The sequence below is a fragment of the Streptomyces sp. NPDC091416 genome, assembly GCF_044756845.1.
Classification (GTDB): domain Bacteria; phylum Actinomycetota; class Actinomycetes; order Streptomycetales; family Streptomycetaceae; genus Streptomyces.
The window spans coordinates 504,732-560,175 of the sequence record NZ_JBIVTU010000004.1 but is presented as its reverse complement, the minus strand read 5'-3'; the positions used below and the strand labels follow the sequence as shown (position 1 = coordinate 560,175).

General features: G+C 70.8%; 53 protein-coding genes and 2 pseudogenes (2 of these 55 only partly in view). 22 read left to right on the top strand and 33 right to left on the bottom strand.

What is annotated here, in order from left to right; translation table 11 throughout:
* On the bottom strand, window positions 1–581 hold the 5' portion of the coding sequence (locus ACIQMX_RS16000) for a GlxA family transcriptional regulator (protein ID WP_363074405.1). It extends 412 nt beyond the left edge of the window; 581 of the gene's 993 nt are visible here — the first part of the coding sequence; the start codon lies at window positions 579–581; the stop codon falls past the left edge of the window.
* Between the two features lie 133 nt (window positions 582–714).
* Here ACIQMX_RS16000 and ACIQMX_RS15995 point away from each other — a divergent pair, with 133 nt between their 5' ends.
* Together ACIQMX_RS15995 and ACIQMX_RS15990 are read left to right on the top strand one after the other, a co-directional pair.
* Window positions 715–1,572, top strand: coding sequence for an SCO6745 family protein (locus tag ACIQMX_RS15995; RefSeq protein ID WP_363074403.1), 858 nt, complete (start codon window positions 715–717; stop codon window positions 1,570–1,572).
* 158 nt (window positions 1,573–1,730) lie between these two features.
* The gene (locus ACIQMX_RS15990; protein WP_402478365.1) at window positions 1,731–4,178 is read left to right on the top strand and encodes a Tex family protein; all 2,448 of its coding nucleotides are present in this window, start codon (window positions 1,731–1,733) and stop codon (window positions 4,176–4,178) included.
* Window positions 4,179–4,511: 333 nt separating this feature from the next.
* Here the strand turns inward: ACIQMX_RS15990 and ACIQMX_RS15985 are convergent, their stop codons facing one another.
* Together ACIQMX_RS15985 and ACIQMX_RS15980 are read right to left on the bottom strand one after the other, a co-directional pair.
* Window positions 4,512–5,180 carry a response regulator gene (locus tag ACIQMX_RS15985; RefSeq protein ID WP_402478362.1) on the bottom strand — a complete coding sequence of 223 codons (669 nt, stop codon included), beginning with the start codon at window positions 5,178–5,180 and terminating at the stop codon, window positions 4,512–4,514.
* A gap of 33 nt (window positions 5,181–5,213) precedes the next feature.
* A complete protein-coding gene (locus ACIQMX_RS15980; protein WP_402478360.1) occupies window positions 5,214–6,386 on the bottom strand; it encodes a histidine kinase in 1,173 nt (390 codons plus the stop codon).
* A gap of 195 nt (window positions 6,387–6,581) precedes the next feature.
* Here ACIQMX_RS15980 and ACIQMX_RS15975 point away from each other — a divergent pair, with 195 nt between their 5' ends.
* The 4 genes from ACIQMX_RS15975 to ACIQMX_RS15960 all read left to right on the top strand — a co-directional run bounded on the left by ACIQMX_RS15975 (window position 6,582) and on the right by ACIQMX_RS15960 (window position 10,127).
* Window positions 6,582–7,274, top strand: coding sequence for an ABC transporter ATP-binding protein (locus ACIQMX_RS15975; protein ID WP_402478357.1), 693 nt, complete (start codon window positions 6,582–6,584; stop codon window positions 7,272–7,274).
* Complete coding sequence (locus tag ACIQMX_RS15970; protein ID WP_402478355.1) at window positions 7,271–8,632, top strand: FtsX-like permease family protein; 1,362 nt, start codon at window positions 7,271–7,273, stop codon at window positions 8,630–8,632. The genes ACIQMX_RS15975 and ACIQMX_RS15970 overlap by 4 nt, the downstream gene beginning before the upstream one ends.
* A 54-nt stretch (window positions 8,633–8,686) precedes the next feature.
* A complete protein-coding gene (locus tag ACIQMX_RS15965) occupies window positions 8,687–9,409 on the top strand; it encodes a DUF4097 family beta strand repeat-containing protein (protein ID WP_402478353.1) in 723 nt (240 codons plus the stop codon).
* A gap of 79 nt (window positions 9,410–9,488) precedes the next feature.
* The gene (locus ACIQMX_RS15960; RefSeq protein ID WP_363074389.1) at window positions 9,489–10,127 is read left to right on the top strand and encodes a LysE family translocator; all 639 of its coding nucleotides are present in this window, start codon (window positions 9,489–9,491) and stop codon (window positions 10,125–10,127) included.
* A gap of 468 nt (window positions 10,128–10,595) precedes the next feature.
* Here ACIQMX_RS15960 and ACIQMX_RS15955 read toward each other — a convergent pair whose 3' ends face one another.
* Together ACIQMX_RS15955 and ACIQMX_RS15950 are read right to left on the bottom strand one after the other, a co-directional pair.
* Window positions 10,596–12,233 carry an ABC-F family ATP-binding cassette domain-containing protein gene (locus ACIQMX_RS15955; protein WP_363074387.1) on the bottom strand — a complete coding sequence of 546 codons (1,638 nt, stop codon included), beginning with the start codon at window positions 12,231–12,233 and terminating at the stop codon, window positions 10,596–10,598.
* Between the two features lie 84 nt (window positions 12,234–12,317).
* The gene (locus tag ACIQMX_RS15950; RefSeq protein ID WP_402478349.1) at window positions 12,318–13,355 is read right to left on the bottom strand and encodes an oxidoreductase; all 1,038 of its coding nucleotides are present in this window, start codon (window positions 13,353–13,355) and stop codon (window positions 12,318–12,320) included.
* Between the two features lie 67 nt (window positions 13,356–13,422).
* On the opposite strand from ACIQMX_RS15950, the gene ACIQMX_RS15945 reads away from it, so the two are divergent.
* The gene (locus ACIQMX_RS15945; RefSeq protein WP_402478346.1) at window positions 13,423–14,385 is read left to right on the top strand and encodes an FAD-dependent oxidoreductase; all 963 of its coding nucleotides are present in this window, start codon (window positions 13,423–13,425) and stop codon (window positions 14,383–14,385) included.
* Between the two features lie 193 nt (window positions 14,386–14,578).
* Here the strand turns inward: ACIQMX_RS15945 and ACIQMX_RS15940 are convergent, their stop codons facing one another.
* Together ACIQMX_RS15940 and ACIQMX_RS15935 are read right to left on the bottom strand one after the other, a co-directional pair.
* Complete coding sequence (locus ACIQMX_RS15940) at window positions 14,579–16,333, bottom strand: BCCT family transporter (protein WP_363074381.1); 1,755 nt, start codon at window positions 16,331–16,333, stop codon at window positions 14,579–14,581.
* 74 nt (window positions 16,334–16,407) lie between these two features.
* Window positions 16,408–17,724, bottom strand: coding sequence for a M14 family metallocarboxypeptidase (locus ACIQMX_RS15935; RefSeq protein ID WP_402478343.1), 1,317 nt, complete (start codon window positions 17,722–17,724; stop codon window positions 16,408–16,410).
* A gap of 170 nt (window positions 17,725–17,894) precedes the next feature.
* Here ACIQMX_RS15935 and ACIQMX_RS15930 point away from each other — a divergent pair, with 170 nt between their 5' ends.
* The 3 genes and pseudogenes from ACIQMX_RS15930 to ACIQMX_RS15920 form a co-directional block, all read left to right on the top strand.
* Window positions 17,895–18,419 (top strand): GNAT family N-acetyltransferase, encoded by a 525-nt coding sequence (locus ACIQMX_RS15930; protein WP_402478340.1) that lies wholly within the window; start codon window positions 17,895–17,897, stop codon window positions 18,417–18,419.
* A gap of 73 nt (window positions 18,420–18,492) precedes the next feature.
* On the top strand, window positions 18,493–19,536 hold the full coding sequence (locus ACIQMX_RS15925; RefSeq protein ID WP_363074375.1) for a LacI family DNA-binding transcriptional regulator: 1,044 nt from the start codon (window positions 18,493–18,495) through the stop codon (window positions 19,534–19,536).
* A gap of 293 nt (window positions 19,537–19,829) precedes the next feature.
* Window positions 19,830–20,048: pseudogene (locus ACIQMX_RS15920) on the top strand (transposase); the annotation flags it as partial.
* Between the two features lie 34 nt (window positions 20,049–20,082).
* Here ACIQMX_RS15920 and ACIQMX_RS15915 read toward each other — a convergent pair.
* The 5 genes and pseudogenes from ACIQMX_RS15915 to ACIQMX_RS15895 form a co-directional block, all read right to left on the bottom strand.
* Window positions 20,083–20,575 (bottom strand): annotated as a pseudogene (locus ACIQMX_RS15915) (transposase); the annotation flags it as partial.
* A gap of 29 nt (window positions 20,576–20,604) precedes the next feature.
* Entirely contained in the window at window positions 20,605–21,093 is a 489-nt protein-coding gene (locus ACIQMX_RS15910) for a hypothetical protein (protein ID WP_402478337.1), read from the bottom strand.
* A gap of 111 nt (window positions 21,094–21,204) precedes the next feature.
* Window positions 21,205–21,942 (bottom strand): hypothetical protein, encoded by a 738-nt coding sequence (locus tag ACIQMX_RS15905; RefSeq protein ID WP_402478334.1) that lies wholly within the window; start codon window positions 21,940–21,942, stop codon window positions 21,205–21,207.
* Between the two features lie 209 nt (window positions 21,943–22,151).
* Complete coding sequence (locus ACIQMX_RS15900) at window positions 22,152–22,586, bottom strand: transposase (protein WP_402478496.1); 435 nt, start codon at window positions 22,584–22,586, stop codon at window positions 22,152–22,154.
* A 14-nt stretch (window positions 22,587–22,600) separates the two neighbouring features.
* Window positions 22,601–23,560 (bottom strand): oxygenase MpaB family protein, encoded by a 960-nt coding sequence (locus tag ACIQMX_RS15895; protein ID WP_402478331.1) that lies wholly within the window; start codon window positions 23,558–23,560, stop codon window positions 22,601–22,603.
* 284 nt (window positions 23,561–23,844) lie between these two features.
* On the opposite strand from ACIQMX_RS15895, the gene ACIQMX_RS15890 reads away from it, so the two are divergent.
* The gene (locus ACIQMX_RS15890; protein WP_402478329.1) at window positions 23,845–24,819 is read left to right on the top strand and encodes an oxygenase MpaB family protein; all 975 of its coding nucleotides are present in this window, start codon (window positions 23,845–23,847) and stop codon (window positions 24,817–24,819) included.
* Here ACIQMX_RS15890 and ACIQMX_RS15885 read toward each other — a convergent pair.
* The 4 genes from ACIQMX_RS15885 to ACIQMX_RS15870 form a co-directional block, all read right to left on the bottom strand.
* Window positions 24,737–25,369, bottom strand: coding sequence for a TetR/AcrR family transcriptional regulator (locus ACIQMX_RS15885; protein WP_402478326.1), 633 nt, complete (start codon window positions 25,367–25,369; stop codon window positions 24,737–24,739). The two genes, ACIQMX_RS15890 and ACIQMX_RS15885, sit on opposite strands and share 83 nt — an antisense overlap.
* A gap of 141 nt (window positions 25,370–25,510) precedes the next feature.
* Complete coding sequence (locus ACIQMX_RS15880; RefSeq protein ID WP_402478324.1) at window positions 25,511–28,204, bottom strand: M4 family metallopeptidase; 2,694 nt, start codon at window positions 28,202–28,204, stop codon at window positions 25,511–25,513.
* Between the two features lie 132 nt (window positions 28,205–28,336).
* On the bottom strand, window positions 28,337–29,434 hold the full coding sequence (locus ACIQMX_RS15875; protein WP_363074366.1) for a helix-turn-helix transcriptional regulator: 1,098 nt from the start codon (window positions 29,432–29,434) through the stop codon (window positions 28,337–28,339).
* Window positions 29,435–29,501: 67 nt separating this feature from the next.
* Window positions 29,502–29,978 (bottom strand): macro domain-containing protein, encoded by a 477-nt coding sequence (locus ACIQMX_RS15870; protein ID WP_402478320.1) that lies wholly within the window; start codon window positions 29,976–29,978, stop codon window positions 29,502–29,504.
* Window positions 29,979–30,105: 127 nt separating this feature from the next.
* Between ACIQMX_RS15870 and ACIQMX_RS15865 the strand changes: the two genes are divergently transcribed.
* A complete protein-coding gene (locus ACIQMX_RS15865; protein ID WP_402478317.1) occupies window positions 30,106–30,849 on the top strand; it encodes a MerR family transcriptional regulator in 744 nt (247 codons plus the stop codon).
* Window positions 30,850–30,954: 105 nt separating this feature from the next.
* On the opposite strand, the gene ACIQMX_RS15860 is transcribed toward ACIQMX_RS15865, so the two are convergent.
* The 4 genes from ACIQMX_RS15860 to ACIQMX_RS15845 are packed head-to-tail and all read right to left on the bottom strand — an operon-like array spanning window position 30,955 to window position 36,727.
* Complete coding sequence (locus tag ACIQMX_RS15860; protein WP_402478314.1) at window positions 30,955–33,129, bottom strand: 3-hydroxyacyl-CoA dehydrogenase NAD-binding domain-containing protein; 2,175 nt, start codon at window positions 33,127–33,129, stop codon at window positions 30,955–30,957.
* 31 nt (window positions 33,130–33,160) lie between these two features.
* Entirely contained in the window at window positions 33,161–34,375 is a 1,215-nt protein-coding gene (locus tag ACIQMX_RS15855) for an acetyl-CoA C-acetyltransferase (protein ID WP_402478311.1), read from the bottom strand.
* A 49-nt stretch (window positions 34,376–34,424) separates the two neighbouring features.
* Entirely contained in the window at window positions 34,425–35,567 is a 1,143-nt protein-coding gene (locus ACIQMX_RS15850; RefSeq protein WP_402478308.1) for an acyl-CoA dehydrogenase family protein, read from the bottom strand.
* The gene (locus tag ACIQMX_RS15845) at window positions 35,567–36,727 is read right to left on the bottom strand and encodes a CaiB/BaiF CoA transferase family protein (protein ID WP_402478305.1); all 1,161 of its coding nucleotides are present in this window, start codon (window positions 36,725–36,727) and stop codon (window positions 35,567–35,569) included. The genes ACIQMX_RS15850 and ACIQMX_RS15845 overlap by 1 nt, the downstream gene beginning before the upstream one ends.
* Window positions 36,728–36,932: 205 nt before the next feature.
* Here ACIQMX_RS15845 and ACIQMX_RS15840 point away from each other — a divergent pair, with 205 nt between their 5' ends.
* Entirely contained in the window at window positions 36,933–38,123 is a 1,191-nt protein-coding gene (locus ACIQMX_RS15840) for a saccharopine dehydrogenase family protein (protein WP_402478303.1), read from the top strand.
* A gap of 22 nt (window positions 38,124–38,145) precedes the next feature.
* On the opposite strand, the gene mmpA is transcribed toward ACIQMX_RS15840, so the two are convergent.
* Entirely contained in the window at window positions 38,146–38,289 is a 144-nt protein-coding gene (mmpA, locus tag ACIQMX_RS15835) for a morphogenic membrane protein MmpA (RefSeq protein WP_363074350.1), read from the bottom strand.
* A gap of 81 nt (window positions 38,290–38,370) precedes the next feature.
* Window positions 38,371–39,048, bottom strand: coding sequence for an endonuclease V (locus tag ACIQMX_RS15830; protein WP_402478299.1), 678 nt, complete (start codon window positions 39,046–39,048; stop codon window positions 38,371–38,373).
* 44 nt (window positions 39,049–39,092) lie between these two features.
* Here ACIQMX_RS15830 and ACIQMX_RS15825 point away from each other — a divergent pair, with 44 nt between their 5' ends.
* Window positions 39,093–39,386, top strand: coding sequence for a YciI family protein (locus ACIQMX_RS15825; RefSeq protein ID WP_363074346.1), 294 nt, complete (start codon window positions 39,093–39,095; stop codon window positions 39,384–39,386).
* 6 nt (window positions 39,387–39,392) lie between these two features.
* Here the strand turns inward: ACIQMX_RS15825 and ACIQMX_RS15820 are convergent, their stop codons facing one another.
* Complete coding sequence (locus ACIQMX_RS15820) at window positions 39,393–40,484, bottom strand: YCF48-related protein (RefSeq protein ID WP_363074344.1); 1,092 nt, start codon at window positions 40,482–40,484, stop codon at window positions 39,393–39,395.
* A gap of 166 nt (window positions 40,485–40,650) precedes the next feature.
* On the opposite strand from ACIQMX_RS15820, the gene ACIQMX_RS15815 reads away from it, so the two are divergent.
* Both ACIQMX_RS15815 and ACIQMX_RS15810 read left to right on the top strand, forming a co-directional pair.
* Window positions 40,651–41,067: an SsgA family sporulation/cell division regulator gene (locus ACIQMX_RS15815; RefSeq protein ID WP_363074342.1), complete on the top strand. Its 417-nt coding sequence runs from the start codon at window positions 40,651–40,653 to the stop codon at window positions 41,065–41,067.
* Window positions 41,068–41,380: 313 nt separating this feature from the next.
* Window positions 41,381–43,012, top strand: a complete 1,632-nt coding sequence (locus ACIQMX_RS15810) for an ABC-F family ATP-binding cassette domain-containing protein (protein WP_402478294.1) — start codon at window positions 41,381–41,383, stop codon at window positions 43,010–43,012.
* Window positions 43,013–43,082: 70 nt separating this feature from the next.
* Here the strand turns inward: ACIQMX_RS15810 and ACIQMX_RS15805 are convergent, their stop codons facing one another.
* Window positions 43,083–43,544 carry an ATP-binding protein gene (locus ACIQMX_RS15805; RefSeq protein WP_363074338.1) on the bottom strand — a complete coding sequence of 154 codons (462 nt, stop codon included), beginning with the start codon at window positions 43,542–43,544 and terminating at the stop codon, window positions 43,083–43,085.
* Between the two features lie 164 nt (window positions 43,545–43,708).
* Between ACIQMX_RS15805 and ACIQMX_RS15800 the strand changes: the two genes are divergently transcribed.
* From ACIQMX_RS15800 to ACIQMX_RS15785, 4 genes are all read left to right on the top strand, one after another.
* A complete protein-coding gene (locus tag ACIQMX_RS15800; protein WP_402478291.1) occupies window positions 43,709–44,560 on the top strand; it encodes a Scr1 family TA system antitoxin-like transcriptional regulator in 852 nt (283 codons plus the stop codon).
* Window positions 44,561–44,569: 9 nt separating this feature from the next.
* Complete coding sequence (locus ACIQMX_RS15795; protein WP_363074334.1) at window positions 44,570–44,761, top strand: hypothetical protein; 192 nt, start codon at window positions 44,570–44,572, stop codon at window positions 44,759–44,761.
* Window positions 44,762–45,046: 285 nt separating this feature from the next.
* Entirely contained in the window at window positions 45,047–46,021 is a 975-nt protein-coding gene (locus ACIQMX_RS15790) for an acyl-ACP desaturase (RefSeq protein ID WP_402478287.1), read from the top strand.
* A 109-nt stretch (window positions 46,022–46,130) separates the two neighbouring features.
* Window positions 46,131–47,039: a chitosanase gene (locus ACIQMX_RS15785; protein ID WP_402478493.1), complete on the top strand. Its 909-nt coding sequence runs from the start codon at window positions 46,131–46,133 to the stop codon at window positions 47,037–47,039.
* Between the two features lie 28 nt (window positions 47,040–47,067).
* Here the strand turns inward: ACIQMX_RS15785 and ACIQMX_RS15780 are convergent, their stop codons facing one another.
* The 9 genes from ACIQMX_RS15780 to ACIQMX_RS15740 form a co-directional block, all read right to left on the bottom strand.
* Complete coding sequence (locus tag ACIQMX_RS15780) at window positions 47,068–47,322, bottom strand: WhiB family transcriptional regulator (RefSeq protein WP_219568402.1); 255 nt, start codon at window positions 47,320–47,322, stop codon at window positions 47,068–47,070.
* A gap of 81 nt (window positions 47,323–47,403) precedes the next feature.
* Complete coding sequence (locus ACIQMX_RS15775; RefSeq protein WP_363074330.1) at window positions 47,404–48,192, bottom strand: VOC family protein; 789 nt, start codon at window positions 48,190–48,192, stop codon at window positions 47,404–47,406.
* Window positions 48,193–48,321: 129 nt separating this feature from the next.
* Window positions 48,322–49,395, bottom strand: coding sequence for an LLM class flavin-dependent oxidoreductase (locus ACIQMX_RS15770; RefSeq protein WP_363074328.1), 1,074 nt, complete (start codon window positions 49,393–49,395; stop codon window positions 48,322–48,324).
* 4 nt (window positions 49,396–49,399) lie between these two features.
* Complete coding sequence (locus tag ACIQMX_RS15765) at window positions 49,400–50,287, bottom strand: ABC transporter substrate-binding protein (RefSeq protein WP_402478282.1); 888 nt, start codon at window positions 50,285–50,287, stop codon at window positions 49,400–49,402.
* Entirely contained in the window at window positions 50,288–51,046 is a 759-nt protein-coding gene (locus ACIQMX_RS15760) for an ABC transporter ATP-binding protein (protein WP_363074324.1), read from the bottom strand. It lies immediately after the preceding gene.
* On the bottom strand, window positions 51,043–51,876 hold the full coding sequence (locus ACIQMX_RS15755; RefSeq protein WP_402478279.1) for an ABC transporter permease: 834 nt from the start codon (window positions 51,874–51,876) through the stop codon (window positions 51,043–51,045). Before ACIQMX_RS15755 ends, ACIQMX_RS15760 begins: the two co-directional genes overlap by 4 nt.
* The gene (locus tag ACIQMX_RS15750) at window positions 51,873–52,889 is read right to left on the bottom strand and encodes an NrtA/SsuA/CpmA family ABC transporter substrate-binding protein (RefSeq protein ID WP_402478276.1); all 1,017 of its coding nucleotides are present in this window, start codon (window positions 52,887–52,889) and stop codon (window positions 51,873–51,875) included. The genes ACIQMX_RS15755 and ACIQMX_RS15750 overlap by 4 nt, the downstream gene beginning before the upstream one ends.
* Window positions 52,886–53,914 (bottom strand): ABC transporter substrate-binding protein, encoded by a 1,029-nt coding sequence (locus ACIQMX_RS15745; protein ID WP_402478274.1) that lies wholly within the window; start codon window positions 53,912–53,914, stop codon window positions 52,886–52,888. The genes ACIQMX_RS15750 and ACIQMX_RS15745 overlap by 4 nt, the downstream gene beginning before the upstream one ends.
* 145 nt (window positions 53,915–54,059) lie before the next feature.
* Window positions 54,060–54,170: a putative leader peptide gene (locus ACIQMX_RS15740; protein WP_363074316.1), complete on the bottom strand. Its 111-nt coding sequence runs from the start codon at window positions 54,168–54,170 to the stop codon at window positions 54,060–54,062.
* A gap of 192 nt (window positions 54,171–54,362) precedes the next feature.
* On the opposite strand from ACIQMX_RS15740, the gene ACIQMX_RS15735 reads away from it, so the two are divergent.
* Window positions 54,363–55,145: an IclR family transcriptional regulator gene (locus tag ACIQMX_RS15735; RefSeq protein ID WP_402478271.1), complete on the top strand. Its 783-nt coding sequence runs from the start codon at window positions 54,363–54,365 to the stop codon at window positions 55,143–55,145.
* Between the two features lie 102 nt (window positions 55,146–55,247).
* A protein-coding gene (locus ACIQMX_RS15730; protein ID WP_402478268.1) for a DEAD/DEAH box helicase crosses the window boundary here: on the top strand, window positions 55,248–55,444 show its beginning. It continues 1,996 nt past the right edge of the window; only the first 197 of its 2,193 coding nucleotides appear in the window; the start codon lies at window positions 55,248–55,250; its stop codon lies beyond the right edge, outside the window.

The following is a 55,444-nucleotide window of genomic DNA, read 5'->3' as shown; positions in this document are numbered from 1 at the left end:
CCGGGTCTGCGCAGAAAGACCACCAGGTGGCGGGCCACCGTGAGGGCCACTTCCCGGCCGTGGTCCTCCTCGACGAGTGCGAGCGCCAGGTCGATGCCCGCGGTGACCCCTGCGGAGGTGGCGAGCCGGCCGTCGCGTACGAAGATCGGCTCGGGGTCGACCTCGACGGCCGGGTAGGTGCGCGCCAGTTGATCGCAGAGCTTCCAGTGAGTGGTCACACGGTGCCCGTCCAGCTGTCCGGCCGCGGCGAGGAGCAGGGCACCGCTGCAGACGGAGACCAGCCGTTCGGGGCGCGGGCCGTGCAGGCGCAGCCAGTCGACGAGGCCGGGGTCGGGACTCCGGGTGCCCTCACCGCCCGGGACGAGGAGGGTGTGCGGCGTCGTGGCGTCGGCGAGGCTGCCGTCGGGGACCAGCACGAGACCGCTGGACGCACGCACCGGCCCGCCGTCCAGCGAGGCGGTGCGCAGCTCGTAGACGACCTCCGGGAACCGGGAGGCGCCGGCGAAGACCTCCAGGGGCCCGGTCACATCGAGGCTCTGGATGCCGTCGAAGAGGACGATGAGGACGGATCGCTGCTTCATGTCCGCCATCCTGCGCACCCCGGCGGAGGGCCGCAATGACGGGATGCCCACCTTTCCTGCCATGCCGGGATGCGGCGCGCTTCACCGAGCCCCGGGGTTCCGGCGCGTACCGACCAGTCGGTAACGTGCGGGCATGAGTACTCTTCCGCCCCGCGCCGGACGCCGCTGTCACAACGCCCTCAACCCGCTGCACTCCGCCCTCTACTTCTCCCCCGACCTCGGCAAGGAGTTCGGCGGGATCGGGATCGACGATCCCTCCGCCGCCTACTTCGCCGCACGCGCTGCCGCCATGGGCGCGGTCGGCCCGGGCACGGTCACCTCCACCTTCTACAACTTCAACCACGCACTCGTGACCCGGCACGTGCCCGCCGTCTGGGACATCGCCTCGCCCGAGGCGGTCCTGGCCGCACGACTGCGCGCCGTCGACTCGACGCTGCGCCGGCTGCTCGGCGAGGAGGTCATCGCCTCCCCCGAAATGGCCGAGGCGGCGCAGCTCGCCCTGCACGCCGCCGAAGGCTGTACGCGACACGCCCGGCCGCTCTACGCGGCGCACGCCGACCTCCCGGTGCCGGAGCAGCCGCACCTGGCGTACTGGCACGCCGCGACGCTCCTGCGCGAACACCGCGGCGACGCCCACCTCGCCGCTCTTCTCGCGGCTTCGCTCGACCCGCTGGAGGCGCTGGTCAGCCACACGGCCACCGGCAAGGGCATGGCGCCGCGCTGGATCCTGGCCAGCCGCGGCTGGCGGCGCACCGACTGGGAGGACGCGTCCGCGCGCCTGCGCGAGCGTGGCCTGCTCACCGCTGAGGGTGAATTGACGGACGAGGGCACCGCGCTGCGGGCAGGCCTGGAGGAGGCCACGGACCGGATGGATCTGGCACCGTACGAACATCTCGGAGGTGCGGGCGTGGCCCGGCTGACGGAGCTGGGGCGTGGATTCCTCGGCATCGCAGCGGCGGCCGGTGCGTTTCCGGTGGAGGCGACCGGCTGAGCCGGCGGGAAACGGCGGCCGGTATCGGGGGTGGCCGGGCGACACGGCACGCGGCCACCCGGCACAATGCAGGCGAGTGGCTCCGGCTTGCCCACCCGAACGGGCGGCCCCCGGGCCCGACCAGCACAGCCAGCAGGAGAAGGCGAGTCGGTAGAACCGTGACGACGTCCATCGAAGGCAGGATCGCCGAGGAGCTCGGCGTACGCGAGCGACAGGTGAAGGCGGCCGTCGAGCTGCTCGACGGCGGATCGACCGTGCCGTTCATCGCGCGCTACCGCAAGGAAGCGACCGAGATGCTCGACGACGCGCAGCTGCGCACGCTCGAGGAGCGGCTCAGGTATCTGCGGGAGCTGGAGGATCGCCGGGCCGCGATCCTCGAATCCGTGCGGGAGCAGGGCAAGCTCGACGAGGCGCTGGAGGCGCAGATCCGGGCCGCCGACACGAAGGCGCGGCTGGAGGACATCTATCTGCCGTTCAAGCCGAAGCGGCGGACCAAGGCCCAGATCGCCCGGGAAGCGGGCCTCGAACCGCTCGCCACGGGGCTGCTCGACGACCCGTCGGTGGACCCGCTCGCCGCGGCGGCCGCCTTCGTGGACGCGGACAAGGGTGTCGCGGACGCGGCGGCGGCCCTGGAGGGAGCGCGCGCCGTCCTCACGGAGCGCTTCTCGGAGGACGCCGACCTGATCGGCGAGCTGCGCGAGCGCATGTGGTCGCGCGGCCGGCTGATGGCCAGGGTGCGGGACGGCAAGGAGGAGGCGGGCGCCAAGTTCGCGGACTACTTCGACTTCGCGGAGCCGTTCACCGCACTGCCCTCGCACCGGGTGCTGGCGATGCTCCGGGGCGAGAAGGAGGACGTCCTCGACCTGGTCCTGGAGCCGGAGGAGCCGTCCGAGACGCCCGGCCCGTCCAGTTACGAGAACATGGTGGCCCGGCGCTTCGGGGTGAACGACCGCGGCCGCCCGGGTGACAAGTGGCTGGGTGACACCGTGCGCTGGGCCTGGCGCACCCGGATCCTCGTGCACCTCGGGATCGATCTGCGGCTGCGGCTGCGCACCGCGGCGGAGGACGAGGCGGTGCGCGTCTTCGCCTCCAACCTGCGCGATCTGCTGCTGGCCGCGCCGGCCGGCACGCGGGCCACGCTGGGGCTGGACCCCGGCTTCCGTACCGGGGTGAAGGTCGCCGTCGTGGACGCGACCGGCAAGGTCGTCGCGACCGATGTCATCCACCCGCACGTCCCGGCCAACAAGTGGGACCAGGCGCTCGCCAAGCTGGAGCAGCTGGCGAAGGCGCACGATGTCGACCTGATCGCGATCGGCAACGGCACCGCGTCGCGCGAGACGGACAAGCTCGCCGGTGAGCTGTGCGACAAGCACCCCGAGCTGAAGCTCACCAAGGTGATGGTGTCGGAGGCGGGCGCCTCCGTCTACTCGGCCTCGGCGTTCGCCTCGCAGGAACTCCCGGACATGGACGTGTCGTTGCGCGGTGCCGTCTCGATCGCGCGCCGGCTCCAGGACCCGCTTGCCGAGCTGGTGAAGATCGACCCGAAGTCCATCGGGGTCGGGCAGTACCAGCACGACCTGTCCGAGGTGAAGCTGTCGCGGTCGCTGGACGCGGTCGTCGAGGACTGTGTGAACGGGGTCGGGGTCGACGTCAACACCGCGTCGGCGCCGCTGCTTTCGCGGGTCTCCGGGATCGGCTCGGGGCTCGCGGAGAACATCGTGGCGCACCGCGACGCCCATGGTCCGTTCCGTTCCCGCAAGGGCCTCAAGGACGTCGCCAGGCTGGGCCCGAAGGCGTACGAGCAGTGCGCGGGCTTCCTGCGGATCCGGGGTGACGACCCGCTGGACGCGTCCAGCGTGCACCCGGAGGCGTATCCGGTGGTCCGGGCGATGGTCAAGCGGACGGGCGGGGACGTCGCCTCGCTGATCGGCAACACGGGTGTGCTGCGGTCGATCCGGGCCGACGACTACGTGGACGAGAAGTTCGGGCTGCCGACGGTCACCGACATCATCAAGGAACTGGAGAAGCCGGGGCGCGACCCGCGTCCGGCCTTCAAGACGGCCACGTTCAAGGAAGGCGTCGAGAAGATCGGCGACCTGGCCTCCGGGATGGTCCTGGAGGGTGTCGTGACGAACGTCGCGGCGTTCGGGGCGTTCGTCGACGTCGGGGTGCACCAGGACGGTCTGGTGCATGTGTCGGCGATGTCGAGGACCTTCGTGAAGGACCCGCGGGATGTCGTGAAGCCCGGTGACATCGTGAGGGTCAAGGTCATGGAGGTCGACATCCCGCGGAAGCGGATCTCGTTGACGTTGCGGCTGGACGACGAGGCGGAGAAGGGCCCGGGTGCGGGCTCCGGTGCCGGCGGCGGCGAGCGCGGCGGGCGTCCGCCGCGGCAGCGGCAGGGACAGGGACAGGGCGCGTCGGGTGCGCGTGGCGGTCAGGGCGGCGGCCAGGGCGGTCAGGGGCGTGACCGGCGCGGTGGCGGGGGCGGCAACGGTGGCGGCGCGCGTCAGACGCCGGCCGCGGCTCCGGCCAACGGGGCGATGGCCGACGCGTTGCGGCGGGCGGGGCTGCTGGATCCTCGGCAGGGCGGCAAGAAGCGGTAGCCCCTGGCGGGGCGGGGGCGGGGCAGGGGTTCGCCTGCCCCGCCCTTCTCCTCACCGGGCTCCGCCCCGGACCCCGCTCCTCGAACGCCGGAGGGGCTGAAGAGTCAGGGCTCCGTAGATGCCGCGCCTGCGCAGGTAGGCGCGGTTGGCGCGAGAGGAGCACGCCTTGTCGTCGGACACCGCGTCGGGCCGGGTGCGGAGGCGGCCGACGGCAGCCGGCTGCGGACCCTGCTCACGACGGGTCCTAGCGGCTTCCTGAGCGCGTGGAATCCATCAAGAACGAGCAGCGGCAGCGGCAGCTCGTTCAGCCGACGGAGATCCTCAGGCATGAACTCAGTAGTTGTACTCGAACCAGGTCAGAATGGCCTTGACGCGACGGTTGTCTTCTTTCGGGGGCATTCCGAGTTTCACGAACACATTGGCCACGTGCTTGCTCACGGACGCTCCGGAGAGATACAGCGCTGATGCGATTTCCCCGTTGGAGCGCCCTTCCGCCATAAGGGCGAGCACCTCGCGTTCGCGATCGGTGAGCCGGGCGAGCGGGCCCTGGGGCGCGTCCGCGCGTGTGACGTAGCGGACGACCTCCGGGTCGATCACGACGCCGCCACCGGAAACCGTGTCGAGTACGCGCAGGAAGTCGACGACTCTGCCGACCTTTTCCTTGAGCAGGTACCCGACGGCCCCGTCCGCGCCCGGACCGTTCAACAGCTCCTGGACGTACGGTCCGGTGACGTAGGCGGAAAGGACGAGGACCGGCAGATCTCGATGGCGTGATCGCAGGTCGATGGCGGCACGGAGTCCGTCGTCGGTGTTTCCCGGGGGCATGCGGACATCGGTGATCACCAGGTCCGGCGCAGCCCCGGAACTCGCGAACTCGTCGACGGCGGCGACCAGTTCGGTAGCGTCCTCACATTCACGGATCACCTCGTGAGAGTTGGAGGTCAGGATTTCCCGGATTCCGGCACGAATCAGCATGCTGTCATCCGCCAGGACAATTCTCATGGCCCTTACCTCACCTGTTCGCCTTCATTCGCTTCATTCCCATTTTGGCTGGCCGGGAGCGGATGCTACGACTTCGGTTCCGCGACCATCCGCAGGGCTTCTGATCTCGAGCTCCCCACCGATGCTTCGCATCCGCTCACGCAGTCCGGCCAGGCCTGAACCCGCGTCGATTTCCGCGCCGCCCGCACCGTCGTCACGCACGCAGACACGTACGCCACTTGAATTGCACTGCAGGTCGATCCGGGCGCTGCTCACGCCCGCGTGCTTCGTCACATTCGTGAGCGCCTCGGAGACCGTGAAATAGGCCGCTGTCGCAGTCGGCGACGACAGCTGGGCATCATCTCCGGTGCTGTTCAGCTCGACCCGCAGCGGTGATCGCGCGGCCAGCTCGCGGACGGCGGCGACGAGGCCGAGGTCGCTCAATTCGCGAGGGTGGATCTCGCGTACTGTTTCCCGGAGCCGTTCCAGCGCATGCTCGGCCTGGGCCTGTGCCTGACGTGCCAGTTCCACAATACGTTCCTCGCCACTCGCCGAGGCGGCGGCCTCCAGCATCCCGAGGCGCATCACGACGGCGACCAGCTCCTGTTGAGCGCCGTCGTGCAGATCCCGTTCGATGCGTTGGCGCTCGAATTCGAAGGCTGTCGTCAACGAGGCCCGGCTGGTGCGGAGTTCCTCCAGCTTCGCAAGCAGATCCGGGTCCCGGCTTCTCGAGAAAGTGCGCAGGACGAGATCACGGAGAAGGGAGACTCCGGTCAGAAGACCTGTGGTGACCGCACCCAGAAGCACCCCTGCGGGCACCGCAAGAAGGGATTCCGTAAGCGATGCCGGAGTGAAAGGGCCGACCTGTGCGGCGATACCGAACGACCAGAGGACGGGGGAGAAAACCAGCGCGGCGGCACCGATGAACCCGAAGAACGCCACCACCAGGGACAGCGCGGAAAGGAGCGTGGCGGCGACGAAGACCGGGAGGTGGGTACGCCACATCGACCGCGATCGCAGCTGGCGCGCCACCCACTGTGTCCAGCTCTGGTCCGCGGGTCGCAGCGGCATCGTGCCGACGCCGCACCACCGAGCTCTGGAGCGGTCCAACTCCGTCAGCACGGCCGCCGAGACCGGTGCGACAAGAAGAGAGAGCAGCAGGATCGGGAAGGCCATTGCTGCGATGATTTCCGTCAGCACTCTTCGGGCGACACGAACCTGCGACATGGCCAGAATTATGGCATACGGCGGACCTCGACAAGGTAGACCCAGGTCTACCTAGAAGTAGTGCTGCCACCCGCGCGGAGCGCGTTCAGCGCTGCCTAATATTGCCATATGCCTATCGCCTCTCCAATTTCCGCACCGTGCATCCGTATGCGCGGCCTCCGCATGGATTTCCCCATTCCCGGCCGCAAAAGGGAAATGACACGTGTGCTGCACGATATCGATCTGGACATTCCTGAAGGCCGGCTGACCGCGATCGTCGGACCCTCCGGGTCGGGAAAGTCGACGCTCCTGCTCTGCATGGCCGGCCTGGAGCGAGTGACCGCAGGTTCCATCGAGATTCTCGGAACGGACGCCCTGTCGCTCGGCCCGCGCAAGCAGGCCGCTTTCCGCAGCGAGAACATCGGTTTCGTCTTCCAGGAGTACAACCTCGTCAGCTCGCTCACGGTCGAGGACAACATCTGTCTGCCGTCGAGACTCGCCGGCCACCGGGTGCCCAAGTCACGGGTCCGCGAGGCCATGGCGCGGCTCGGCATCGCCCAGCACGCCGGGCGGCGCCCTGACCGGCTCTCCGGAGGCGAACGCCAGCGCGTGGCCGTGGCCAGGGTTCTCGCGAATCAGCCACGGATCGTCTTCGCCGACGAGCCGACCGGCGCGCTCGACCTCAAGTCCGGTCACGTCGTACTTGACTGGCTGCAGGCACTGCCCGCACAAGGATCGACGGTGGTCATGGTCACGCACGACCCGCATGCTGCTGCGCGTGCCGACCAGGTCGTGGTGATGGGATCCGGGCGGGTGCACGCAGTCCTCTCCGGCGCCGACCCGCACACGGTGAGCGACGCCGTCCTCGCGGCGCAGTCGAAGGACGACGCGAACGAGGCGGCGGCGTGAGCGGGACGAGCGGCATGTTTCGGCTCGTCCTGTCGGACGTCCGCATGCAGGCGTCGATGTGGGTGTGGACGCTCGCGTGTGCGGTCGTCGGCGCGGCCTGCTCCGCGGGCTCGGTCATCGCCATGTTCACCGCCGTCTCGGCGGCGCGGACGGCGGGCGACGCACGGATGGTCTCCGCGTCGATCGCGCTCGGCGGCAACATCGCCTTCTTCACCGTGCTGGCCGCCGTGGGGGTCGTCGCCTCGACCGTCGGCCTGACCTTGACGGCGCAGCGACGCGAACACGCCCTGTGGGTGATCCTCGGTATCCCGCGCCGCCGCGTCAGGTCCGTTCTCCGCGCCGAGCTGGTGGTCCTCGGCACGGTGGCCGGCGCACTGGCCCTGCCGTTGACCTCCCTCGTCGCGAACATCGCCCTCTCGCAGTGGACGGCGACGGGACTCGACCTGCACGGAGCCACTGCCGGACTCCAGCTTCGGCACATCGGCGCGAGCCTGCCGGCCGGAGTGGTCCCGTGCCTTCTCGGCGGCTGGGGCGTCACACGCCGAGCCGCCAGGACGCCGGAGATGCGCGCCTTCCGGGACCATTCCGAGCCGGCGGCGCGGCCCGGTGTCGCGCGCAGCATTCTCGCCCTCTGCCTTCTCGCCGGTGTGCTCGGGATGTGGATTCCCGGCCTCGGCCTCGAACTTGAAGGGGGCATCGAACAGCGGACCGCCTTCGCGTTCGCCGGAAACCTCTTCCTCGTCTGCCTGTTGCTGCTGATGGGGCCGTGGGTGCTCACACCTCTGATGAAACTCTGGACCGCCCTCGTCCCGTCGCGTGGCGTCGCCTGGCACCTCGCCGTGCAGTCGTGCCGAACGCGCGCGGCGCGAAGCGTCACCACGGTGCTGCCCTTCGCGCTCTCCCTGTCGTTCACCGCGCTGTTCATGACGATGGGCAACGTCATGCCCGGAAGTACCGCAGGGCTGGGCGATGTCATGACCGTTCTGGGCTGGGTCTTCGTCGTGTCCTGGTCGGGTGGCCTGGCGGTGATCGCCCTGGTCGGGCGGGAGCGCACACGCGATTCCGCGGTCCTTGCCGTCGCCGGCGCGCGGCCGGGCGTCACCACGCGGTCCACGGTCTACGAGGGCGTGATCTACGCAGGCACGGCGATCGTCTTCAGCGCGGTCTTCCTCGCGGTGGCGAGTACCACCATCGCCGCCGGAGCCGAGGTCGGCGTGGGCCAGGTGCTCGACGGCCTCCCGTGGGCGGCCCTCGGAGCGCTTGCCGCCGTGACACTCGTGACGACCTGCCTCGCCCTGGCACTCCAGGCCGGCGCCCGCGTCTCCCGCACCGCCCCGGCCCGGGCTCTGCGCTCCTGACCTGAACCGGGACCACGACCGGACACGCAGCTGAATCACCAAGGAACGGAAACCATGAACGACAGCCGCACACGCACGATCCTCGCCCTCGGCGCAGCCGCCTGCCTCGCACTCGCAGCAACCGGCTGCGACCCGGATGCCGACCGGGCGAACGCCACTCCTGAATCGAAGTCATTCGACTTCAGCGGCGACAACCTGACGGTGAAGTCGAACTCCGCCGACCTCCACCTCATCGCCGCCGACGTCGACGACATCGAAGTGGAGCGCCGGGTCAGCGGCACGAAAATCGGCGGTGAGATAACCGCCGGATGGCAGTTCGAGGGCGGGATTCTCACACTCTCGGTGAATTGTGATGGAATTTCCGTCAACTGCAATGCGAAGTACACCGTGCAGGTGCCGCGCAATGTCGCGGTCATGGCCGAGTACGGCAACAGCGACGTGCAGTTGTCGAACCTCGGCGGCGCCTCCCTCCGTCTGAAGGGACGCGACGGAACCGTGCAGGGCGACGGGATCTCCGCGAAGTCCGTGAGCGTCGTCTCGCGCAACGGCGACCTCGACCTCGGCCTCACCTCCGTACCCGATCGCGTCGATGTGCGGAGCCAGGACGGCCACGTCCGACTCGGCCTGCCTGCATCGGCATACGCGGTCCGTACGGCGGCGAAGAAGGGGGACGTCACCGTGGATGTCGCGGACGACAGCACGAGCAGCCACAGCGTGAACGTGCAGACGCGCAATGGCGACATCGACATCAGCACGGGGAGTCGTCCTGGGGTCTGAGGTCTGGCTCTTCGGAGTGCTCAAGATCCACCAGGCCCGCCAACCATGCGGGTGATCTGGCGGGGTAGGCTGGCATTCCATGGCAATAAGCTCCGCCCTGTGGTCCTTCGCCCTAGTCGTAGGGCTCCTCACCCTGACTCCCGGACTCGACACCGCGCTGATCCTGCGCACGTCGGCCCTCGGCCGGCGCAGGAGGGCCTGGGGCGTCGTCCTCGGAATCCAGTCCGGCACCCTGGTGTGGGGCGCGTTCACTTCCCTCGGAGTGACCGCCCTTCTCACCGCCTCCCACCTCGCCTATACCGCGTTGCGCTGGATCGGCGCCGCCTACCTGATCTGGATGGCGGCTCGCATGCTCCGGGACACCTTCCGAGGGCTGCCCACGGCAGTCGCGGACGATTCCCTTCTGGCCGCTGGTGCCGACTCGGTCAGCGGCGGCTGGCGGCAGGGGACGTTCACCAACCTCCTGAACCCGAAGATGGGCGCCTTCTACGTCGCCGTCCTGCCCCAGTTCATCCCCCCGGGGGCCGGCCACTTCACCATGGGTCTCATGCTCACTTCGGTGCACATCCTCATCGGTCTGCTCTGGTCTGCCGTCCTCATCGGCTTCGCTCGCGTCCTGCAGGGCTGGCTCCGCAAGCCCCGGGCCCGCCGCCTGCTCGACCGGATCACCGGCACCGTCATCGGTGTTTTCGGCATCAGGCTGGCACTCAGCAACTGACGATCCGAGGTCAGCGGCCCGGCACCTCCATTTCCGGGCGCCGCCCGAACGCCGGTGAGCCCGGCAGACAGTGGCCACCGGGGCCGTCCGGCCCACATCGTCACCATCATCCGCCGCAGTAGGAACGGCCGCGAGGATACGCTCCCGCGTGCCGTCGTTGGCCCACCCGAGCAGGCGCCTGGGCGCGGGCAGTCGTGGAGTCCACGCCGACCGGCGACAGGTCCGCTCTACCCTGCCGGGCGGCCTCGGCCATCAGACCGTACGGCAGACGCGGGATCACACCCTCGAACTGGTCCCGCTACCGCACCGGGCAGGGGCCGTACGCGCCCACCGGTGAGTACGGCTCGACGATCTTCCACAGGTCATCGCTGAGCCATCGCCGCATCGCACCGACGTTCTTCCGCAAACCGCCCCGAGGGAGGCGGTGGAACCCCGATATCGATCACGAACTCACGCAGTCCGCAAGGGTCAGAGCTCCGTCAGTCTGCCCGCGGCCACCTCGACGCGGCGCGTCGTGCGGACCGCCTCCAGCATCCGGCGGTCGTGCGTGACCAGCAGCAGCGTCCCCGTGTAGGAGTCGAGCGCCGACTCCAGCTGCTCGATCGCGGGCAGGTCCAGGTGGTTCGTGGGCTCGTCCAGCACCAGGAGGTTGACGCCGCGGCCCTGGAGGAGCGCGAGCCCCGCGCGGGTGCGTTCGCCCGGGGAGAGGGTGGTCGCCGGGCGCATGACGTGATCGGCGCGCAGGCCGAACTTGGCGAGCAGCGTACGGACATCGGCGGGTTCCGTGTCCGGGACGGCGGCGCAGAACGCCTCCAGGAGCGACTCCGAGCCGTAGAACAGCTTCCGTGCCTGGTCGACCTCGCCGACCACCACGCCCGAGCCCAGGCTCGCGTGTCCCGAGTCCAGTGGGAGGCGCCCGAGCAGGGCGGCGAGCAGGGTCGACTTGCCGGCCCCGTTGGCGCCGGTGATGGCGACCCGGTCCGCCCAGTCGATCTGGAGCGAGACCGGTCCGAAGGCGAAGTCGCCGAGGACGACCCGGGCTTCGCGCAAGGTGGCCACGACGGAGCCGGAGCGGGGCGCGGAGGCGATCTCCATCCGGAGCTCCCACTCCTTGCGCGGTTCGTCCACGACATCGAGGCGCTCGATCATGCGCTGGGTCTGGCGGGCCTTCGCGGCCTGCTTCTCGCTCGACTCGCTGCGGAACTTGCGGGCCATCTTGTCCGAGTCGCCGGCCTTGCGACGGGCGTTCCTGACGCCCTTGTCCATCCAGGAACGCTGCATCAGGGCCCGGCCTTCGAGTGCCGAGCGCTTGTCCGCGTACTCCTCGAACTCCTCACGCGCGTGCCTGCGGGCCCGCTCGCGCTCCTCCAGGTAGGCCGCGTAGCCGCCGCCGTACAGATTGATCTGCTGCTGGGCGAGGTCCAGTTCGAGGACCTTGGTGACCGTGCGCATCAGGAACTCGCGGTCGTGGCTGATGACGACCGTGCCGGCGCGCAGCCCGGAGACGTACCGCTCCAGCCGTTCCAGACCGTCCAGGTCGAGGTCGTTGGTGGGCTCGTCGAGCAGGAAGACGTCGTAGCGCGACAGCAGCAGTGAGGCGAGTCCGGCGCGGGCGGCCTGGCCGCCGGAGAGCGCGGTCATCGGCAGGTCCAGCCCCACGGTGAGGCCGAGGTCGGCCGCGATCTCCTCGGCCCGCTCGTCCAGATCGGCTCCGCCGAGTGCGAGCCAGCGCTCCAGCGACTCGGAGTACGCGTCGTCGGCGCCGGGCGCCCCGTCCACGAGGGCCTGGGTGGCGGTGTCCATCGTGGCCTGGGCGTCGGCGACGCCGGTGCGGCGGGCCAGGAACGCGCGCACGGTCTCGTCGGGGCGGCGCTCCGGTTCCTGCGGCAGGTGGCCGACCGTGGCGGTGGGCGGGGAGAGCCGCAGCTCGCCCTCCTCCGGCTGGTCGAGCCCGGCGAGGAGCCGGAGGAGCGACGATTTACCGGCGCCGTTGACTCCGACGAGACCGATCACGTCACCGGGCGCGACCACGAGGTCGAGTTCGGCGAAGAGAGTGCGGTCGCCGTGTCCGGCGGCGAGGTCCTTGGCGACGAGAGTGGCAGTCATCAGGGTGCCGATCCTAATCGGCCGCCGGACCGTCCCGGGCGGTCAGGCCCTCCGGTGGACCCTCGGGGGCGGCCGGCGGCTCCGTCAGCCGTGCGGGACGGGCGCGGTCAGCACGCTTCCCGTCGTGCGTGCCACCAGGCAGGCACGGCCCTTCACCGACCGCCCGTCCAGCGGGATCCGGTGTTCGCCCGGTTCCAGGAGTCCGCTGAACACCTCCTGGGCGCGGGGCCGGGAAAGCCGGTCGACGCGGTACGCGACCAGGCTGACGCGGCAGGCGGACGTGACCTCCACGGTGGCCGTGCCGTGCGTGGCGTCGAGCCGGACCAGTCGGCGCTGGGCGGGGGCGACCCGGTCCAGGGCTTGCTCGACCTGGGCGACGAGGACGGGGACGGCCGGGACGGGTCCGTCGACGTACGCGGTGTCCGCGCCGGCCTGCCGGAATGCGTGGCGCACGGCGGTGCGCTGCGGCTCGGTGACCGCGGGGCCGAAGACGACGACCGGGTAGGCGCGCAGCTCCTGCGCGGGGACCCTTTCTGTGTCGGCCGCGATGTCGGCGCCGATCCCGATGGTGCGCAGCGCGGCGGCGAGCCGTGCCAGGACGGCTACGCGGGCGCCGATGAGCAGGACGCGGCGGGCGGCGGAGGCCCGGGCGGCCGGGCCGGAGGGCGGCAGGAGGCGTTCCAGCTCGCGGCGGTACTGCTCGCCGTCGAAGCGGTACGGCCCCATCTCCCGGTAGCCGCCCTGCTCCAGATCGACGGACGCGTACGTCTGCCAGGCGAAGTCCCGCCACACGACGTCCGTGCCGTCGCGTTCGATGACGGCGGTGACCGCGCCGCACGCGATGCTCTCGCACTCGGGGCAGCCGTAGATCACATGGCGCCCGCCGGCGAGCGGTGCCTCGGCTTCGAGGAGGAGCCGGCGCACCTGGGTGGTGAGGACCGCCGGTGGTACGTCGGAGGCGAGCGGCGAGACGGCGTCGAGGTCGGAGAGCCGGAACAGCAGCGGTCGGCCGTCGACGAGGAAGTCCATGAAATCCCGGTGCGCCCGGTGGTGACCGCCGGCCAGGACGGCTCCGGCCCGCATGGCGGGTGCGAGGCCGAAGGTCGCGTACGGAGCGGGCATGGTCCGAGTATTCCTGTCCGAGGGCCCCTGTGAGCAGTCAAGGAAGGATTTCCGTTAGCGTCCGGCCATGAACGGAGACGTGGAGAGCGGGAACGGCGGGGCGGCTGTGTCGGATGTGATCGTGGTGGGCGGCGGGGTCAGTGGTCTCACCACGGCGATGGTGCTCGCGGAACGCGGCGACCGGGTGCGGGTCTGGTCCGCGGCACCGGCGACAGCCACGACGTCGGCGGTCGCGGGCGCTCTGTGGTGGCCGTACCGGATCGAGCCGCAGGACCGGGTGGGCGACTGGTCGCTGGCCTCGCTCCGGTGGTACGAGGAGCTGGCCGCCCGTCCTCGGGAGACCGGAGTGCGGCTGGTGGAGGGGTTGCACCGGGGCGAGCGGCTCGCCGGGCTCGGTCCGTGGGCGGGGCGGCTGAAGGATGTGGCGGAGACCGCCGAGGGTCTGCGGTGCCGGCTGCCGCTGATCGACATGCCGGTCCATCTGGCGTGGCTGGAGGAGCGGGTCCGGGCGGCCGGCGGCTCGGTGGAGCGGCGCGGCGTCACCTCGTTCGACGAGCCGGCCTCGGAGGCGGCGACGGTGGTCAACTGCACGGGGCTCGGCGCCCGGGAACTGGTCCCGGACGCCGGGATGCGGCCGGTGCGCGGCCAGTTGGTGCTGGTGGAGAATCCGGGGATCGAGGAGTGGTTCACCGAGGCGGATCCGGCGTCGAGCGAGACGACGTACTTCTTCCCGCAGCCGGGCCGGCTGGTGCTCGGTGGCACAGCGGGCACCGATGACTGGAACACGGTTCCCGAGTCCCGTACGGCGCGGGAGATCGTGGCCCGGTGCGCCCGGGTCCGTCCGGAGATCGCCCGGGCGCGGGTCCTCGGGCACCGGGTGGGACTGCGGCCGGCCCGGGACGCGGGGGTGCGGATCGAGGCCGAGTCGCTGCCCGGCGGCGGGCGCCTGGTGCACAACTACGGGCACGGGGGCGCGGGTGTGACGGTGGCCCTGGGGTGCGCGCAGGCGGCGGCCCGGCTGGTGGGCTGAGCCGCCGCGTGCCGGGCGGGGCCCCGGGGCGCGTCGCAGCGTGCCGGGCGGGGTTCCGGGGCGCGTCGCAGCGTGCCGCGGGGCCCGTTCGAGCGCGTCACCGCATACCCGGCGAGACCCCGTGGCGACGCCTCACCGCGCACCGGACGTGGCCCCGTGCGAACGCGTCACCGCGTACCGGGCCCGGCGCGGTTCAGCTGCCTGCGGGCGTCGAGCCGCCCGAGCCGCCCCGCTTGTCGTGGTGCTCGGTGGTGATCTGGCTCTCGCCGGGGCCGATCCGGATCTCGAAGTCGCCGTCGTACTTGGCGTGCCCCTCGATGACCGCGGACTCGACGGCTTCCACGCCGAACTCGCGGCGCACGATCAGCGGGTCCTCGCGCAGGTCCCGCATCAGGGCCACGCACATACCGATCATCACGAGGGTGAAGGGCGCCGCGACCAGGATGGTCAGGTTCTGCAGACCCTCCAGCGCGTTGCCCTTGCCGTTCCCGATGAGCAGCATGATCGCCGCCACGGCACCGGTGACGACGCCCCAGAAGATGACGACCCACTTGGCCGGTTCCAGGATGCCCTTCTGGGAGAGGGTGCCCATCACGATGGAGGCGGCGTCCGCGCCCGAGACGAAGAAGATGCCGACCAGGACCATCACCAGCACACTCATCAGGGTGGCGACCGGGAACTGGTCCAGTACGCCGAAGAGCTGGGCCTCCGGGGTGTCCGCCCCGCTCAGCCTGCCGGCCTCCTGCAGCTTGATCGCGGTTCCGCCGAAGATCGCGAACCAGACGAGACTCACGGTGCTGGGCACCAGGATGACGCCCCCGATGAACTGGCGGATCGTCCGGCCCCGGCTGATCCGGGCGATGAACATGCCGACGAAGGGCGTCCAGGAGATCCACCAGGCCCAGTAGAAGACGGTCCAGCTGCCCAGCCACGTGGCCACCTTGCCCTCGCCGGTCGCCTCGGTACGTCCGATGAGCTGGGGCAGATCGCCGAGGTAGGCGCCGAGCGAGGTGGGCAGCAGATCCAGCACGATGATCGTGGGACCCGCGATGAAGACGAAGACGGCGAGGATCAGGGCGAGCACCATGTTGATGTTGGACAGCCACTGAATGCCCTTCTCCACGCCGGAGATCGCCGAGGCGACGAAGGCGACGGTCAGCACGGCGATGATCAGGACCAGCAGCCCGGTACCCGTCTTCTCCCGCCAGTTCAGCTCCTGGAATCCGCTGCCGATCTGGAGCGCGCCGAGCCCCAGCGAGGCGGCCGAGCCGAAGAGCGTGGCGAAGATGGCGAGGATGTCGATCAGGCGGCCGAAACCGCCGTGGGCGTGGCGGGACCCGATGAGCGGCTCGAAGACCGCACTGATCGTCTGCCGCCTGCGGCGCCGGAAGGTGCTGTACGCGATGGCCAGCCCGACCACCGCGTAGATCGCCCAGGGATGCAGCGTCCAGTGGAACAGGGTGGTGGCCATCGCCGTCTGCATCGCCTCGGCGGCGTCGGCGGGGTGGGTGCCGGGCGGCGGGTCGGTGAAGTGCGCCAGTGGCTCGCTGACCCCGTAGAACATCAGGCCGATGCCCATGCCTGCGCTGAACATCATCGCGACCCAGGACACGGTCCTGAATTCGGGCTCCTCGTCCTCCTGGCCGAGGGTGATGTTTCCGTACCGGCTGATGGCCAGCCAGAGGGCGAAGACCACGAACCCGGAGGCGGCCAGCATGAAGGCCCAACCGCCGTTGTGGAGGAGACCGTTCAGCAACGTGTCGGACACGTCCTCCAGGGAGTCGGTGGCGGTGGCTCCCCAGATCACGAAGGCGAGGGTGAGGGCCGCGGTGACGCCGAACACCACCCGGTCGGTCGTGGGGTGCCGGCCCTGGGCCGGATCGCCGGGCAGATCCGCCGTCACCGACAGATCTCCCCTGCCGCCCGTTCTCTGATCGTCCTGCGACACGAATGGCACCTTTCGCGGAAGCTGAAATTTCGCTCTCCGTAGGCAGTACCACACACGGTGTGCATCTCCCGGGATCAACAAGCAGTATCGGGTTGACCGTTTGTGAGGTGATATGTCGCCCTCCGGTCCAGGAGGAGCGGAATCAGCCGCCGGGCGGACTGGCGCAGGGTCACATACACACCGTCACCGTCGGGTCGGGACGTGACACCGTGCAGGGCCAGTTCGTCCCGGGCACCGGCGTAGCGCTCCGCCGTGAGCCGGTAGCCGCAGGGCGGGGGGTCGAGGATCTCCTCGGGTCCCGCCGCCTCGTTGTCCGCGCCCCCGAGGAACACCGGTCCCCGGTCGGCGAAGCCTGCCGCGCGCGACCGTTCGGTGGCGGCGCGGATACGGTCGCGCTCTTCGTCGGCGTAGGAGAAAAGCGCTGTGAGCGCGGCGCGTTGGGACCGGACGCGACGGCGCCGGCCCACGGCGGGATCGGCCCGTTCCGCCTCGGAGAGCGCGTCCGCGCGGGATTCGACCAGCAGGCCCACCGCGTGCTTGAGGGCCGTCGTGTTGCGCAGGATGCGTTCCTGTCCGTCGCCTGCGGTCTGCTTGAGCGGGCCACCGGTCAGCGGGTCGGTCCAGACTCCGTACCGGCCGCTGCTGAATCCGGCGTCCAGCACGGCCGGGCGCACATAGCGTTCGACCAGACGCTCGGACGCGTCGTGCACCCGTTCGTCGGCGTTGAGGTTGCGGGGCCAGAGGGCGTAGAGATCCCTGTCGTAGTACGGCGGGGTGGCGCTGTACTCATGGAGGTCCTCGATGACTTCGGGGGTGCGGTCCCTGATGACGGCGGCGAGGGCGCGGGCCTCGGCGGTCCGCAGGGCGATGTGGTCGCGGTTGACGTCCAGTCCGTCGGCGTTGCCGCGGGTGCCGGCGGCCAGTCCGTCGGGGTTGGCGGTGGGCAGGACGAGGATCTCGGTACGGGAGAGGAAGGCGAGGGTCGCCGGGTCCGTCGCGTAGGCGAGGTCCCGGATCGTCGTCAGGCAGGCCTCGCGGCCCGCGGGTTCGTCGCCGTGCTGGCTGCAGACCAGCAGCACGGTGAGCGCGGCCGGGCGGCCGCCGCCGATCCGGACCAGGCGCAGGGGCCGCCCCTGCCCGGTCGTGCCGATCCGGTCCACGCCCACCCGGCCGCTGTGGCGGTCGGCGGCGGCGAGCAGCGACCGTTCCTCGCCGGGGGTGGTCCACCGGGCACCGGCGGCCGCCTCGAAGCCGGTGCGGGGTGTGGTGTGCGCCGCCTCGGAGGGCGCGGTGACCAGGGCGACGGCGAGCGCGGCGGCGACGGCGGTCAGGATGAGGCAGCGGACGCCGGCGGAAGGCCTGCGGGCACGGGTCCGCCCGGGGCGGGTCACCGGTCCGTTCGCCGGGCCGCGCCCCGTACGCGTATCGGCATGCGCGGAAGGTACCCCGGACCACGCCCCGCGCGACAGGCCTGCGCGGGGTTCGGCTGCCGGGCGGTTCATCGGACCTGTCGCGCGACCATGTACACGACGCTTCACACACGGGATGACAGACTGCGCGGATGATCGATGACCTTCCCGTCGGCCTGACGGCCCGGCGCCTTGCCGAGGACGACCATCCCCGCGTACTCGCCGTGCTGGATGCGTGGTGGGGCGGTCTCAAGGGGGAAGCGGGTTCGGCAGAACGCGCGTTGCTGCTGCCCCGGCTGTACTTCCAGCACTTCGGCACCACCGGTTTCCTGGTCGAGGACGGCGGTGGCGAGGTCGCCGCCTTCCTGGTCGGCTTCCTGTCGCAGACAGAGCCCGAGGCGGCGTACGTGCATTTCGTCGGCGTCGACCCGGCCCTGCACGGACAGGGTGTGGGCCGCGTCCTCTACCGGGCCTTCTTCGCGCTCGCCCGGTCCCGCGGACGCCGTTACGTGCACTGCGTCACCAGTCCGGAGAACACCGCTTCTCAGGCGTTCCACACCCGGCTCGGCTTCACGGCCTCCGCGGTGAAGCCGGACTACGACGGCCCGGGGCTCGACCGGGTGGCGTTCACCATCGACCTTTCCGCCGATCCCGTGGCCACGCCCCGATCGGTCTAGGGTGACGACGTTCGCGCTCACCGGCCGGGCCCGGCCGTTCCCCGCCACATCCAGCGCCTCCCAGGAGCGTCCCTTGCCCGGTCCGACCCCCGGCCCCCCTCACGACGCGCGCCCCACACTGGAGGCGGTGGCGGCCCGTGCCGGCGTCTCCCGGGCCACCGCCTCACGGGTGGTGAACGGCGGTGCGGGGGTGCGGCAGCCGCTCGTGGACCGGGTCCGCGAGGCGGTCGAGGAGTTGGGCTACATACCGAACCACGCGGCGCGGACCCTGGTGACGCGGCGCAACGGCGCGGTCGCCGTGATCATCGACGAACCCGAGGCCCGGATCTTCTCCGACCCCTTCTTCTCCCAGCACATCCGCGGCATCAGCCGTGAACTGAGCGTGCACGACGCCCAGTTGGTCCTGTTGCTGGTGGAGGGAAGCGGGGACTTCGAGCGGGTCACCCGCTATCTGGCAGGGGGCCATGTCGACGGGGTGCTCGCCTTCTCGCTGCACACGGATGACGGGCTGCCCTCCGTCATCCGCCGGTTCCGGGTCCCCACCGTCTACGGCGGCCGCCCGGGACGGCCGGGCGCGGCGTCCGAACCGGCGGTCCCCTATGTCGACTGCGACAACCGTGGTGGCGCCCGTGAGGCCGTGCGCCATCTGGTCTCGCTCGGCCGCCGGACCATCGCCCACATCGCGGGCCCGCGCGACCAGACGTCGGCACTCGACCGGATCGACGGCTACGCCGACGTGCTGCCCGGTGGCGACCCCGCCCTCATCGCGGACGGCGACTTCACCGCCGAGGGCGGTGCGCGGGCGATGGCCCGGCTGCTGGAGCGGCGGCCCGGACTGGACGCCGTGTTCGCCGCCAACGACCTGATGGCCTCTGGTGCGCTGAGGGTGCTGCGCGAGCACGGCCGCCGCGTGCCGCAGGACGTGGCCGTGGTGGGGTTCGACGATCTCGACTCGGTGGCCGAGGCCACCGATCCCCCGCTGACGACGGTCCGTCAGGACGTGCAGGGAATGGGGCGGTTGATGGTACGGCTTCTGATGGAACGGCTCAACGGCGGGCACACCGGAGCCGATTCGATGATCATCCCGACCGAGCTGATCCGCCGCGCCTCCGCGTGACAGGACCGCCGCACCGGCCCGAGCGGCCGCCTGCGCGCGCGCCCAGGTGACAGCGCCCTTCACAGGGATCCGAGCGTCCGTCTGTGCCCGCCCCGCGCGACAGCACCGCCGCGGGCCCCGCGCGCACCACGCCGCACGGCCGCGCCACCGCACCGCCTCTGGGCCGCACCGTCTCAGGCCCGCGCCGTCCGGTGACCGCCTAGCTTGATCTTTAACCTCAGGGCCCGAACGAGTCCTCGTACTTGATCACTCGGACTGGTAACTGCGGTACATGCGGGCGGCCTTCGGCTGAGCGGCGGGGACACGGCGGGCTATACGACGCCCTGGCCGCAGGCCGGGTCGATGTCACCCGGCTGCGACGGGCCCTCGCCACGATGCCGCTGCCGCGCGCGTCGGACGGCCGCCTCGTCCTTGCCGCCGACCTCACCTGCTGGCTGCGGCCCAGCGCCCACACCTCACCGCAGCGAATCCTGTGCCATACCTACGGCCGGGGCAAGGACAAGCACATCCCAAAGATCAAGCCAAGGCTTGTCCCGTAACTGATCTCACCAGGCCGGTGCCCGGATAACCGCCGTCGGCGATGGTCATTGTCTTGCCGACGGCGTCCTTCGCGCCGGCCCCCCATGCCTTGCAGTCGTTGCGGTTGCCGGGCAGCGGCCGGCCGACCACCACGACCAGGCGGGAGTCCGCATCGATGACGACCTGATGGCTCGTTGAGTAGCGGCAGTTCTTCGACTGCTCGGCCACCGTGTGGTCGCGGGTGGGCACCAGGGTGCCGTCCACGATCAGCACGGTGTCCTTGCGGAACCGCTTGCGGGGACGGAGCGCGAGGGGCGGTCCCAGATGGTCGATGATGCGGTTGGCAGCAAATTCTGAGACGCCGAAGAGCGGAGCCGACTGACTAAGGGTCAGGTCTGTGCGCCAACACGTGGTGGCCTTCTCGTCGTAGCGCGGTGATCAGCTTGCGGAAGCCACGCGGGCTCAACCCGCTGAACAGGGTTATCCAAGACGGCTTTGACGCCGTGATCACACCAGCCACGACAAGATCGTTCCACCCGCAGCACCGTCTCACTGAGGCATCACGGAATCACCTGCCGTTCGCCGATGACCAGGCCACATGTCGTCATACGCCGCGTCGAAGAACTGCGCCTGCGACCCGCGCAGCACAGACCCGTCAGATATACCGCCCCTGGCGGCCTCCGCGAGGCGGACTGCGAAACGATAGGCAGCGCCTCGCAAGGGCTCGCTTCTCGCTGCCAAGTCGATTTCCGCATGCGCCAGCCACAGATCATCGACGAGCTGGTCGAGCTCGGCATCGGCCGCGGTACCACCATTGCCCGACCGCGCGAGCGCCGCCTTCTCCACCTGCGACGCAAGCCCCAGGAACTTCAGGACCGCGTTCTTGACCTCCGCCCGGTGCGCGGCAGACTCCTGTGCTTCGAGCTGTCGAGTGCTTGCTCGTGACATGAGGTACTGGCCAAACAGCGATCCGCCCGCGCCGAGCGCGACACCAGCCAACGACAACAACGCCGGCCCCAAAGTTCCCAGAGATCCCATAACTTGAGTCTCTCAGCACCACGTTCGGCACTGCGCGAGGAGGCCCACCCACCCACGGTCTACTCCTGCCACCGTGATCGCGGGACAGCCTTTAGGCCCCCGGGGGCACCCCTATTGAGACCGCATGAGGTGCAGGTCCTCGCCCCAGGCGTCGAGCACCGCACCGTGTCCGGCCCGCCGGGCCGCTACTTCGACCTTGGCAAAGAGGCGACGCTGAGTGGAAACGTCGCCTGTTGCTGAGATGTGGTTCATAGCACCGAGCAGCAGCTCGGTATCCCAGCCGGGCAGCGGGAATCGGGCAAGTTCCCACTCCAGGTACTTGTTGTAAGGGCGGGGCCGTCGGTCCAGAGCGAAAAGCAATTCCAGCAGGAACCTGATGCTGTCGGTGGCGTCGAGTCGGGCCGCCAGGACATGTCCGTCGCGGTCGTTCTTTACTGAGCGGTAGAGAGAGTTGGCGTAGGCGTCGAGCCATGCATCTGCCTCGTGGAAGGCTGCGTCGGCGGCGAGCCGCGCCTTGTCGGCCAGGATCTGGGCGATGACTCCGCCGAGGCGGTCGAGCACGATCTGGGCTCGGGCGAGGGCGTATCGCTCGAAGCCGGGCATTCCGGCAGCACGGAACCTGTCGAGGGAGAGGATGACAAGGTCGAGTTCTGGGGTGCGGTGTCCCGTGAACCGGGCGAGTTCCGTCGTCGCCCCGTCAGCGAGAATGACGTACAGGTCGTGGTCGGAGTACTCAGTGGCCATGCCCTCGTGGGCCCGGGAACCTTTGAGGACAAGGCCGACTACCGCCGGATCAGCGGTGGCGAGTTCGACGAACGCGTCGTAGGAGAGGTGTTTCTGGGCAGTCATTGCGTGGTCTCCGGGGTGATGTGGTGACGGGCATGCCAGCCGGGCGCCCTGGCTCACACGAGGCGCCCGTAACGTCTGCAGCGGTGTTTGGCCGCCGCCCGGAGAATCAACGCACGGGTGGACTCTAGCGCTCGGTTTGCCGGGTGGTCTCACGTTCGGCTGTTCCGGGCCGACATGGGCGCAGGCCAGTTTGGCCCTCTGGAATCCAGTCAGAGCCACTCATTGATGATCGCGATCTGGACGGTGGCCTCATAGCGGACAGCAATTTTGTCGTATCTCGTGGCGACGGCCCGGTGCCTCTTGAGGCGGTTGATGCCGCACTCGACTGCATGGCGCTCGCGGTAGTCAGTCTTGTCGAACTTCGGCGGTCGGCCACCCCGGGACCCGAGGCTCTGCCGGTTGCGGGCGCGGTCCGCGGGGATCGGGATCGTCGTTCTAGTTCCGCGTCTGCGGAGATAAGCACGGTTCTTGCGCGAGTCGTATGCCTTGTCGGCTCGTACCCGGTCCGGCCGCTTGCGCGGCCGCCCCAAGCCCAGCCGCGGCACCCTGATCGCTTCCAGCAGAGGCTCGAACTGCGGGGAGTCACCTCGCTGACCAGCGGTGATCACTACTGACAGCGGCTTCTGTCCCTGCTCGACAGCCAGATGGATGTTGCTAGTCAGCCCGCCCCGAGACCGTCCGAGCCCGTGGTCGGCCGGCTCGGTGAAGACGCCGCCGGGCGGCTCCTTCTGGAGATCCCCTTTTTCGCCGCTCCGGCAGCGTGCCGGTGGGCCGCCCGCGCCCGACGTGCCCGCGGCAGATACCGCAGTCGCTCCGGGAGCACCGGCACGATCACTCGCACCACGGCGCAGAACCGCCGCAGCCCGCGCTCCTGGGCCTCCGTCCACTCCAGGCCGATCGCCTCTCGCGCGTCAGGCGGCATGAGCCCGACGGTGAGGAAGCTCCGGAACCGGGCCAGCGGCGGAAGCAGTACCGGCCACAGGGCCCTCAGCAGCAGCCGGAGGGCCAGCGGGCCCCGGTCCGGGGGTGGCACAGCGGCGCCGCTGTCGACGAGTTCGCCGACGACCGCGGTCCGCTCGATCTCGTCGGCGAGCATGCCGCGGTAATAGGGCCAGAACTCCTCGATCGTCTGCGGCATGTCCCGGTCCCGGATCCCGAGCACGCGGCCCACCTGGAGCCACTCCCGGTACAGGGCCCGTTCCTGGTCCCGGCCGAACGGCCGCAGGAGGTACCGCGCCCCGTGCCGGTACACGGGGAATCCGGTCGCGTGCACCCATGCGTAGTTGGCCGGTGACAGGGCGTGGTACGGGCGGCCGCGGGTGTCGGTCCCCTGGATCGCGCGGTGCAGCCGGCGGAGCCTGCGCCCCTCCTCCACCGCCTCCTCGCCCCCGTACACCCACAGCTGGAGCGAGCTCAGCGAACGTTCCCCGCGGCCCCACGGGTCCGTACGGAAGACGGAGTGCTCGTCGACGCCCGCGCCGACCGCGGGGTGGGCAACCTGGAGGGTGAGGGCGGCCGGCAGCATCAGCAGGGCCCGGATGTCACCGGACAGGCTCCACAGCACGCCTCCGGGCGGGGGCGGTACCGGATCCGCACCCCTGACGCTCTCGCCGCTCATGCGGTGCTCCCGACGTTCGACGGGCGCGCGGTCCGGCGCCCTTCTCCTGCGAGATCCAGTATGCGAGCGCGTCCGGAACCATGCGCACCGGCCCCGTGGAACACCCTGCCGTCGACTGTGTTGACGGAGCCGGTGAAACAAGTCAATAGTATTTGTAACTTTGACTCCCTCGACCGGATGGACCATCACATCCCTTGCACAGCAGATGAGTTGGTCCGTACGACAGCAGCAGCACAAGACAGCGGTCCTCCCCGGGAGTCGGCACACAGACAGGAGCGCGCACCATGGGCCGATACAGCCGCCTGCACCGGATACGCCGGATGGATCCGGCACGCGATTACGCCGAGATCCTTCGGCTGATGTCCCAGTACGAGTTCCCCTGGGACTACCGGCAGGGGGTGAGCGTCGCCTTCCTCCGGGACTACGGCGTTCCCCGGATCTCCGTGCTCCTCGACCGGACCCAGGAGTTCGAACGGGCCGGGCAGAAGCGGTACGACGACACGGTGCTGATCGGGTACGAGATGGCGGCCGACGGCTTCGACTCGGAGCGCGGGCGGGCGGCCGCACGCCATCTGAACCGGATCCACGGGAAGTACAGCATCCCGAACGAGGACTTCCGCTACGTCCTCGCCACCACCGTCGTGGGGCCGAAGCGCTGGATCGACCGGTACGGCTGGCGTCCTCTGTGCACTCAGGAGGTGCAGGCACTGGTGGAGGTCGGCCGCAAGATGGCGTCGGTCATGGGCATCGAGGGAGCGCCCGACACGTACGAGGGGTTCGAGGCGCTCCTCGACTCGTACGAGGAGCAGATGTTCGCGTACGACCCGGCCAACCGGCGGGTCGCCAACGCCACCTTCCGCGTCATGGCGAGCTGGTATCCGCGTCCGTTACGGCCCCTGGTGGCCAGATTCTCGCTCGCCCTGCTCGACGAACCGCTGCTCAAGGCACTGGGCTTCCGGCCTCAGCCGCAGTGGGCGCAGGCCTCGGCGTCGGCGGCCCTGCGCCTGCGCGCCCGGTGCGTCCGCCGGCTGCCGGCCCGGCCGCGCCGGTTCCCCTCGCGCCCGCAGCCCCGCTCGTACCCCTTCGGCTGGCGGCTCGACGACCTCGGGCCGCACTGGGCCCGCAACCGGCCCCTGGAACCACTGCCCGACGAGAGCGACGGCCCCGAGGGCGGCGCTACCCCGCGGCAAGCAGCGGCACCAGACAGCGGCGGGCGAACTCCCGCACCTGGCTGTCGTCGTCAAGCTCGAAACAGCTGACGGGGTTGAGGAGGAAGGAGACGGTGATCCGCACCATGAGTTCGGCGACCGGGATCGGATCGCTCGACGGCCGGCCCTCGGCGATGCGGGCTTCCCGCAGCCGTTCGGCCAGGTACTCGCGGATGGCGAGGAAGGCGGGCCCGCTGTCCAGGGTCAGGAAGGGAAGCATGGTCTCCGGCTCCAGCCGCAGCAGGCCGCCGATGAGCGGGTGCTCGCGGATGTGCCGCAGCACCGCGGTGAACCCCTCGACGAGGCGGTCCTCCGTCGTCGGCAGCGCGGCCACCGCCTCGTCCACCTCCATGACGAAGCGGCGGTACTCGCGCAGCAGGCAGGCGGAGACGAGGCTGTCCTTGTTGCCGATCCGCCGGTAGACGGTCACCCGGGAGACCCCGGCGCGCCTGGCGACGTCGTCGACGGTGGAGCGGCGCAGCCCGAAGGTCATGAACTGCTCGCGCGCGGCGTCCAGGATCTGCTCGCTGAGCGCGTCGGTGGGCACGTTCTCACGCAGCGCCAGGGCCAGCGGTGACTCGTCGGTGCTCCGTGCCGTCATGGGTCCTCCCCCGTCCGCGACTTCCGTCCCCCACCATAGGAGCTGATACGGAGTGACGGGTCCCGTATTCCTGTCACGCAAGGACGGGGCGCCCACCGGAGTCCGGTGGGCGCCCCGCCGCGGATGCGGTGCCGGATGCGGCTACTCGCAGGTACCGGCGAACGTTTTGCGGGTCACCACGTCGGTGGCCGCGGCGGTCGTGTCCAGCCAGGCGATGCGCTGTCCGTCACCGAGGGACGGAGCCAGCTGGGCGCCGGAGGAGCAGGAGACGCGGCTGAACAGGTTGAGCCCCGCGAGCACGTCGGCGGTCTTGGAGACCCGCACCTTGCCGGGGCCGCTCCAGGAGCCGAGGGCGCCCCACAGGTCGTACGTGGAGTAGGCGAAGTACTCCTCGTTGACGGAGAACTGGGCCACGTAGGTGCCCGTCGGGTAGTTCAGCTTCGCGGCCTTGGCCAGGTCGTCGAGCGGCGCCGACACGAACTTGGTGCTCGGGATCAGGAAGCCGCCGGTCTCGCGCCAGAACACCCGCTCCGAGGTGATCTGGATGTCGGAGACGTAGTCGAAGAGGAAGCCGCTGATGCGCTTGGACTGGGTGGTTCCGGTGGCGATGTCGTAGGCGTAGACGTAGGTGCCGTCACCACCGGCCCAGGCGATCCGGCCGTGCTTCATCGCAAGCCGGGCGGCCTTGGTCCCGGCCTCCGGGGTCACGTTGACCGTCGTGCCGTCCGCCTTGCGGAGCATGACGTCCTGCTCGCCGTCGACGGTGGTGCTGATGTAGGCGAGCGCGCCGTTCTCGGTCACCGGCTCGGTCTCGTCCGCTTCCGGGCTGTCGACGAGCTTTTTGATCGCGCCCTGGCCCTTGGACCCGGCCCGGTAGATTCCGATGCCGTCAGCGGCGATCCGGGTGAACACGATGCGGTCGTCGTCGAGCGACGGGTCGAGCAGATAGGCGTCCTTCCGGGCCAGTTCGTGCGTGGGCTTCTTGCCGAAGCGGCCCACCGTGATACCGAAGGCGGCGCTGCCCCGGTCCCAGGCGATGGCGTCGCCGTGGCTGATGGCGTAGACGTCGCCGTTGATCTGGGCGGCCTGCTCGTCCACTCCGCCGTAGACCTCGTAGGCGGGCAGGACGTCGGCGCCGATGGTGGTGCCGTCGTGCGTGCCGCTCTTCTTCTCCCAGCCCTGCTCGATGCCGTGGTCGTCGAAGGCCTTGGCGATGACGGCGAGGTCCGCCCTGGAGACGTGCAGCGACTTGGCGGCGAGGGTGACCGCGTTGCGCATGTCGGTGAAGCCGGAGAGCGGGGTGAGGTAGTTCTGCGCGGACCGGTAGACGATCTGGTCGGCGAGCTTGCTGTCGAGGTTCTTGCGCATGTCCCACAGCGCGCCGCCGACGATGGTGGAGTTGTAGTGCACTCCGCCGTTGTCGATGTCGAGCGTGATGGGCTGGTAGTCCTTCTGCGCGCTGCGCCCGTCGTTCAGGTCGCGCAGGGCACAGTCCTCCAGCGGCTTGGTGCCGTTGCAGAGGTACTCGCCGATGAGGCCGGACGCCGGGTCGCTCATCGCGATGCCCTTGTCCGCGGTCTCCATGGCGTTGCCGAAGTAGTCGGATATCGCCTCGTTGAGCGCGCCCGACTGGTTGAGGTAGACGAGGCCGGCGGAGTGCTCCGTGACCCCGTGCGTCATCTCGTGGCCGACGACGTCCAGACCGACGGACAGCGGCACGCCGTCCATGTGGCCGTACACCATCTTGGAGCCGTCCCAGAAGGCGTTGGCGTAGTCCTTGCCGTTCGAGGCGACGTTGACGACGGAGTAGATCGTGCCGCCCTTGCCGTCGACCCCGTCACGGCCGATCTCGTTCTTGTAGTACTCGTACACCTTCGCCGCGTTCAGGTGGGCGTCGACCGCGCCGGACGTGGTGTTGGCGCCGTCGAAGCGGTCGCTCGCGGACGTGCTCAGGGGGATGTCCTCGGTGACCGGGCCCCCCGCGACGAGGGTGTAGTTCTTGCGCTGGGCGTCGTAGGTGCGTATCTGGCCGCCGGTCAGCGGGTACATGGCGCGTGAGGAGTCGACGAGCGTGTACGAGCCGTCCGTCTCCTTGCCGGCCTCCAGCTTCGCCTCGCCGCCGTCCACCTTGACGCCGGTCACCTGGGCGGGCGCGGCGTCGGCGGCGTCGATGTTGTTGTACGAGAGCGCGATGCCGCCCACCCGCGCGTCGACGTAGACCTCCTGGCGGACCGGGGAGCCGTTGGCCTTGCCGCCGGTGACGGTGAAGTGCCAGGCGAGCCGGCCGCCCTGGGCGTCGGGCAGCACGGACAGACCGTGTGCCTCGGTCCTCGCATCCCGTACGTCGGCCAGGCCGCGGTCGAGGGTGAACATCCGCTGCCGTGCGAGGGCTTCGGTCACCTTGGGTGTGGTGGGGACGGTGAGGCCGGTGTACAGCGTTCCGGTCGCGGAGGTGACCTGCTGCCCGCCCTCGGCCGCCTGCGTCTGCACCGCGTACTCGGCGCCGAAGACCGGGATCCCGTCGTGCTTCTGCTGGAATCGCACCGACGACTGCTTGCCGTCCTTGGTGGTCTTCACGGTCCGCAGATCGGAAACCGGGATCCGGTACGTGTCCTCATGAGCCTTCAGGTGGGCCCTGGCGGCCTCGGCCGGGGTGCCCTGCCGGGGTGCGTCGTCCAGGCCCTGGGTCATCGCGGGCGCGACACCCGCCGGCCCCGTCGCCGGCGGCACCGGCTCCGTGTCGTCCGCCCAGGCCGGCGCGGCCAGCAGTGCCGCGCCGGTCGCGGCGGCGGCCACCCCGGTCGCCAGCATCCGCAGCGCATTCGTTCGTCTCACAAGACCTCCCCATCGCACACCTCGCCGGAGCCGTTGGGGCGGCTCCGGCGTTGACGTGTTGATCGTTCGTCATGGGGGGTCGTGGGGACAAGGGATGGCCCTGGCGCGAACATGCCGTGGCGTAAATGCGCCTCAGATCGCGGGCTGCGCGCCCGGCCCGTCCAGCGCCTCGGGCAGCCACCCGGCCCGTGCGGCGTACCAGCCGAGCTGGAACCGCGTGGCCGCGCCGACCTCGTCCATCAGCTCGTGCAGCCGCCGCTGCACCGTGCGGTGGCCCATGCCCAGCTGGCGGGCTATGGCGGCGTCGGTCAGGCCGACGTGCAGCAGGGCCACGATCTGCCGGTCGACGGCCGCGACCGAGGGCTCCTCGGCCTTCGCCTCACCGGACAGGCTCAGCCGCCACCCTTTCTCGAAGTGCTCCTCGAACAGCGAGACCAGGGCCGTGAGCAGCCCCGTCCGGTGGACGACGAGCGCCACCGGTTCCGTCTCGCGCTCGGGGTCCAGGGGCAGCAGGGCGATGCGGCGGTCCACGATGGCGAGCTTGATCGGGAGCCGGTCCGTGACGGAGACCTGCTGGCCCTGGGCCACGCACGAGGTCAGCACGGAGGCGGTCTCCGGGCTCTCCAGCCATTCGCGTTCGACGACGCTGCGCACGGTCACGCCTCGGCTCACCATCTCGGCGTCCACCTCTTCGTGGTTGTCCACGAAGCTGAGCACCGCGGGCACCCGCCTGACCGGCACCAGGGTGCACACCTCGCTCCTGGCCTGACGCTGCATGGTCAGCAGCCGCCGGCGGATCGCCGCCGGGCCGGACAGCACCTCCACCGGGGCGCCCGCCCCGTACATCTGCGCGGAGCGGTGCCGTTCGGAGAGGTCGCCGACGAGCGACTCGACCCGGTGCAGGGCGGAGCGCCTGGACTCCAGGAGCGGTCCGAGCGCGAGGACGGGCGAGGCCGCCCGATAGCGGAAGGTGCTGCCGGAATCCGGCGGGTGGGCACTGGCGAGCCCCCGTTCGACGAGCGAGTCGAGGGCATCCACCACCGCCGCCTCGCCCAACTGCCCCACCAGTGCGTCCGGTTCGCAGTCCGGGCGGTCCACGAGCAGACGGTAGACCGCGTCCTCTTCCGGCCCCAGTCCCAGCAGTGTCAGCAGCGACGCGTCCACCGGGCCGGGACGACCGGCCTCCTCCGGCCCGCCCGGCTCCCCGCCCCGCGTCTCGCTACCCGTCATGCCCCACCCCTCCTTGCCCACCGCGTTGACGGCGTCAGGCTATCCGGCATGATCCGGACGAACGGACTCAGTCGAAGTCGTACACCGTCACCGGTATGCCCCCTCCGGTCAGCCGCTTCTCGATCAGGGGCTCGATCCGGGACCATGTCCCGCCCGCCAGCCCGCAGCCGATCCGCGGCATGTGAACCGAGGCCCCCAGCTCGGCCGCCCGGTCCGCCACCGCCCCCAGCGCGCCGTCGATCGCCTCGTAACGCACCGGGACCCCGTTGCTCCCCGTGCGCATCCCGCGCTGGCCCACCGCGTTCGCCACCCAGATGTACGGGCTCACCTGCACGAACTGCACGGCGCCGAGGCCGAAGTCGTTGCCCGCACGCTCCCGGTGCCATCGGCGGTACGCCGCTTCGGGTTCGGGCCGGCGCCGCGTCAGGGCCAGGACGAAACCCTTGCCCCAGCCACCGAGGTCGTTGCAGACATGGACGATCAGCTTGACGCCCTTGCCGTGAGGGGAGGTCGCGTCGCCGCGTACGTAAGTGATCTCCGACATGCGGTCAGGCTATGCGCGCCCACTGACATCCCGGCTCTTTCACATCACTGGTGAGACAGCAATACTGTTGCACCGGAGGGGCGCATGCACACGGCAGCCCGTCCGCGGGCGGACACGAGGAGCAGACATGGCGACCGAGGGCGAGGAGCCGAAGCTCACCGTCGACGAGCTGGCGGCACGTGCCGGGGTGACCGTGCGCACCGTGCGCTTCTACAGCACCCGGGGGCTGCTGCCGCCCCCGGTCATCGGGCCGCGCCGGGTCGGGCACTACGGGCACGAGCACCTCTCCCGGCTGGCGCTCATCGAGGAGCTCCAGCACCAGGGCATGACGCTCGCCGCGATCGAACGCTACCTGGAGCAGCTGCCGCCCGATCTGAGCGCCCACGATCTGGCCATTCACCGGGCCCTGGTGGCTTCGTGGGCACCCGATTCGGCGGAGGAGGCGACCCGCGCGGAGCTGGAGCGCCGCTCGGGGCGGCCGCTGTCGCAGGAGGACATCGACCGGCTGGCCGCGATGGGGGTGCTGGAGCGGTCCGGGGCGGACGACGGCGTGTACCGGGTGGACCCGGGCCTTCTGCGGCTCGGCGTGGAACTGCTCGACGTCCCGATCGCGCACGAGACGATCCTCGCCGCCCGTACGGTCCTGCTGGAACACACCCGCTCGGTCGCGCACGAACTGAGTCGGCTCTTCCGGGACGAGGTGTGGGGTCCGTACCGGAAGCGGGAGTCGGACCCGGAGCACCTCAAGGCGATGAGGTCGCTGTCCGCGCACATGCAGCCGCTGGTGCTCCAGGCGCTCGTGACCGCGTTCCAGCGCTCGTTCAAGGAAGAACTGCGGGCCGCCTTCGCTGCCGACCAGGGCGGGGTCTGAAAGTGGCGCCGTCCGCCGCCCGAAGGGCCGGCCCGGCGGGACCTTCCCGACCCGCCCCGGCTGCCTGACGGGCCGCACCCCCGGGTGCGGCCCGTCGCGGCGGCGTCAGTCGTGGAAGGTCTCGCCCTTCTCCGCTTTCTCCACGAGCAGCTCGGGCGGCAGGAACCGGTTGCCGTAGCGCTCGGCGAGTTCCCGGCTGCGGGCCACGAAGCCGGGCAGACCGCCCTCGTAGCCGTTGATGTACTGGAGCACGCCGCCGGTCCACGCGGGGAAGCCGATGCCCATGATGGAGCCGATGTTGGCGTCGGCGACGGTGATCAGGACGTTCTCCTCCAGGCAGCGGACACTGTCCAGGGCCTCGGAGAAGAGCATCCGCTCCTGCATGTCGGTGAAGGAGATGTCCGTGTCCGGCCGGGTGCCGAAGTGCTCGCGCAGTCCGGGCCAGAGGCGGGTGCGCTTCCCGCTCTCGTCGTACTCGTAGAAGCCCGCGCCACCGCTGCGGCCGGGGCGTCCGAACTCGTCGACCATCCGGTCGATGACCGCGTCCGCCGGGTGGCCGGCCCAGCTGCCGCCCGCCTCCTCGACGGCCTTGCGGGTCTCGTTGCGGATCTTGCGGGGCAGGGTCAGCGTCAGCTCGTCCATCAGGGAGAGCACCTTGGCCGGGTAGCCGGCCTGCGCGGCCGCCTGCTCGACGGAGGCCGGCTCGACACCCTCGCCGACCATGGCGACGCCCTCGTTGAGGAACTGGCCGATGACGCGCGAGGTGAAGAAGCCGCGCGAGTCGTTGACGACGATCGGCGTCTTCCTGATCCGGCGGACCAGGTCGAAGGCGCGGGCCAGGGCCTCGTCACCGGTCTTCTCGCCCTTGATGATCTCGACGAGCGGCATCTTGTCGACGGGCGAGAAGAAGTGCAGCCCGATGAAGTCGACGGGGCGCGCGACGCCTTCGGCCAGCACCGTGATGGGCAGCGTGGAGGTGTTGGAGCAGAGCAGGGCGTCCGGCTCGATGATGTCCTGGATCTCCTGGAAGACCTTGTGCTTGAGCGCGGTGTCCTCGAACACGGCCTCGATGACGGCGTCGCAGCCGGCGAGGTCGGCCGGGTCCCCGGTCGGGGTGATGCGGGCCAGCAGCTCGTCGCGCTTCGCCTCGGTCGTACGGCCCCGGGAGAGCGCCTTGTCGAGCAGCTTCTCGCTGTACGCCTTGCCCTTCGCGGCGGCCTCCGTGGAGACGTCCTTGAGGACGACGTCGATACCCGCCCGGGCGCAGGAGTACGCGATGCCCGCGCCCATCATCCCGGCACCGAGGACGGCGACCTTGCGGACCTGGCGCTCCTCGATGCCCTTGGGGCGGCTGGCACCGGAGTTGACGGCCTGGAGGTCGAAGAAGAACGCCTGGATCATGTTCTTCGAGACCTGGCCGGTGACCAGCTCGGTGAAGTAGCGGGCCTCGATGACGAGCGCGTTCTCGAAGTCGACCTGTGAGCCCTCGACGGCCGCGGCGAGGATGTTGCGCGGCGCGGGCATGGGCGCACCGGCGAGCTGCTTCTTCAGGTTGGACGGGAAGGCGGGCAGGTTGGCGGCGAACTTGGGGTTCGACGGGGTGCCGCCGGGGATCCGGTAGCCCTTGACGTCCCAGGGCTGCTGGGACTCGGGGTTCGCGTCGATGAAGGCGCGGGCCTTTTCGAGCATCTCCTCGAGGGTGGCTGCGACCTCGTGGACCAGGCCGTTCTCCAGGGCCCGCCGCGGGGTGTACTGGGTGCCCTGGAGCAGCACCTTGAGCAGCGCGTCGGCGATGCCCATGAGGCGTACGGTGCGGGTGACGCCGCCGCCGGCGGGCAGCAGGCCGAGGGTGACCTCGGGCAGGCCGATGCGGGAGCCGGGGGCGTCGAGGGCGATGCGGTGGTGGGCGGCGAGGGCGATCTCGTAACCGCCGCCGAGGGCCGCGCCGTTGATGGCGGCGACGACGGGCTTGCCGAGGGTCTCGATGCGGCGCAGCGACCTCTTGATCGCGGTGCCGGCGTCGAACGCGGCCTGCGCGTTCTCGGGACCGATCTTGATCATGTCCTTGAGGTCGCCGCCCGCGAAGAACGTCTTCTTGGCGGAGGCGTAGATGATGCCCCGGATGGATTCCTTCTCGGCCTCGGCCCGGTCGGCGATGGCCTCGATCGAGTCCCGGAACGCCTGGTTCATCGTGTTGGCGGACTGGTTGGGGTCGTCGAGTACGAGGGTGACGACGCCGGTCTCGTCCTGTTCCCAGCGGATGGTCGTGCTCTCGGTCATGTGTCTGTCTTCTCCGTAGGAAGGGGGACGTTCAGAGACGCTCGATGACGGTGGCGATGCCCATGCCGCCGCCCACGCAGAGGGTGGCGAGGCCGTAGCGCTTGTCGCGCCGCTCCAGTTCGTCGATCAGGGTGCCGAGGATCATCGCGCCGGTGGCGCCGAGCGGGTGGCCGAGCGCGATGGCGCCGCCGTTGACGTTGATCTTGTCGAGCGAGAGGCCCATGTCGCGGGCGAAGCGCAGGACGACTCCGGCGAAGGCCTCGTTGATCTCGACGAGGTCGATGTCGTCGATGGTCAGGCCGGCCTTGGCGAGCGCCTTGCGGGTGGCGGGCGCGGGGCCGGTGAGCATGATGGTGGGCTCGGATCCGGAGACGGCGGCGGAGACGATCCGGGCGCGCGGGGTGAGGCCGTAGCGCTCGCCGATCTCCTTCGATCCGATCGCGACGAGGGCGGCGCCGTCGACGATGCCGGAGGAGTTGCCCGCGTGGTGGACGTGGTCGATCTTCTCCACCCAGTGGTACTTCTGCAGCGCCACCGCGTCGAAGCCGCCCATCTCGCCGATCGCGGCGAACGACGGCTTGAGCGCGGCGAGGGAGTCGGCGGTGGTGCCGGGGCGCATGTGCTCGTCGTGGTCGAGGACGACGAGGCCGTTGCGGTCCTTGACGGGGACGACCGAGCGCGCGAAGCGGTTGTCCTTCCACGCCTCGGCGGCGCGCTCCTGCGACAGGGCGGCGAACTCGTCGACGTCGCGGCGGGAGAAGCCCTCGATGGTCGCGATGAGGTCCGCGCCGACGCCCTGCGGCGCGAAGCCGGTCTCGTAGTTCGTCATCGGGTCCATCGCCCAGGCACCGCCGTCCGAGCCCATCGGGACGCGGGACATCGACTCGACGCCGCCCGCGAGGATGAGGTCCTCCCAGCCCGAACGGACCTTGGCGGCAGCCAGGTTGACGGCCTCCAGGCCCGAGGCGCAGAAGCGGTTCTCCTGGACTCCGGCGACGGTGTCGGGCAGACCGGCCGCGATCGCGGCGATGCGCGCGATGTCGGAGCCCTGGTCGCCGAGCGGGCTGACGACGCCGAGGACGATGTCGTCGATCGCCGCCGGGTCCAGGCCCGGGAAGCGGTCGCGGAGTTCGTGGATGAGTCCGACGACGAGGTCGATCGGCTTGGTGCCGTGCAGGGCCCCGTTGGCCTTGCCGCGGCCGCGCGGGGTGCGGATCGCGTCGTAGACGAATGCTTCGGTACTCAAGACAGCTGCCTTTCGAGGGTGGTTGCGCAACAGGGTGACGGGGACCGGGTCAGGCGAGCAGCGAGCGGCCGATGATCTCCTTCATGATCTCGGTCGTTCCGCCGTAGATGGTCTGGATGCGGCCGTCGGTGAAGGCCCTGGCCACCGGGAACTCCGCCATGTATCCGTATCCGCCGTGCAGTTGGAGGCACCGGTCGGCGACGCGCTTCTGCAGTTCGGTCGCCCACCACTTCGCCATGGAGGCGTGTACGGCGTCGAGCGTCCCGTCCGAGTGGTCGACGATGCACCGGTCGAGGAAGGCGCGGGTGACGGCGCACTCGGTGGCCATCTCGGCGATCTCGAAGCGGATGTGCTGGAGCTTGGAGAGCGGGCGTCCGAAGGCCTCGCGCTCCTTGACGTAGGCGGTGGTGATCTCCACGAGGTGCTCGGCGGCGGCGATCCCGGCGACGGCTATGCCCATCCGCTCCTGGGCCAGGTTGGTCATCAGGTGGACGAAGGCGCCGTCGCGTTCGCCGAGGAGGTTCTCCTTGGGCACGCGCACGTCGTGGAAGAAGAGCTCGGCGGTGTCCTGGGACTTCTGGCCGATCTTGTCGAGGTTGCGGCCGCGCTCGAAGCCCTCGGCGCCGCGCTCGACGACGATCAGCGAGAGGCCCTTCGCGCCGCCTTCCGGGGTGGTCTTCGCGACGACGATCACCAGGTCGGCGAGGATGCCGTTGGAGATGAACGTCTTGGAGCCGTTGAGCAGCCAGTGGTCGCCCCGGTCCTCGGCGGTGGTCCTGATGCCCTGGAGGTCGGATCCGGCGCCGGGTTCGGTCATCGCGATGGCGGTGATGATCTCGCCGCTGCAGAAGCCGGGCAGCCAGCGCCGCTTCTGCTCCTCGGTCGCCAGGCCGGTGAGGTACGGGCCGATGATGTCGTTGTGCAGGCCGAGCGCGAGGCCGGGGGTTCCGGCGCGGGTGAACTCCTCGGCGAGGACTGCGCTGTAGCGGAAGTCGGTGTTCCCGCCGCCTCCGTACTCCTCGGGGACGGCGAGGCCGAGCAGTCCCTGCCGTCCGGCGGCGCGCCAGGCCTCGCGCGAGACGATGCCGTCCTTCTCCCACTGGTCGTAGTGCGGGAGGACCTCCTTGGTCAGGAAGGTGCGGACCGTCTCGCGGAACGCGTCGTGCTCCTCGGTGAAGATCTGCCGCTGCATCAGTCGGTCGTGTCCTTCCGGGTGGTCCGCAGGGCCGGTACGCCCCAGTCGGCGGCGACGGCCTCGGTGTCCGCGCCCGGCAGGGCCGGTCCGCTGTGCACCGAGGACGGCGTGGCCGAGAACCGGGGGGCGGGCGCGGGCTGGGTGAGTCCGCCGTGTTCGACGAAGGTGGCGCGGGCGGCGAGGTGCGGGTGGTGCGGTGCCTCGCGGAGCGAGAGGACGGGGGCCACGCAGGCGTCCGAGCCGTCGAAGACCTCGGTCCACTCCGCGCGGGTGCGGGTACGGAACCGGGCGGCGACGGCGGTGCGCAGTTCGTCCCAGCGGGCGAGGTCGCCCCGGTCGGGGGCCGTGTCCCCGAGGCCGAGGAGTTCGGTGAACTGGGCGTAGAAGCGCTTCTCCAGCGGGCCGACGGCCATGTACGCGCCGTCGGCCGTCTCGTACGAACCGTAGAACGGGCAGCCGCCGTCCAGGAGGTTGGAGCCGCGCCGGTCCTGCCAGCCGCCGGCGTGCAGCATGCCCTGGATCATCATGGTGAGGTGCGCGGTGCCGTCGACGATCGCCGCGTCGACGACCTGTCCGCTGCCGCCAGGGGTCCGGGCGTGCTGGAGGGCGGCGAGGACGCCGACGACGAGGTAGAGCGAGCCGCCCGCGTAGTCGCCGAGCAGGTTGGCGGGAACGGTGGGCGGCTCGTCCGGCTTGCCGATCATGGAGAGGGCGCCGGTGACGGCGATGTAGGCGATGTCGTGCCCGGCCCGTTCGGCGAGCGGGCCGTCCTGACCCCAGCCGGTCATCCGTCCGTAGACGAGCCGCGGATTGCGGGCGAGGCAGGCGTCCGGGCCCACACCGAGGCGTTCGGCGACGTGGGGCCGGTACCCCTCGATCAGGATGTCGGCGCGCTCGGCCAGGTCCAGGACGGTGTCCGGGCCGGCCGGGTCCTTGAGGTCGACGAGGACGGAGCGCTTGTTGCGATTGGTGAGGTCACCGGCCGGATCGATGCCGAGTCCGGCGCCGCCGGGCCGGTCGACGCGCACCACGTCGGCGCCGAGATCGGCCAGGAGCATCGCGGCGAACGGGCCCGGCCCGATGCCCGCCAGCTCGACCACACGCACCCCGGCCAGCGGGCCGCGCGGACCGTGCGAGCCGTTCCCTGTCGTTGCCATCGAGCCCCCAGCGGTATGACACAACCGATGTAACACCGATGATGCTAAGAATGCGCCGCGCTCCGCACAACCCCCTGGAGCGAGCAAGCGCTTAGTTTCTCTCCCCGGGATCCTCTCCCATGAAGCCTCCCCGCCCGCACACCGCCACGGACGGCTCCGCTACCCTCTGCCTGCTACATCGGCGCCGGCCCCTGCGGAGGCACTCGTGAACAGGCAGAACGGGGCATCACGCCCCTATGACGTGGTCCTCTTCGGCGCCACCGGCTTCGTGGGTGAGCTCACCGCCCGGTATCTGGCGGCCCACGCCCCGGACGGCTGCCGCTGGGCTCTGGCCGGCCGCAACCGCGCCGGACTGGAGCAGCTGCGCAACCGGCTCACGGCACTGCATCCGCACTGCGCGGACCTCCCCCTGCTGCACGCCGACGCCGACGACGCGGACGCGCTGCGCGAACTGGCCGAGTCCGCCCATGTGGTGGCCACGACCGTCGGCCCGTACGTCTGGTACGGCCAGAAGCTGGTCGCGGCCTGCGCCGAGGCGGGAACGGACTACACGGATCTCTCCGGCGAGCCGGAGTTCGCCGACCGGATGTACCTGGAGCACGACGCCCGGGCACGCGAGACCGGGGCCAGGATCGTGCACGCCTGCGGCTTCGACTCCGTACCGCACGATCTGGGGGCGTACTTCACGGTCCTGCAGCTGCCCGAGGACGTCCCGCTCCGCATCGACGGATTCGTCCGCTCCAACGCCGCCTTCTCGGGCGGTACGTTCGCCTCCGCACTCAACGCCATGGGCCGCGGCCCGCAGATGCTGAGCGCCGCCAGGGAACGCCGGCTCCACGAGCCCCGGCTGGTCGCCCGCCGCGCCGCCGCGCCGCTCGGCGGGCCGCGCTTCAGCACGGAGACCGGCACCTGGGCACTTCCGCTGCCGACGCTCGACGCGCAGATCGTCAGGCGCTCGGCCCGTGCGCTCCCCCGCTACGGCCCCGACTTCCGCTACCGGCACTACGCCTCGGTCAAGCATCTGCCGGTGGCCCTGGGCGGCACGGCGGCACTGGGCGCCCTGCTCGGCGCGGCGCAGCTGCCGGCCGTACGGAACTGGCTGATGGACCGCTACGAGCCCGGGTCGGGCCCGGACGAGGAGCGCCGCCGCCGGAGCTGGTTCACGGTCCGGTTCGTCGGCGAGGGCGGTGGCCGTCGGGTCTTCACCGAGGTGTCGGGCGGCGATCCGGGCTACGACGAGACGGCGAAGATGCTGGCGGAGGCGGCGCTGTGCCTGGCGATGGACGAGCTTCCGCCGACCTCGGGCCAGGTCACCACGGCGGTCGCCATGGGAGACGCGCTGCTGGAGCGGCTGCGCGGGGCGGGTCTGCGCTTCCGGGTGGCGGCCGTACGCTGACGCGCCGCCGGGCGGTCGGGGATCAGAGGATCCAGGAGGCCAGGGTGTAGAGCATCGCCCCGACCCAGACGAAACCGACCGCACCCCCGATGAGCATGCCCACCGCCACACGGCGCTGGGCAGGGTGGAGAGGCGCGGTTCGAGCGGTTGAGCGAGATGCGTTCATGCGTCCAGACTGCCGACCATGATCGGCGGGCGCCATCCGTACGGATACTCAGACGCCCGGACCCCGCGCCCGCGCGGGTCCTCAGCCGGTGGTCTCCCGGAGCGCCCGCCTGCACAGCGCGTCGGCCCTGCGGGTGGTCTCCGGCTGGCGGAAGTCCCGGGCCAGCAGCAGCGTGTGCGCGCAGGCGTTGTCCAGGCCGGTCCGGTGCCCGACCGAGACGTACACCGGTTTCGTGCCGTCCTGGGTGCGCAGCGCCTGCCCCACCACCTCGTCCCCGTCGAGCAGCGGCGACCGGTCACCGCGGCGGGGACCGGGCTGTTCGTACGAGAAGGTGAACGGGTTCTTCGCGACGCCGATGACCGGGAGCCCGGTGAGCACGCCCAGATGGCTGGCGAGGCCGAAGCGGCGCGGGTGCGCCCGCCCGTAGCCGTCGCAGACGACGAGCCCCGGATCGACGGTCAGGGACTCCAGCGCGGCCAGCACGGTGGGGATCTCGCGGAAGGCGAGCAGGCCCGGGATGTACGGGAAGGTGACCTGCCCGACGGCGGTGGCCTCCGCCACGACCTCCAGCGTGGCCGCGTCCAGGACGACGGCCGCCGCCACGACGACATCGCGCCGGTCGTCGTAGGCGACGTCGACGCCCGTCACCCGGCCGGTGCCCGGCGCCGGCCCGGACTCGTCGAGCACCACCCGGGTCCGCAGGGTGTCCTGGAGGGCTCGTGCCTCGGCCTCGTCGGCGGGTATCCGCAGTGTCGTCATGGTGCCGGTCAGTTTAGGCGGGCCGCTCCCGTAGCCTTCGGATCATGTTCGTTCTCGATCTTTCCTACACCGCCCCGCTGGACCGCGTCGACGCGCTGATGCAGGATCACGTCGCCTGGCTCGACGTCCAGTACGCGGCCGGGGTGTTCATCGCCTCCGGCCGCAAGAACCCCCGCGAGGGCGGGGTGATTCTCGCGGCCGGGGACGACCGGGCCGCGATCGAACGGCTCGCGGCGTCCGACCCCTTCGTCGTGCACGGCGTCTGCGCGTACCGGATCACGGAGTTCATCGCGACGAAGACGTCGGACGCGCTCGCTCCCTATCGTCAGCAGGTGTAGGACCCGTCAGCGGACGGACGCGCGTGCGGCCCGCCCCTTCTCGCCGGCCGCCCAGCAGCTCCCGTCCGCGGTGCAGTCGACCGTGTCGTACGACCCGGTGCCGACCGTGCGCCACGTGCGGCCGCCGTCCGTGGTGAGGTCGGTGCCGGCCGGGCCGACCGCGAGTGCGGCCGAGCGGCTGTGCGGCAGCCAGGCGACGCCCGAGCGGTAGGCGGGGGTCGGCGTACGGGACGGCTGCCAGCCGCGGCCCCCGTCGGAGGTGACCGCCGAGGCGCGGGGCGACGCCTGGTCGGCGCGGTAGTCACCGCCGACCGCGATGCCGTGGGTCCGGTCCCGGAAGGCGAGGCCGAAGACACCGCGGGCCGGGTCACCGGCCGGGATCGGCGACGCTGTCGCGGTCCAGGTCAGCCCGCGGTCGTCCGAATGCAGGACCCGGGCGGTGGCCGCCCCGCCGGTGGCCAGCCAGACGTCCTTGGAACCGGCGCTGACCAGGCACTGCCCACTGGCCGCGAACCCCGCCTCACCGGCCTGCGCCTGCGGCATGCCGGCGCTGGGCAGCACGTTCCAGCTGCGGCCGCCGTCGGCGGTGGACAGGAGGCGGAACCGGCCGTCCACGGGGTCGCTCATGGCCAGGCCGTGGCGGCTGTCGAAGAAGGTGAGGCAGTCGTAGAAGGCGCGTGCGTCGGTGTTGCGGAACGATTCGGTCCAGGTGGCCCCGCCGTCCTCCGTCCGCAGCACCCGGGAGGCCTCGCCCTCGCCGATGGCCAGGGCCACCGCCCGCCGGGCGTCGAAGGCCTCGATGTCGCGGAACTCCAGTCCCTCCTCGGCGGCGCCGGGCGGCGAGACGTCGCGCCAGTGCCGGCCGCCGTCCGTGGTGCGCAGCACGGTGCCCCGCGAGCCCGCGAGCCACGCCGTACGGCTGCTGACGGCCGCGAGTCCCCGGAAGCGGGCGTCGGTGCCCGTGTCGGTGGGCGTCCAGGCCGGACCGTGCCGTTCGCCGGGTGCCGCCTCGGCGGCGGGCGCTGCCAGCGCGGCGGCCAGCGCGGCCCCGCACAGTCCCAGTGACATCAGTCGTCGCGTCTTCCCCATGGGCTTCATGGCGCTGGAAGCTAATCCACCGGCCGGGCCCCGTCCAGGGTGCATCGCCGGAAAACGGGCACGTGTGCAGGCGACGGTGTGCGGTGACGCAACTCACGCCGTGCTCCGATGCACGGATCGACGGGTTCCATCGTCTGTACAGGAGCGTCGCGAGAGGGAGCAGGCCTTGTCCACCGTAATCGAACAGTCCGTGCAGGCCCGGATGGTCGCATCCGCGCCGCAGATGGAAACGCTTCCCGCAGTACTGAGCTACGACCGCACGGACCCCTTCGCCGTCCGCATGGCGTTCCCCGCGCCGGCGACGCTGGAGGGTTCCGAGGTGTCCTGGGAGTTCTCCCGGGAGCTGCTGGCAGCGGGACTGGACGCGTCGGCGGGGGTCGGGGACGTACGTGTCAGGCCCTTCGGGTACGACCGCACCGTGCTGGAGTTCCACGCCGCCGAAGGCATCGCGATGGTGCATGTGCGCACCGCCGAGCTGCGCCGGTTCCTGCGGCGGGCCCAGGAACTCGTCCCCGCCGGGGAGGAGTACCGCTTCCTCGAGCTGGACCGGAGCCTGGCACACCTGCTCGGCGGTTCCCGCTGACCCCGTCGCGCCGGGGCCGGCCCCGGACCCGTTAATCCGCTTGCCCCGCCCCGGGGACCGCCGTACCTTCGACGATGTCCTTGTTGTCGCCGACAGGAGTAGGACGTTGCTCGTCTGAGGTCTTGAGACACCGTGCCGCACGCCGGGTCATGTCTTCACATGTCCGCGTGCCCGAGTGTGACCTCAGCTCTTCGAGCCGTCCTCCGCGACCAGGGCCTTTCCTCTCTTCTCTTCCGGGATCTCTCCCGTGGAAGGCCAGTGACCGGTGTCTCGCCCCGTTGCCCCTGCCCTTCCTCGCAACCGGGAGTTCCCTGTGCCTGCCCCTCTCACCCACATCACCTGCTCGTCGCTGTCCTTCGCCTGGCCCGACGGCACTTCGGTCCTCGACGACTTCCACCTCACCGTGGGACCCGGCCGGACCGGACTCATCGGGCTCAACGGCTCCGGCAAATCGACCCTGTTGCGGCTGATCGCCGGTGAACTCACGCCCGTCGAGGGCCATATCAGGGTGACGGGCGAGGTCGGTCACCTGCCGCAGAACCTGGTCCTGGACACCGCGCTGCGCGTCGACGCCGCCCTGGGCATCGCCGAGACCCGTGCGGCGCTGCACGCCATCGAGGCGGGCGACGTCGGCGAGGAGCGGTTCGCCGCCGTCGGCGACGACTGGGACGTGGAGGAACGCGCGCTCGCCACGCTCGACCAGCTCGGCCTCGGCCACATCGGGCTCGACCGCACGATCGGTGAGATGTCGGGCGGCGAGTGCGTGCTGCTGCGCCTGGCGGCGCTGCTGCTGGCCCGCCCGGACGTACTGCTGCTGGACGAACCGACGAACAACCTTGATCTGTACGCACGCGGCCGCCTCTACGCGGCGGTCGACGCGTGGAGCGGCGTCCTCGTCGTCGTCAGCCACGACCGGGAACTCCTGGAGCGGGTCGACCAGATCGCCGACCTGCGGGAGGGCTCGGTCAGCTGGTACGGCGGGAACCTCCCGGCGTACGAGGAGGCGCTCGTCGTCGAGCAGGAGGCCGCCGAGCGCATGGTGCGGGTCGCCGAGGCCGATGTGCACCGTCAGAAGCGGGAACTCGCGGAGGCGCAGGTCAAGCTGGCCCGGCGCAAGCGCTACGGACAGAAGATGTACGAGAACAAGCGCGAGCCGAGGGCCGTCATGAACGCGCGCAAGCGCTCCGCACAGGAGTCGGCGGGCAAGCACCGCATCATGCACGCGGAGAAGCTGACGGAGGCGAAGGAGCGCCTCGACGACGCTGTCGAGGCGGTACGGGACGATGCCGAGATCAGGGTCGAACTGCCTCGCACCAAGGTCCATCCGGGCCAGGGCGTGCTTCTGCTGAGCGATCTGGAGCTCGCCTACGGGGCACGGGTGCGGGGCTCGTTCGAGATACGCGGTCCGGAGCGCATCGCGCTGGTGGGGCGCAACGGAGCGGGCAAGACCACGCTGCTGCGGACCCTGGCCGGCGAGCTGGCACCCGTCTGCGGTGAGGCATCGGTGCAGTTGCCGATGCGCTTTCTGCCCCAGCGGCTCGATGTGCTGGACGACGGCTTGAGTGTGGTGGAGAACGTGGCGCGGTTCGCACCGGGTGCCACGGACAACCGGATCAGGGCGCGGCTGGCCCATTTCCTGTTCAGGGGCGCCCGGGCCGACCGGCCCGCAGGGACCCTGTCGGGCGGCGAGCGGTTCCGTGCCGCGCTGGCCTCGCTGCTGCTGGCCGAACCGGCACCTCAGCTGCTGATGCTGGACGAGCCGACGAACAACCTGGACATGGCGAGTGTGCGCCGGCTGACGGTGGCACTCGACGCGTACGAGGGGGCGCTGATCGTGGCGAGCCACGACGTTCCGTTCCTCGAATCACTCGGGATCACGCGCTGGCTGCTGCTCGACGGCGGACTCCGGGACACCACGGCCGAGGAGGTCCGCGCCGGGCTGTGACGTACGGGGCGGGGTGTGGGGGCGAGGGTGGGGGTCGGGGGGTGGGGGCGAGCGGGTGGAGGGCGGCAGCTCAGCGGTGGAGTAAAGCCCAGGTCTTGGAGCCGCCGGAGGCCGTCAGCGCGGGAGCCAGTCCCCAGTCCCCGCCGTGCGCGTCCACCGCGGCGGCGAGCAGCCACATGCTGGCGCTGCGCTGCTCCCGGCACTCCTCGGACTTCTCGGGCGACGCATGGACCGGGTGCTGGTCGTAGAGGGTGATCCGCAGCGCGTCGTACTGCCAGTGGACCCGCAGGAGCATCTCCCGGTCCGGTGTGAAGCGATAGGCGGCCGCGACGAGTTCCGAGGTGGCGAGTACCGCCGTCTCGGCGAGTTCGGCGAGACCGTGCCGGCTGAGCAGTTCGTCCACGGCGCGGCGGGCGAGGCCCGCGCAGAAGGCGCCGCCCGGCAGGGCGAACGAGTAGCTGAGGTTGTCCGCCGCCGGTGGTTGTGGGCCGGCGGGTGCGAGGGCCGGGAGACAACGCAGTGCGCCCTTCATCAAGTGCTGCTCACATTTCTGGGACGTGTGGCGACGATCACACACAGGGGCGCGGTCGCCCCGTGTGAGACTTGCGCTACCGACCGTAGCGCACGCCCGGAGCACAGTGCTACTACTTGTGTGTTTCCGGCTATTTCGCCGCTCACCCCGGAAGGACACACACCGTGCCACCCAGGACCACCCCGACCGCGCGACAACAACGCCTCGGGTACGAACTGCGCAAACTGCGCGAGCAGTCGGGGATGTCGGCCCAGCAGGCCGCCGCACTGCTGGGCGTCGACCGCACCCGCATCCCCAACATCGAGTCCGGCCGGTTCGGCATCAGCGCCGAGCGGGTCCGCACGCTCGCCTTCAATTACGGCTGTCCGGACACAGGACTCGTGGACCTGCTGGCGGAGATGGCGACGGAGCGGGCCAGGGGCTGGTGGGAGGAGCATCGCGGGCTGCTGCTGCCGAGTCTGCTGGACATCGCCGAACTCGAGTTCCACGCAGTGGAGTTGAACACTGCCACCACCACGCACATCCCCGGCCTGCTCCAGACCGAGGAACATGCGCGGGCGGTCTTCGACACCGCGGACCCCCGGCTGCCGGGCCCCGACCTGATGGCCCGCCTCTCCCTGCGGCTGCGCCGCCAGGAAGTGCTGGAACGGGACCGGCCGCCGCTGTACGAGGCGGTGATCCACGAGGCGGCGCTGCGGATGCAGTTCGGCGGCCCCAAGGTCACCCGGGCCCAGCTGGAACACATTCTCGACCAGTCCGAGCGCAGCCGGATCACCGTCCGGGCCATCCCCTTCGCCGCCGGCGGTTTCCCGGGAGCCGGACAGTCGTTCACTTATGTCGGCGCGGCGGTCCCGCAGCTCGATACCGTGCAACTCGATTCCTCGCACGGCTCGATGCTGCTGGACGCGGATATGCAACTGCGCCGGTACCGGGGCCTGTTGGATCGCCTGCGTTTGCTCGCACTGCCTGTCGAGGAATCACGTGACTTCATCCGATGCATAGCCCAGGACCTCTGAGGAGAGACCATGAACGACATCTGCTGGGACGAAGCCTTCTGCAGCGAGGGCGCGAACTGCTTCCGTTTCGGACTCGACGACCAGGGCCGTGCCTACATCGGCTCCACGACCGACCAGGCCGCCTACGTCAGTGACTCCATGGAGGCGCTCCAGGCGCTGATCTTCGCAGTCAAGGCAGGCGCGGCGGACCACCTGCTCTGATCCGGCCCCCCGACCGCGCCCCTGATGCGCTGCGCTCCGAGTACGCCGACAGTTCAGAGCGCATCACCATGGGGGCACGGCCCGGCCGGTCATGCGCTTCCCTCCGGCCCCACACCTCTGCCCGCACACCGTCCTGACCCTCTGTATATACGCATGACCTGCACTTATGACACTGTGTGAACGATTGTCGCCCGGATGGGCTTGGCGGGGGCCTTACTGCCGCTTTAACCTACGGTCTCGTAACCTACGAAGCCGTAGGTAATTCTCCCGTCCCCAGGAGCCCCCGTGACGATCACCTCTCCCCACCTCGGCAGTTCACAGGCGTGGACCGACGCCCAACTGCTGTACGCGCTGGAAGAGGTGGTGGAGAAGGAGCTCAACCGCCATCTCAAGGTCGCCAAGGACTGGATGCCGCACGAGTACGTGCCGTTCTCCGACGGCCGGAACTTCCCCGGTGTCTTCGACGACGGCCAGGCATGGGAGGCCGAGCAGTCCAAGGTCACCGACATCGGCAAGATCGCCCTGGTCGTGAACCTGCTGACCGAGGACAACCTCCCCAGCTACCACCACGAGATCGCCTCGCTCTTCGGCCGCGACGGCGCCTGGGGCACCTGGGTGCACCGCTGGACGGCCGAGGAGGGCCGCCACGGGATCGTGATGCGCGACTACCTGCTCACCTCGCGTGCCGTGGACCCGGACAAGCTGGAGCAGTTCCGTATGGCACACATGGCGGAGGGCTTCGAGTCCGACAACCGCCACTCGATGCTGCACTCCGTCGCCTACGTGGCGTTCCAGGAGCTGGCGACCCGGGTCTCGCACCGCAACACCGGACATCAGTCGGGCGACCCCGTCTGCGACCGCATGCTGGCACGGATCGCGACCGACGAGAACCTGCACATGGTCTTCTACCGCAACCTCCTCGGTGCGGCCTTCGAGCTCGCCCCGGACCTGACCATGCAGTCCGTGCGCGATGTCGTCGTGAACTTCCGGATGCCCGGCCACGGCATGCCCGGGTTCGAGCGGGCCGCGGCGCAGATGGCGATCGGCGAGATCTACAACATGCGGATCCACCACGACGACGTCATCCAGCCGGTGCTGCGCTACCTGAAGGTCCTGGACATCGACGGCCTGGGCCCGGAGGGCCTCAGGGCGCAGGAGGAGCTCGGCCTGTACATGAACGGGCTGGACAGCGAGGCGTCGAAGTTCGACGAGAAGCTCGCCGCGCGCAAGGCGCGCATGGCGGCCCGCGCCGAGGCCTGACAGCCGCCGCAGATGCCCTCGTACGGGGACGGACCGCTCCGGTCCGCCCCCGTACGGGGGCGAGCCCTCCCCCGGGCTGCGCGGACCGTACTCTGTGCCGGTGAAACCTGTGACCCGTGTCGTCCTGTTCGGTGCGCCGATAGCCATCGCCGTGTCCCTGCTCTTCAACAGCGGCGGCGACGCGGAGCTGCCCACGAGCTCTCCCACCGCGAAGGCGCCGGTCACCGCGCCCGCGCCGGCCGACCCGTTCGCCGCGGCGGACGACGAGGAACGGAACGAGCTCAACGCGCGCGTCGCGGCGATGCCCCCGGGGCTGGCCGAGCCGAAGCGGCGCGAGATCGCCTGGCAGCTGCTGGCCAGCGCCGAGGGATCGACGCTGGACTGGCGCAGCCAGTACGGCACGATCGAGGACACCGGTGACGGCACCGGCTACAACGCCGGAATCGTCGGCTTCTGCTCCAGTACGCACGACATGCTCACGTTCGTCGAGTCGTTCACCGCGGAACACCCGGACAGCCCGCTGGCACCGTTCGTCCCGGCGCTGCGCGAGGTCGACGGCACCGCGTCGCACGAGGGACTGGACCCCGGATTCACGACCGCGTGGAAGAAGTCGGCCGAGGACCCCGACTTCCGCGCCGCACAGGACCTGGTCCGGCTGAAGCAGTACTTCGAACCGGCCGTCCATCTGGCGAAACTGGACGGGCTCGGCACCCTGGGGCAGTACATCTACTTCGACGCCATGGTTCTCCAGGGGCCCGGGTCCGAGTCGGATTCCTTCTACGGCATCCGGAAGGCAGCCGCGGAAGAGGCGGACACGGTCGCGGAGGGCGGCGACGAGAGCGCCTACCTGGACGCCTTCCTCGAAGCGGCGCGGACCGTGATGAAGTCCAAGAAGAACCAGCAGGACACCTCACGCATCGACACCGCCCAGCGCGTCTTCCTGGAGGACGGCAACCTGGCCCTCGAACCGCCGCTGACCTGGAAGATGTACGGCGAGACGTTCCGTATCCCGTCCTGAGGCGGCGCGCCGGATCAAGGGCCCGGGGTCACGCCCGGTCGCGGTCCACTCTGCGGAGGCGGTCGCGCTCCTTCTCGGAGAGACCGCCCCACACGCCGAAGCGCTCGTCGTTGTCGAGTGCGTACTCCAGGCAGGCCAGACGTCCCTCGCAGGCGTTGCAGAGCTGCTTGGCCTCACGTGTGGAGCTGCCGGGGGCGGGGAAGAAGAACTCGGGCCCCGTCTGGGCGCACAGCGCTGTCTCCTGCCAGGCCAGAGCGGGGTCGGTCGCGGTGTTGATCAGCATGGGCCACACAGTGCCCTGCCGCGATAAACGACTGATCAACGATCCATCAACCGGCCGGACGGGCCGTCCGCGACGCACCGGTCACTGCACGCCCCTGATCACGGCGAAGGCGGCGCCGTACGGATCCTCGACGTTGGCGAAGGTGCCCACGCCCTCCATCTCCGTCGGTTCCAGCGTCAGCTTGCCGCCCAGCTGCTCGACCGCCCGCGCGGCGCCGTCGCAGTCCTCGACCTCGATGTACGGCAGCCAGTGCGGACCGGCGGCGGCCCTGACGGGCACGGCGTCCAGCGGGACGAGTCCGCCGAACGAGGTCTCCTCGCCGCCACCGGCCGTCCTGATGACGGTGTACGCCCCGCCGCCGCCGGGATAGGGCGTCTGCGTGGTGTCCCAGCCGAAGACGGCGTCGTAGAAGGCGGCGGCGGCCGGTACGTCCGGGGTGTAGAGCTCTGCCCAGCAGAGGCTGCCCGGCTCGCTCACGAGGCCGAGACCCGGGTTCCGCTTCGGCTGCCAGACGCCGAAGTACGCCCCGGCCCGGTCGGTGAACCCGCCCATCCGGCCGTACTCCAGGACGTCCATCGGCTCGAACGGCACCGCCCCGCCCGCGTCGCGCACGGCCTGCGCGGTGGCCGTGACGTCCGCCGACCGGAAGTACACCGACCAGGACGGCTTCGCCTGCTCCTCGGTGACCGTCATCGCGCCGCCGACCGTCTTCCCGTCCAGCAGGAACATCCCGTAGCCGCCCGTCTCGGGGCCTCCGGCCTCGTACTCCCATCCCAGGAGCGCGGTGTAGAAGGCAACGGCCCCTTCGAGATCCGGGGTGCCGAGATCCATCCAGTTGGGGGCTCCGTCGACAAAACGGGTGGTGAGCATCGTGCGCTCCTTCGGTGGTCCCGTTCTCGCACAGCGGGATGTCCTGACCCTCCGAGTCTGGCACCGGGCACTGACAACCGCAGACCCTGCGTGCTCCGGCCACGGCCGGCCGGAGCACGGCCTCACCCGTCAGCGGGTGACCCCCAGGGCCGGCAGCACCGTCTCCGCGACCCGGTACGCCTCCTCCAGCAGCGGATTCCCGGAAAGGATGAAGGTGTCGACGCCCAGGTCCTCGAACTCCTTGAGCCGCTCGACGACCTGGGCCGTCGATCCCACCACGGCCGTTCCCGGGCCCGGCCGGAACAGGCTCATGCCCGGCCACATGTTGGGGTGGACCTCCAGCTCACGGGCGTGCGCGGGCACCTTTCCGCCGTGCTGGCGGAACTGCCGCTGCCAGCCGACGCCGTCCTCGCCGGCCCGGTCGCCGAGCTGACGGGCGTAGGTCGCGTCGCTGGTGACGTCGAGGAGCCGGTCGGCCGCGGCCCAGGCCTCCTCCTCCGTGTCCCGGACGATCAGGTGCAGCCGCAGCCCGATCCGGAGGGTGCGGCCGTACGCGGCGGCCCTCGCCCGGACCTTCTCCAGCTTCTCCTTCAGCAGGTGCGGCGGCTCCCCCCAGGTCAGGAAGACGTCCACGTGCTCGGCGGCCATCTCGATGCCGGGGTCGGACGAGCCGCCGAACCAGAGCGGGATGTGCCCGTCCTGGACCGGCTTCAGTTCGCGGAAGGAGGCACCGGCGTTCCTCAGGTCGTAGAAGCGGCCCTTGTGGTCGAAGACCTCGCCGGCCGTCAGCCGCTTCACGATCGACCAGTACTCCGCGCTCAGCTCGTACCGTTCGTCGTGCTCCACGTGCAGTCCGTACTCCCGCAGCGACTTCGTCGAGCCGTTGACCACGTTGAAGCGGAGCCGGCCGCCGAAGAGCGTGTCGAAGCTGAGCGCCATCTTGGCGAGCAGCGTCGGCGGGATGAGCCCGGGGTGGACGGCGAGCAGGGGTTTGAAGCGGGTGCTGGTCGAGGCGGCCAGCGCGCTGCCGAGCGGCCAGACGTCGTACAGGTCGGTGGCGAGCAGCGCGCCGCTGTAGCCGAGCCGCTCGACCGTACCGGCCAGTTGGGTCAGGTACCCGAGGTCCACGGGGCGCCGGCCCTCGGGCTCCCAGGGGTAGGCGCCTTCGCGCGGAATGATGTACCAGAGGACTTCGGTCGCCATGTCGTCATACCGCCTTGCCGGCCGCGGTACGGGCACGGGCGTGGGCGACGGTGACCGGCCGGTCGATGAATCCGGTCCGGTGGAAGATGTCCGCGGCCTCCTGCTGCTCGGCGATGAAGGCATCGGAGACGGGCTCGATCGTCCAGGGCAGCGAGGCGAGGGCGGTCTCCCAGTCGTCGGCCGAGCCACCGAGGTCGGCGGCGGCGATCTCGGCGGCCTGCCGGGGGTGGGCCGCGGCCCACTCGTCCGCACGTCGCAGCGCGCGGGTCAGGGCCTCGATGACCTCGGGCCGGGATTCGGCGAGGTCGCGGCGGGTGAAGAACACGGAACGGTCGCTGATGACGTCGCCGGTACGGACCAGGGTCCGCAGTCCGCCGGTGCGCCGGGCGGCCGCCAGCTCGGAGCCCTGCGCGACCCAGGCGGCGATCGCGCCGGTGCGCAGCAGTTCCTCGCTCCCGGTGTTGCTGCGGACGGCCGTGATGTCCTCGGCGTAGGACAGCCCGGCGTCGTCGAGCGCCTTGGCGATGAGATGGGTCTGCCAGGATCCGGTCGCCAGGTGCACGGTCGCGCCCTTGAGGTCGGCGACCGTGCGCGCGGGGCTGTCCTCGGGGACGAGGAGCGCACCGTGTTCGGGGCGCGGGGCGGAGACGGCGGTGTAGACGATGTCGTGCCCGGCGGCCTGGGCGGTGACGGGCGGGGTGGAGCCGGTGCCGCCGAAGTCGATGACGCCCCGGGTCAGGAGTTCGCCGGTGCGCACGCCGTTGGTGTACGGGTGGAAGACGACGGTCTCGCCCAGCGGGGCCAGTTCCTCCTGGGCGAAGCCCAGCCGGGACAGGTGGTAGAGGTGGTAGAGGGACGGATTGCTGCTGTGGACACCGATGGTGAGGGTCATTCAGATCACTCCGGCTTCGGTACGTACGGGGGACGGCAGGGAAGGTGCGGGGGCGTCGACGCCGAGGTCGGCCAGGAGCCTTCGGCGCAGGGCGGCGAACGCGGGGTCGCCCGGGTCGCGCGGCCGGTCGACGGTGACGGTCTCGTCGGTCACGAGCCGGCCGTCGCGCAGGACGGCGACCCGGTCGGCCAGCCGCACGGCCTCGTCGACGTCATGGGTGACCAGCAGGACGGCGGGGCGGTGCCTGCGGCACAGCTCTCCGACCAGGTCCTGCATCTTGAGCCGGGTCAGTGCGTCGAGGGCGGCGAACGGCTCGTCGAGCAGCAGGAGTTCCGGCTCACGGACGAGGGCGCGGGCGAGTGCGACGCGCTGGGCCTCGCCGCCGGAGAGGGTGGCAGGCCAGGCATCGGCGTGGCGTTCCAGGCCGACCTCGGCCAGCGCGCGGAGCCCGTGGGCGGAGCGGCTGCGGGGCAGGGCGACCGTCACGTTGGCCAGGACCCTCTTCGACGGGACGAGCCGGGGTTCCTGGAAGACGACGGTGCGGGCCTCGGGGACGAGGACCTCTCCCCCGTCGGCACCGTCGAGGGCCCCGAGGATGCGCAGCAGCGTCGTCTTCCCGCTGCCGCTGGCACCGAGCAGGGCGACGAACTCACCACGGGCGATGTCGAGCCGGAGGCCGTCGAGAACGGCGCGGTCGCCGAACGCGCGGCGCAGTCCTCGTACGCGTACGGCGGGTACGGGTGTCGGATCGGTGGTCATCGGGTGGCTCCCCGGGGAGTGCGCCACGGCATCAGTACGCGTTCCAGCAGCCGCACGACAATGTCGGCGGTCAGTCCGAGGAGCCCGTAGACGAGGATGCAGACGGCGAGGATGTCGGTGCGGGCGTAGCTCTGGGCCTGGGACATCAGATAGCCGATGCCGGCGGTCGCGTTGATCTCCTCGGCCGCGATCAGCGCGATGACGCTGAGCGTCATCGACAGGCGCAGTCCGGCGAGCAGGGACGGCAGGGCGCCGGGCAGGACGACTTCGCGCACGAGGGCGAGGCGTCCCATCCCGAAGCTCCGCATGGCTTCGACGAGTTTCGGGTCGGTGTTGCGCACCCCGCTCGATGTGGACACGTACATCGGGAAGGTGGTCGCGACGGCGATGAGGAGGATCTTCGCCGTCTCGTTGATCCCGAACCAGACCATGAACAGCGGTACCAGGGAGAGGAAGGGGATCGTGCGCAGGGTCTGGAGCGATGAGTCGAGCAGTTCGTCGCCGAGCCGGGTGAATCCGGTGGTGATGCCGAGGACCAGCCCGGCGGCGAGCCCGATCAGGAGGCCCAGGCCGGAGCGGGTGAGAGAGGTGGTGAGCGCGTCGGGCAGCTGGCCGTTTCCCCACAGCTCACCTACGGCACTGAGCACTTCACCGGGAGAGGCCAGGACGTCGGGGGTGAGGAGTCCGGTGGCGGAGGCCGCCCACCACAGGGCGAGCAGCGCGAGAGGCCCGAGGGTGCGGACCGTGAGTGCGTAGCCCCGGCTGCGGGCTCTGCCGGTCCTCGGGCGCGGCCGGATCAGTCCGGGAGGCGCGGCAGCGGTGTCGCTCATGTCAGCTTCCCGGCATCGATCAGGTGCGCGGCGACGTCGACCCGGTCCTTGGTGACGTGCTGGCCGGCGTAGAACGCGGCGACGTCCTCGAAGCGCTCGATGTCCTCGGGCCCGATGGGATCCACGGTCCCGCCCTGCGCGGTGAACGCGGTCTGGACCTCCTTGGCCTTGCCGGTCACGGCGGTCGGGCCGACGTCCGTGAAGACGTTGAGGTACGCGGCCGGGTTCTGCTTCTCCCTGGCGCTGGCCTCGTGGAGGTACTGGTAGAGGGCCCGTACGACCTTCGGGTGCTGCTCGGCGAACTCGGTCCGCACGGCGTTGAGGCTGTAGTTGTCGGAGCCGATCGCGGCGCCGTCGGCGACGAAGTGCGCCTTGCCACTGCCGATCTCGGCGACCGCGTACGTGGCCCAGACGGCCCAGGCGTCGACCTTGCCGGCGTTGAAGACCGCCGCGGTCTGGTCGGGGCGCAGATAGACCCGGGTGACCTTGCCGGCCGGGATGCCGGCCTTGGCGAGGGCCTTGAGCAGCAGGTACTCGCCGGTGCCGCCCTGGTTGACGGCGACCTTCTTCCCCACGAGGTCGGCCACCGAGCCGATGTCCGACCCGTTCCTGACGAGGATCCCCTCCCCCGCGGCGTCCGGGTCGACGGCGGTGAAGAACTTGAAGCCGGGCCGCTGGGCGAGCGAGGTGATGCCGGAGGTGATGGAGCCCGTGGCGATGTCCAGCTGGTCCGCGTTCATCGCCTGGGCGGCAGGGGCGAACGGGCCCGCGCTGCCGGTCCACCGGACCTTGGCACCGGCCTTGGCCAGCGCCTTGTCGAGACTGCCGTCCTTCTTGCCGAGGGCGAGCACCCCGGAGTTTCCGGGGTCGGGGATGCGGACGGTCACCGTGGCCTTCGAACCCCCCGCGGCACTGTCGGCCCCGGACGTGCCGCAGGCGGTGAGGGCGACGAGCGCCGAGACCGTGAGGAGCGCCGGAACGGCGGTGGTGCGCAGTGGTCGGGCGAGAATCATGACGAGGGTTCCTCTGGGCTCAGGGGTGCGGGGGCGCGGCGTACCAGGGCGGCGGCGCGGCGCAGCGGTTCGGGGTCGGCCCAGGCCGCCACGTCGACGGGTTCGGGCAGGAAGCCGTGGGCGCGCAGCCCGGCCTCCTGTGCGGCGAGCAGGGCGAGACGTTCGGCGGACAGGTCGGGGTGGAGGGCCAGATGGGTGCCGGGCCGGTAGGCGCCGGCCACTCCGTCGGCGCCCGCCCCGGTCTCGGCGCCGAGGATGCGCCGGACCTCCTCGGGCTGCCCGGCGGCCCAGTCGGCCGCCCTCAGCAGGACGGCGAGGAAGCGGTCGACGAGGTCGGGGTGTTCGTCCAGGAGCTGCTGGTGGACGGTGATGGGGCGCGGGGTGCCGTTGTTGACGCGGAAGCGCCGGCCGGGCAGTTCGTCGAGTTCGACGGCCACGTCGGCGCCGGCCCGGCGGGCCGCCTCGACGGCCACCGCGCCCTTCACGTACACGGCGTCGACGTCGCCGCGCCGCAGCGCCGCGAGTTCGGCCGCCCACTGGCCCTCGTGCCCGGCGGCGGGTACGTCGGCGAACGAGGCGTCGTCCAGGGCGAGTCCGGCGGAGGCGAGCGCCCCCTCGAAGCCTCGCAGGGCCATGGCCCGCCAGAAGTCGATGGCGATGTCGTGCTTCGGCACGGCGAGGCGCAGCCCGCGAAGCGCGGCGGCGCCACGGATCCCGGAGCCGGGCGCGACCAGGACGGCCTGCCGCTCCTCGATCCAGGTGAGTCCGACCAGCCGGGTGCGCTCGCCTCGTGAACGGGCCCACAGGGCGGGCACGTTGCCGCCCTCCCGGAAGAGGCCGGGCAGGGCGTGGGTGTAGTGCGCGGCGCGGTCGGCGTCCGGGGAGGCGTCCTGGAGGGAGCGGACGGAGATGCCGTCGGCGGCGAACTCGTCCGTGAGCCACCGCCGGTCGGCGGCGATGCCGGTGGCGGTGGGAACGGGACAGCGGGTGAACCAGAGGGTGCGGGGCAGGACGGCAGACGTCATGGGGTCTTCCCGGGGATCGGCGGAGCAGGAGGTCGGCCGACGGGCACGGCGCATGCGTCCCGAAGCCGGGAGGCGCGTGCGGCAGGGGCCCGTGAGGCGTCCGTGGGACGCGTCAGGCGTGAAGAGGGAAAGCGTGCGGGGAGGGTCAGCGACAGGCGGCGCTGGAGACGCGGGCCAGGTCGATGTGACGGCGCAGCGTGAGGGCGAGCAGGACCGGAGCGGTGCGGTCGGGTTGCGCGGATCGGCGGCCGGCCACGGCACTGCTCCCTTCGGCTCGTCGGTGGTGAGGGCTGCAGCGTGCCACGGGGTGTCACCCGTACACAACTCGCTTCCCATGATGTGGGATTGGGTATGAACGGCATGTTTCACCAGCCGGTTCGGGGCCGGGCCAGCTCCCGTAATGTGGCATGGTCGGGCCCCGCATCCCCACGAGCGGAGAGTGAACCCCATGACCGAGTCCGCAGCGGTACGCGCTCCCGGTGGGGCGCAGGCGGTACAGCGCGCCCTGGACGTCCTGCACTGTTTCCACGACAACGGCCCCGATCTGAGCGCCTCCGATCTGGCCCGCCGTCTCGCGCTGTCGGTCTCCACGGCTCACCGGCTGGCGCGCACCCTGCTGGGTGCCGGGTTCCTGGAGCAGGACGCCAGGACGTCCCGTTACCGGCTGGGGCCCGCCGTGACCGAGCTGGGCCGGCTCTCCTACCACCAGCGCGGTCTGCATCTGGCCGCCCCCGAGCTGGCCGATCTCGCCGAGCGCACGGGCGCCACCGCCGACCTGGCGCTGCGCAGCGGGCCGCACGCGGTGATCGTCGCGGGCGGTTCGGTGACCCCCAAGGTGGGGCTGCGCCGGCCGCTGCACTCCACGGCTCTGGGCAAGGTGCTGCTGGCCTGGGCGAGGCCGGGCGACGGCGGACCCTCCTCGCTGCCGCCGCTGCCCGCCTTCACCGACCGGACGATCGTGGAACCGGCGGCCCTGGAGGCGGAGCTGGCCCGGGTGCGGTCCGACGCCTACGCCGTCAACGACGGCGAGTCGGCCCACGGGGTGCGGACCCTGGCGGTGCCCGTGCTGGACGGTGCCGGGTACGCCCGTTTCGCCCTGGCGGTACGGGCCACCCCGTCCGTGATCACCGACGAGCGCGGCGACTGGTTCCTGGCGCAGGCGCGTTCCTGCGCACGGGCGCTGGAGGTGCTGCTGCTGTCGCCGGCGGAGCGTCGGCCGCCCGCGCCCTGAGCCGTCCGGCGGGCCACGTCGTCAGTCGCGCATGGGACGATATGAGTCGCTCCGGGCGGAAGCCGGGCGCAGCGGCAAGGCGGCGGGGACAGAAGGTACGACATGACTGAGGCCGGGTCCAGGGAGGGCGGGGCGCCGACCGGGCGGGCGGCCCGGGAACTGCTGGCGCGGGCCGATGGGCTGCTCGAAGCGGCGCGCGGTGTCCTGGCGGATCACACCCGCGCGGTCGGCGCCGTGCGCACCGCGCTGGACCCGCTCCTCGACGCCCTGGTCCGCAAGGAGCTGTCGGCCATCCCGGT

Coding starts and splice junctions, on each gene's coding strand:
- ACIQMX_RS15745 (WP_402478274.1), bottom strand. CDS start 53,914: ATGACGTCTGCCGTCCTGCCCCGCACCCTCTGGTTCACCCGCTGTCCC.
- ACIQMX_RS15875 (WP_363074366.1), bottom strand. CDS start 29,434: ATGACGGGTAGCGAGACGCGGGGCGGGGAGCCGGGCGGGCCGGAGGAG.
- ACIQMX_RS15930 (WP_402478340.1), top strand. CDS start 17,895: ATGATCGATGACCTTCCCGTCGGCCTGACGGCCCGGCGCCTTGCCGAG.
- ACIQMX_RS15860 (WP_402478314.1), bottom strand. CDS start 33,129: ATGACCGAGAGCACGACCATCCGCTGGGAACAGGACGAGACCGGCGTC.
- ACIQMX_RS15965 (WP_402478353.1), top strand. CDS start 8,687: ATGAACGACAGCCGCACACGCACGATCCTCGCCCTCGGCGCAGCCGCC.
- ACIQMX_RS15865 (WP_402478317.1), top strand. CDS start 30,106: ATGGCGACCGAGGGCGAGGAGCCGAAGCTCACCGTCGACGAGCTGGCG.
- ACIQMX_RS15950 (WP_402478349.1), bottom strand. CDS start 13,355: ATGCCCGCTCCGTACGCGACCTTCGGCCTCGCACCCGCCATGCGGGCC.
- mmpA (WP_363074350.1), bottom strand. CDS start 38,289: ATGAACGCATCTCGCTCAACCGCTCGAACCGCGCCTCTCCACCCTGCC.
- ACIQMX_RS15770 (WP_363074328.1), bottom strand. CDS start 49,395: ATGGCGACCGAAGTCCTCTGGTACATCATTCCGCGCGAAGGCGCCTAC.
- ACIQMX_RS15905 (WP_402478334.1), bottom strand. CDS start 21,942: ATGACTGCCCAGAAACACCTCTCCTACGACGCGTTCGTCGAACTCGCC.
- ACIQMX_RS15825 (WP_363074346.1), top strand. CDS start 39,093: ATGTTCGTTCTCGATCTTTCCTACACCGCCCCGCTGGACCGCGTCGAC.
- ACIQMX_RS15870 (WP_402478320.1), bottom strand. CDS start 29,978: ATGTCGGAGATCACTTACGTACGCGGCGACGCGACCTCCCCTCACGGC.
- ACIQMX_RS15750 (WP_402478276.1), bottom strand. CDS start 52,889: ATGATTCTCGCCCGACCACTGCGCACCACCGCCGTTCCGGCGCTCCTC.
- ACIQMX_RS15830 (WP_402478299.1), bottom strand. CDS start 39,048: ATGACGACACTGCGGATACCCGCCGACGAGGCCGAGGCACGAGCCCTC.
- ACIQMX_RS15760 (WP_363074324.1), bottom strand. CDS start 51,046: ATGACCACCGATCCGACACCCGTACCCGCCGTACGCGTACGAGGACTG.
- ACIQMX_RS15805 (WP_363074338.1), bottom strand. CDS start 43,544: ATGAAGGGCGCACTGCGTTGTCTCCCGGCCCTCGCACCCGCCGGCCCA.
- ACIQMX_RS15985 (WP_402478362.1), bottom strand. CDS start 5,180: ATGAGAATTGTCCTGGCGGATGACAGCATGCTGATTCGTGCCGGAATC.
- ACIQMX_RS15910 (WP_402478337.1), bottom strand. CDS start 21,093: ATGGGATCTCTGGGAACTTTGGGGCCGGCGTTGTTGTCGTTGGCTGGT.
- ACIQMX_RS15890 (WP_402478329.1), top strand. CDS start 23,845: ATGGGCCGATACAGCCGCCTGCACCGGATACGCCGGATGGATCCGGCA.
- ACIQMX_RS15885 (WP_402478326.1), bottom strand. CDS start 25,369: ATGACGGCACGGAGCACCGACGAGTCACCGCTGGCCCTGGCGCTGCGT.
- ACIQMX_RS15755 (WP_402478279.1), bottom strand. CDS start 51,876: ATGAGCGACACCGCTGCCGCGCCTCCCGGACTGATCCGGCCGCGCCCG.
- ACIQMX_RS15995 (WP_363074403.1), top strand. CDS start 715: ATGAGTACTCTTCCGCCCCGCGCCGGACGCCGCTGTCACAACGCCCTC.
- ACIQMX_RS15820 (WP_363074344.1), bottom strand. CDS start 40,484: ATGAAGCCCATGGGGAAGACGCGACGACTGATGTCACTGGGACTGTGC.
- ACIQMX_RS15980 (WP_402478360.1), bottom strand. CDS start 6,386: ATGTCGCAGGTTCGTGTCGCCCGAAGAGTGCTGACGGAAATCATCGCA.
- ACIQMX_RS15735 (WP_402478271.1), top strand. CDS start 54,363: ATGACCGAGTCCGCAGCGGTACGCGCTCCCGGTGGGGCGCAGGCGGTA.
- ACIQMX_RS15780 (WP_219568402.1), bottom strand. CDS start 47,322: ATGCTGATCAACACCGCGACCGACCCCGCTCTGGCCTGGCAGGAGACA.
- ACIQMX_RS15895 (WP_402478331.1), bottom strand. CDS start 23,560: ATGAGCGGCGAGAGCGTCAGGGGTGCGGATCCGGTACCGCCCCCGCCC.
- ACIQMX_RS15765 (WP_402478282.1), bottom strand. CDS start 50,287: ATGACCCTCACCATCGGTGTCCACAGCAGCAATCCGTCCCTCTACCAC.
- ACIQMX_RS15775 (WP_363074330.1), bottom strand. CDS start 48,192: ATGCTCACCACCCGTTTTGTCGACGGAGCCCCCAACTGGATGGATCTC.
- ACIQMX_RS15945 (WP_402478346.1), top strand. CDS start 13,423: ATGAACGGAGACGTGGAGAGCGGGAACGGCGGGGCGGCTGTGTCGGAT.
- ACIQMX_RS15795 (WP_363074334.1), top strand. CDS start 44,570: ATGAACGACATCTGCTGGGACGAAGCCTTCTGCAGCGAGGGCGCGAAC.
- ACIQMX_RS15850 (WP_402478308.1), bottom strand. CDS start 35,567: ATGCAGCGGCAGATCTTCACCGAGGAGCACGACGCGTTCCGCGAGACG.
- ACIQMX_RS15960 (WP_363074389.1), top strand. CDS start 9,489: ATGGCAATAAGCTCCGCCCTGTGGTCCTTCGCCCTAGTCGTAGGGCTC.
- ACIQMX_RS15975 (WP_402478357.1), top strand. CDS start 6,582: ATGACACGTGTGCTGCACGATATCGATCTGGACATTCCTGAAGGCCGG.
- ACIQMX_RS15955 (WP_363074387.1), bottom strand. CDS start 12,233: ATGACTGCCACTCTCGTCGCCAAGGACCTCGCCGCCGGACACGGCGAC.
- ACIQMX_RS15845 (WP_402478305.1), bottom strand. CDS start 36,727: ATGGCAACGACAGGGAACGGCTCGCACGGTCCGCGCGGCCCGCTGGCC.